The 57,259-nt window shown below is 70.6% G+C and carries 50 protein-coding genes and 1 pseudogene (1 of these 51 cut by a window edge); 16 read left to right on the top strand and 35 right to left on the bottom strand.

Annotated elements, in window-relative coordinates:
* The 8 genes in view from AB0H82_RS19660 to AB0H82_RS19625 are tightly spaced (each overlapping or abutting the next) and all read right to left on the bottom strand, a layout consistent with a single transcriptional unit that may run on beyond the window.
* A protein-coding gene (locus tag AB0H82_RS19660; protein ID WP_362994350.1) for an NADH-quinone oxidoreductase subunit L crosses the window boundary here: on the bottom strand, positions 1–1,202 show its 5' portion. The gene continues 808 nt to the left of window position 1, outside the view; 1,202 of the gene's 2,010 nt are visible here — the first part of the coding sequence; its start codon is at positions 1,200–1,202; its stop codon lies beyond the left edge, outside the window.
* A complete protein-coding gene (gene nuoK / locus AB0H82_RS19655) occupies positions 1,199–1,603 on the bottom strand; it encodes an NADH-quinone oxidoreductase subunit NuoK (protein WP_362994348.1) in 405 nt (134 codons plus the stop codon). Before nuoK (AB0H82_RS19655) ends, AB0H82_RS19660 begins: the two co-directional genes overlap by 4 nt.
* Positions 1,603–2,214, bottom strand: coding sequence for an NADH-quinone oxidoreductase subunit J (locus AB0H82_RS19650; protein ID WP_362994346.1), 612 nt, complete (start codon positions 2,212–2,214; stop codon positions 1,603–1,605). The genes nuoK (AB0H82_RS19655) and AB0H82_RS19650 overlap by 1 nt, the downstream gene beginning before the upstream one ends.
* The gene (locus AB0H82_RS19645) at positions 2,211–2,834 is read right to left on the bottom strand and encodes an NADH-quinone oxidoreductase subunit I (protein ID WP_362994344.1); all 624 of its coding nucleotides are present in this window, start codon (positions 2,832–2,834) and stop codon (positions 2,211–2,213) included. Before AB0H82_RS19645 ends, AB0H82_RS19650 begins: the two co-directional genes overlap by 4 nt.
* A complete protein-coding gene (locus AB0H82_RS19640) occupies positions 2,834–3,802 on the bottom strand; it encodes a complex I subunit 1 family protein (protein ID WP_362994342.1) in 969 nt (322 codons plus the stop codon). The genes AB0H82_RS19645 and AB0H82_RS19640 overlap by 1 nt, the downstream gene beginning before the upstream one ends.
* Positions 3,799–4,815 carry an NADH-quinone oxidoreductase subunit C gene (locus tag AB0H82_RS19635; RefSeq protein ID WP_362994340.1) on the bottom strand — a complete coding sequence of 339 codons (1,017 nt, stop codon included), beginning with the start codon at positions 4,813–4,815 and terminating at the stop codon, positions 3,799–3,801. Before AB0H82_RS19635 ends, AB0H82_RS19640 begins: the two co-directional genes overlap by 4 nt.
* On the bottom strand, positions 4,812–5,435 hold the full coding sequence (locus AB0H82_RS19630) for an NADH-quinone oxidoreductase subunit B family protein (RefSeq protein WP_362994338.1): 624 nt from the start codon (positions 5,433–5,435) through the stop codon (positions 4,812–4,814). The genes AB0H82_RS19635 and AB0H82_RS19630 overlap by 4 nt, the downstream gene beginning before the upstream one ends.
* Positions 5,426–5,815 (bottom strand): NADH-quinone oxidoreductase subunit A, encoded by a 390-nt coding sequence (locus AB0H82_RS19625; protein ID WP_055547887.1) that lies wholly within the window; start codon positions 5,813–5,815, stop codon positions 5,426–5,428. Before AB0H82_RS19625 ends, AB0H82_RS19630 begins: the two co-directional genes overlap by 10 nt.
* Positions 5,816–6,027: 212 nt before the next feature.
* Here AB0H82_RS19625 and AB0H82_RS19620 point away from each other — a divergent pair, with 212 nt between their 5' ends.
* From AB0H82_RS19620 to AB0H82_RS19600, 5 genes are all read left to right on the top strand, one after another.
* Entirely contained in the window at positions 6,028–7,197 is a 1,170-nt protein-coding gene (locus tag AB0H82_RS19620) for a sensor domain-containing protein (RefSeq protein ID WP_362994336.1), read from the top strand.
* 178 nt (positions 7,198–7,375) lie between these two features.
* Entirely contained in the window at positions 7,376–8,737 is a 1,362-nt protein-coding gene (locus AB0H82_RS19615; protein ID WP_362994497.1) for a sensor domain-containing protein, read from the top strand.
* Positions 8,738–8,994: 257 nt separating this feature from the next.
* Positions 8,995–9,666, top strand: a complete 672-nt coding sequence (locus AB0H82_RS19610) for a response regulator transcription factor (protein WP_362994334.1) — start codon at positions 8,995–8,997, stop codon at positions 9,664–9,666.
* A gap of 335 nt (positions 9,667–10,001) precedes the next feature.
* Positions 10,002–11,933, top strand: a complete 1,932-nt coding sequence (locus tag AB0H82_RS19605) for a 2-oxoacid:acceptor oxidoreductase subunit alpha (protein ID WP_362994332.1) — start codon at positions 10,002–10,004, stop codon at positions 11,931–11,933.
* Positions 11,926–13,017 (top strand): 2-oxoacid:ferredoxin oxidoreductase subunit beta, encoded by a 1,092-nt coding sequence (locus AB0H82_RS19600; protein WP_362994330.1) that lies wholly within the window; start codon positions 11,926–11,928, stop codon positions 13,015–13,017. Before AB0H82_RS19605 ends, AB0H82_RS19600 begins: the two co-directional genes overlap by 8 nt.
* Before the next feature lie 39 nt (positions 13,018–13,056).
* Here AB0H82_RS19600 and AB0H82_RS19595 read toward each other — a convergent pair whose 3' ends face one another.
* Positions 13,057–13,392, bottom strand: a complete 336-nt coding sequence (locus tag AB0H82_RS19595; RefSeq protein ID WP_362994495.1) for a helix-turn-helix domain-containing protein — start codon at positions 13,390–13,392, stop codon at positions 13,057–13,059.
* A gap of 137 nt (positions 13,393–13,529) precedes the next feature.
* Between AB0H82_RS19595 and AB0H82_RS19590 the strand changes: the two genes are divergently transcribed.
* The 4 genes and pseudogenes from AB0H82_RS19590 to AB0H82_RS19575 all read left to right on the top strand — a co-directional run bounded on the left by AB0H82_RS19590 (position 13,530) and on the right by AB0H82_RS19575 (position 16,394).
* Positions 13,530–14,390, top strand: coding sequence for an SDR family oxidoreductase (locus AB0H82_RS19590; RefSeq protein WP_362994328.1), 861 nt, complete (start codon positions 13,530–13,532; stop codon positions 14,388–14,390).
* A gap of 107 nt (positions 14,391–14,497) precedes the next feature.
* A complete protein-coding gene (rarD, locus tag AB0H82_RS19585; protein ID WP_362994326.1) occupies positions 14,498–15,475 on the top strand; it encodes an EamA family transporter RarD in 978 nt (325 codons plus the stop codon).
* A 249-nt stretch (positions 15,476–15,724) separates the two neighbouring features.
* Positions 15,725–15,923 (top strand): annotated as a pseudogene (locus AB0H82_RS19580) (hypothetical protein); the annotation flags it as partial.
* An 18-nt stretch (positions 15,924–15,941) separates the two neighbouring features.
* Positions 15,942–16,394 carry a VOC family protein gene (locus tag AB0H82_RS19575; protein ID WP_362994324.1) on the top strand — a complete coding sequence of 151 codons (453 nt, stop codon included), beginning with the start codon at positions 15,942–15,944 and terminating at the stop codon, positions 16,392–16,394.
* Here AB0H82_RS19575 and AB0H82_RS19570 read toward each other — a convergent pair.
* On the bottom strand, positions 16,391–17,290 hold the full coding sequence (locus AB0H82_RS19570; protein WP_362994493.1) for an NAD(P)-binding domain-containing protein: 900 nt from the start codon (positions 17,288–17,290) through the stop codon (positions 16,391–16,393). The genes AB0H82_RS19575 and AB0H82_RS19570 overlap by 4 nt on opposite strands.
* Before the next feature lie 216 nt (positions 17,291–17,506).
* On the opposite strand from AB0H82_RS19570, the gene AB0H82_RS19565 reads away from it, so the two are divergent.
* Together AB0H82_RS19565 and AB0H82_RS19560 are read left to right on the top strand one after the other, a co-directional pair.
* Positions 17,507–18,973 (top strand): hypothetical protein, encoded by a 1,467-nt coding sequence (locus AB0H82_RS19565; RefSeq protein WP_362994322.1) that lies wholly within the window; start codon positions 17,507–17,509, stop codon positions 18,971–18,973.
* Positions 18,974–19,057: 84 nt separating this feature from the next.
* Positions 19,058–19,654 (top strand): NAD(P)H-dependent oxidoreductase, encoded by a 597-nt coding sequence (locus AB0H82_RS19560; RefSeq protein WP_362994320.1) that lies wholly within the window; start codon positions 19,058–19,060, stop codon positions 19,652–19,654.
* Between the two features lie 18 nt (positions 19,655–19,672).
* Here AB0H82_RS19560 and AB0H82_RS19555 read toward each other — a convergent pair whose 3' ends face one another.
* The 4 genes from AB0H82_RS19555 to AB0H82_RS19540 form a co-directional block, all read right to left on the bottom strand.
* Positions 19,673–20,551 carry an ABC transporter permease gene (locus AB0H82_RS19555; RefSeq protein WP_362994491.1) on the bottom strand — a complete coding sequence of 293 codons (879 nt, stop codon included), beginning with the start codon at positions 20,549–20,551 and terminating at the stop codon, positions 19,673–19,675.
* Between the two features lie 13 nt (positions 20,552–20,564).
* A complete protein-coding gene (locus AB0H82_RS19550) occupies positions 20,565–21,593 on the bottom strand; it encodes an ABC transporter ATP-binding protein (protein WP_362994318.1) in 1,029 nt (342 codons plus the stop codon).
* An 85-nt stretch (positions 21,594–21,678) separates the two neighbouring features.
* Complete coding sequence (locus AB0H82_RS19545; RefSeq protein ID WP_362994316.1) at positions 21,679–22,941, bottom strand: DUF2092 domain-containing protein; 1,263 nt, start codon at positions 22,939–22,941, stop codon at positions 21,679–21,681.
* Positions 22,942–23,215: 274 nt separating this feature from the next.
* Complete coding sequence (locus tag AB0H82_RS19540) at positions 23,216–24,226, bottom strand: polyprenyl synthetase family protein (protein ID WP_362994314.1); 1,011 nt, start codon at positions 24,224–24,226, stop codon at positions 23,216–23,218.
* Between the two features lie 316 nt (positions 24,227–24,542).
* Between AB0H82_RS19540 and AB0H82_RS19535 the strand changes: the two genes are divergently transcribed.
* Positions 24,543–26,057, top strand: a complete 1,515-nt coding sequence (locus tag AB0H82_RS19535) for a peptide MFS transporter (protein WP_362994312.1) — start codon at positions 24,543–24,545, stop codon at positions 26,055–26,057.
* 45 nt (positions 26,058–26,102) lie between these two features.
* Positions 26,103–28,094: a CocE/NonD family hydrolase gene (locus AB0H82_RS19530; RefSeq protein ID WP_362994310.1), complete on the top strand. Its 1,992-nt coding sequence runs from the start codon at positions 26,103–26,105 to the stop codon at positions 28,092–28,094.
* Here the strand turns inward: AB0H82_RS19530 and AB0H82_RS19525 are convergent.
* The gene (locus AB0H82_RS19525; protein WP_362994308.1) at positions 28,091–28,930 is read right to left on the bottom strand and encodes an HAD family hydrolase; all 840 of its coding nucleotides are present in this window, start codon (positions 28,928–28,930) and stop codon (positions 28,091–28,093) included. The two genes, AB0H82_RS19530 and AB0H82_RS19525, sit on opposite strands and share 4 nt — an antisense overlap.
* Before the next feature lie 224 nt (positions 28,931–29,154).
* On the opposite strand from AB0H82_RS19525, the gene fahA reads away from it, so the two are divergent.
* On the top strand, positions 29,155–30,489 hold the full coding sequence (gene fahA / locus AB0H82_RS19520; RefSeq protein WP_362994306.1) for a fumarylacetoacetase: 1,335 nt from the start codon (positions 29,155–29,157) through the stop codon (positions 30,487–30,489).
* Between the two features lie 93 nt (positions 30,490–30,582).
* On the opposite strand, the gene recQ is transcribed toward fahA, so the two are convergent.
* The 15 genes from recQ to AB0H82_RS19445 all read right to left on the bottom strand — a co-directional run bounded on the left by recQ (position 30,583) and on the right by AB0H82_RS19445 (position 48,961).
* Complete coding sequence (gene recQ / locus AB0H82_RS19515; protein WP_362994304.1) at positions 30,583–32,661, bottom strand: DNA helicase RecQ; 2,079 nt, start codon at positions 32,659–32,661, stop codon at positions 30,583–30,585.
* 197 nt (positions 32,662–32,858) lie between these two features.
* Positions 32,859–34,508, bottom strand: a complete 1,650-nt coding sequence (gene nuoN, locus AB0H82_RS19510) for an NADH-quinone oxidoreductase subunit NuoN (protein ID WP_362994302.1) — start codon at positions 34,506–34,508, stop codon at positions 32,859–32,861.
* A complete protein-coding gene (locus AB0H82_RS19505) occupies positions 34,505–36,076 on the bottom strand; it encodes an NADH-quinone oxidoreductase subunit M (RefSeq protein ID WP_362994301.1) in 1,572 nt (523 codons plus the stop codon). The genes nuoN and AB0H82_RS19505 overlap by 4 nt, the downstream gene beginning before the upstream one ends.
* A 5-nt stretch (positions 36,077–36,081) precedes the next feature.
* On the bottom strand, positions 36,082–38,028 hold the full coding sequence (nuoL, locus tag AB0H82_RS19500; RefSeq protein WP_362994299.1) for an NADH-quinone oxidoreductase subunit L: 1,947 nt from the start codon (positions 38,026–38,028) through the stop codon (positions 36,082–36,084).
* 14 nt (positions 38,029–38,042) lie between these two features.
* On the bottom strand, positions 38,043–38,342 hold the full coding sequence (nuoK, locus tag AB0H82_RS19495; RefSeq protein WP_003974374.1) for an NADH-quinone oxidoreductase subunit NuoK: 300 nt from the start codon (positions 38,340–38,342) through the stop codon (positions 38,043–38,045).
* On the bottom strand, positions 38,339–39,178 hold the full coding sequence (locus AB0H82_RS19490) for an NADH-quinone oxidoreductase subunit J (protein ID WP_362994297.1): 840 nt from the start codon (positions 39,176–39,178) through the stop codon (positions 38,339–38,341). Before AB0H82_RS19490 ends, nuoK (AB0H82_RS19495) begins: the two co-directional genes overlap by 4 nt.
* Complete coding sequence (gene nuoI, locus AB0H82_RS19485) at positions 39,175–39,834, bottom strand: NADH-quinone oxidoreductase subunit NuoI (RefSeq protein ID WP_362994295.1); 660 nt, start codon at positions 39,832–39,834, stop codon at positions 39,175–39,177. The genes AB0H82_RS19490 and nuoI overlap by 4 nt, the downstream gene beginning before the upstream one ends.
* On the bottom strand, positions 39,827–41,164 hold the full coding sequence (gene nuoH, locus AB0H82_RS19480) for an NADH-quinone oxidoreductase subunit NuoH (protein WP_362994489.1): 1,338 nt from the start codon (positions 41,162–41,164) through the stop codon (positions 39,827–39,829). The genes nuoI and nuoH overlap by 8 nt, the downstream gene beginning before the upstream one ends.
* Before the next feature lie 38 nt (positions 41,165–41,202).
* Positions 41,203–43,716: an NADH-quinone oxidoreductase subunit G gene (locus AB0H82_RS19475; protein ID WP_362994293.1), complete on the bottom strand. Its 2,514-nt coding sequence runs from the start codon at positions 43,714–43,716 to the stop codon at positions 41,203–41,205.
* Positions 43,713–45,074 (bottom strand): NADH-quinone oxidoreductase subunit NuoF, encoded by a 1,362-nt coding sequence (gene nuoF / locus AB0H82_RS19470; RefSeq protein WP_362994291.1) that lies wholly within the window; start codon positions 45,072–45,074, stop codon positions 43,713–43,715. Before nuoF ends, AB0H82_RS19475 begins: the two co-directional genes overlap by 4 nt.
* On the bottom strand, positions 45,074–45,925 hold the full coding sequence (nuoE, locus tag AB0H82_RS19465; protein WP_362994289.1) for an NADH-quinone oxidoreductase subunit NuoE: 852 nt from the start codon (positions 45,923–45,925) through the stop codon (positions 45,074–45,076). Before nuoE ends, nuoF begins: the two co-directional genes overlap by 1 nt.
* Positions 45,922–47,298 (bottom strand): NADH-quinone oxidoreductase subunit D, encoded by a 1,377-nt coding sequence (locus tag AB0H82_RS19460; RefSeq protein WP_362994287.1) that lies wholly within the window; start codon positions 47,296–47,298, stop codon positions 45,922–45,924. Before AB0H82_RS19460 ends, nuoE begins: the two co-directional genes overlap by 4 nt.
* Entirely contained in the window at positions 47,298–48,029 is a 732-nt protein-coding gene (locus AB0H82_RS19455) for an NADH-quinone oxidoreductase subunit C (RefSeq protein ID WP_362994285.1), read from the bottom strand. Before AB0H82_RS19455 ends, AB0H82_RS19460 begins: the two co-directional genes overlap by 1 nt.
* Positions 48,026–48,580: an NADH-quinone oxidoreductase subunit B family protein gene (locus tag AB0H82_RS19450; RefSeq protein ID WP_362994283.1), complete on the bottom strand. Its 555-nt coding sequence runs from the start codon at positions 48,578–48,580 to the stop codon at positions 48,026–48,028. Before AB0H82_RS19450 ends, AB0H82_RS19455 begins: the two co-directional genes overlap by 4 nt.
* A gap of 21 nt (positions 48,581–48,601) precedes the next feature.
* A complete protein-coding gene (locus AB0H82_RS19445) occupies positions 48,602–48,961 on the bottom strand; it encodes an NADH-quinone oxidoreductase subunit A (protein ID WP_003992243.1) in 360 nt (119 codons plus the stop codon).
* A gap of 758 nt (positions 48,962–49,719) precedes the next feature.
* Here AB0H82_RS19445 and AB0H82_RS19440 point away from each other — a divergent pair.
* Complete coding sequence (locus AB0H82_RS19440; RefSeq protein ID WP_362994280.1) at positions 49,720–50,553, top strand: C40 family peptidase; 834 nt, start codon at positions 49,720–49,722, stop codon at positions 50,551–50,553.
* 77 nt (positions 50,554–50,630) lie between these two features.
* On the opposite strand, the gene AB0H82_RS19435 is transcribed toward AB0H82_RS19440, so the two are convergent.
* Genes AB0H82_RS19435 through AB0H82_RS19425 form a run of 3 tightly spaced genes read right to left on the bottom strand, consistent with a single transcriptional unit; the run spans position 50,631 to position 53,020 of the window.
* Positions 50,631–50,960, bottom strand: coding sequence for an antibiotic biosynthesis monooxygenase (locus tag AB0H82_RS19435; RefSeq protein WP_362994279.1), 330 nt, complete (start codon positions 50,958–50,960; stop codon positions 50,631–50,633).
* A gap of 48 nt (positions 50,961–51,008) precedes the next feature.
* Positions 51,009–51,737: an IclR family transcriptional regulator C-terminal domain-containing protein gene (locus AB0H82_RS19430; RefSeq protein ID WP_362994277.1), complete on the bottom strand. Its 729-nt coding sequence runs from the start codon at positions 51,735–51,737 to the stop codon at positions 51,009–51,011.
* On the bottom strand, positions 51,734–53,020 hold the full coding sequence (locus tag AB0H82_RS19425; protein ID WP_362994276.1) for a geranylgeranyl reductase family protein: 1,287 nt from the start codon (positions 53,018–53,020) through the stop codon (positions 51,734–51,736). Before AB0H82_RS19425 ends, AB0H82_RS19430 begins: the two co-directional genes overlap by 4 nt.
* Positions 53,021–53,117: 97 nt before the next feature.
* On the opposite strand from AB0H82_RS19425, the gene AB0H82_RS19420 reads away from it, so the two are divergent.
* A complete protein-coding gene (locus AB0H82_RS19420) occupies positions 53,118–53,669 on the top strand; it encodes a GNAT family N-acetyltransferase (protein ID WP_362994274.1) in 552 nt (183 codons plus the stop codon).
* A 23-nt stretch (positions 53,670–53,692) separates the two neighbouring features.
* Here AB0H82_RS19420 and AB0H82_RS19415 read toward each other — a convergent pair whose 3' ends face one another.
* A complete protein-coding gene (locus tag AB0H82_RS19415) occupies positions 53,693–56,107 on the bottom strand; it encodes a zinc-ribbon domain-containing protein (protein WP_362994272.1) in 2,415 nt (804 codons plus the stop codon).
* A gap of 194 nt (positions 56,108–56,301) precedes the next feature.
* Positions 56,302–56,997 carry a demethylmenaquinone methyltransferase gene (locus AB0H82_RS19410; protein ID WP_362994270.1) on the bottom strand — a complete coding sequence of 232 codons (696 nt, stop codon included), beginning with the start codon at positions 56,995–56,997 and terminating at the stop codon, positions 56,302–56,304.
* Between the last annotated feature and the right edge of the window lie 262 nt (positions 56,998–57,259).

Here is a 57,259-nt window from a genome sequence, read left to right as displayed (position 1 = left end):
TTGGAGAAGAAGCCGCTGAACGGCGGCATCGCGGCGAGCGCGAGAAGCGCCACGGTCATCGTCCAGTAGGCGTCGGGGACGCGGTCGCGCAGGCCCGTCATGCGGGACATGGCGGCCAGCGAGTTGGTGCCGGCGGCGTGGATGATCACGCCCGCGGTGAGGAACAGCAGCGCCTTGAAGGCGCCGTGGGACAGGAGGTGGAAGACGGCGGCTCCGCGGTCGCCGACGGCGAGGGCGCCGGTCATGTAGCCGAGCTGGCCGATCGTCGAGTACGCGAGGACGCGCTTGATGTCGTCCTGGGCGAGCGCGGCGAGGGCCGAACCGGCCATGGTGACGGCGGCCATGACGGCGAGGACGACCAAGGCCGCGTCGGAGGCGGCGAAGACGGGGAGGAGCCGGGCCACGAAGTAGACGCCGGCGGCGACCATCGTCGCGGCGTGGATCAGCGCGGAGACGGGCGTGGGGCCCGCCATCGCGTCGGGCAGCCAGGTGTGCAGCGGGAACTGCGCCGACTTGCCCGCCACGCCCGCGAGGAGCAGCAGGGCGATGAGCGTGGGGTGGTCCAGGCCGCCGTCCGTGACCGTCCCGACGATCGTCGTGATGCGGAAGGAGCCCGTGTCGGCGGCGAGCGCGAACAGACCGATCAGGAAGGGGACATCACCGAGCTTGGTGACGAGGAAGGCCTTCAGCGAGGCGGCGCGCGCCTCGGGGGTCTCCCAGTAGTGGCCCACCAGGAAGTACGAGCAGATGCCCATGATCTCCCAGCCGACCAGGAGCACCATCAGGTCGCCTGAGTAGACGACGAGCAGCATCGCGGAGGTGAAGAGGGAGACGAGAGCGGCGTACGAGGGGTAGCGCGGGTCGTCGCGGAGGTAGCCCGTCGAGTAGATCTGCACGCAGGAGGCGACGACGCCGACCAGGACGGCGACGAGGGCGGCGAAGCCGTCGATGTGCAGGGCGAGCTCGATGGGGACGGAGCCGGTCGGGGTGAGCTCGGTCGCGGCGTCGACCGGGGCCTTGCCGGAGCCGGTGCCGCCGCCCTGACGGATCGCCACGAGCACGGCGAGCACGAGGGCCGTCAGTGTGGGCAGTACGGCGAGGGGCCGGACGAGGCCGGGGACGCGGCGGCCGAGGAGCAGGCCCGCGGCCGCGCCAAGGAACGGAAGGAGGGGGACGAGGACGGCGAGGGTGGTCGTGGTCACGCGGTGGCCTCAGCCTTCTTCGACGTCTGCGCCGACGGCGGCTGCTGTGCGGGGTCGGGCTCTTCGGCGGCGGCCTCGGCGGACTCGGCGGTCTCGGCGGTGTCGCGGAGTTCGTCGACGGCGGAGCTGCCGCGGTTGCGGTAGACCGCGAGGACGATCGCGAGGCCGATGCCGATCTCGGCGGCGGCGATGGCGATGACGAAGAGGGTCAGGGCCTGGCCGGCGTGGAGGGAGTCGCGGAGCCAGACGTCGAAGGCGACCAGGTTGAGGTTGACGGCGTTGAGCATCAGCTCGACGGACATCAGGACCAGGATCGCGTTGCGCCGGGCGAGCACTCCGTACAGGCCGACGCTGAAGAGGAGGACGGCGAGGACGGCGGGATAGGCGAGGTGGAGGTGCATCAGCTGTTCTCCTCCCGGTCCGTGGCGCGGGCATCCGACGCGGCATCCGAAACAGCGTTCGACGCGGTGTTCCTGCGGGACAGGACGATCGCGCCGACGAGGGCGGCGAGGAGGAGGACCGAGAGCGCCTCGAAGGGGAGCACCCAGTGCCGGAAGAGGACCGAGCCGGTCACGTCGGTGGTGCCCTGGGCGGCGCCGTCCAGGTCGATCACCGTGGTGCGGAACGCGTCCACGACGACCCAGACCAGGGCGGCGGCAGCGGTGAGGGCCACCGCGAGCGCGACCGGGCGGTTGCCCGAGTCGGCGTCCGGGGAGCGGCCGATGGGTGCCCTGGTGAGCATCAGTCCGAAGAGGAGGAGGACGACCACGGAACCGACATAGATGAGGACCTGCACCCAGGCGATGAACTCGGCGGTCAGCAGGAGGTACTCGACGGCGAGCCCGCCGAGCGCGACCACGAGCCACAGGGCGGCGTGCACCAGTTGCTTGGTCGTGACCGTGATGACCGCAGCGCCGAGCGTGACGAGGCCGACCAGGAGGAAGGCGATCTCGACGCCCGTCGGGGAGAGGAAGCCGTGTGTTCCGGCGGCGATGTGCACGACCTGGTTCACGACTCCTCGCCCTTCGTCTCGGGCCGTGCAGCCGACGGGGCGGTCTCGGCGGCTGCGACGGTCTCGGCGGCTTCGGTGGCGGCCAGTTTCTCCGCGGTCTTGCGGGCGGCGGCGAGTTCCTTCGGCTCCTCGGCGCCGGCGTCCAGGGCGGGCGGGGCCGGGACCGTCCACATCCACTCGCGCAGCTTGTCGCGCTCGTGGGTGAGTTCGTGGATGTCGGTCTCGGCGTACTCGAACTCCGGTGACCAGAAGAGGGCGTCGAAGGGGCAGACCTCGATGCAGATGCCGCAGTACATGCAGAGGGCGAAGTCGATGGCGAAGCGGTCGAGGACGTTGCGGCTGCGCTCCCTGCCGCCGGGGGCGGCGGGCGGGACCGTCTCCTTGTGGGAGTCGATGTAGATGCACCAGTCGGGGCACTCGCGGGCGCACAGCATGCAGACCGTGCAGTTCTCCTCGAACAGGCCGATGACGCCGCGGGTGCGGGGCGGCAGTTCGGGCTGGTGCTCGGGGTACTGCTCGGTGACGGTCTTCTTCGTCATCGTGCGGAGGGTGACGGCGAGGCCCTTGGCGAGGCCGCTGCCGGGGATGCCGGGCCGGGTGGGCGGGAGAAAAGGTGCCATTAGTTGATCGCCACCTTCACGATGCCGGTGAGCGCGATCTGCGCGAGGGCGAGCGGGACGAGGAGGGTCCAGGCGAGCTTCTGGAGCTGGTCCTCGCGGAGACGGGGATAGCTGACGCGCAGCCAGATGACGACGAAGGCGAGCACCGCCGTCTTCAGCAGGGTCCAGACCCAGCCGAGCCCGTCGGCACCCCACGGGCCGTGCCAGCCGCCCAGGAACAGGACGGTGGTCAGGCCGCACAGGACGACGATTCCGGCGTACTCGGCGAGGAGGAAGAGGGCGAAGCGCAGACCGGTGTACTCGGTATAGGCGCCGAAGATGATCTCGGAGTCGGCGACCGGCATGTCGAAGGGCGGGCGCTGGAGTTCGGCGAGGCCCGCGACGAAGAAGACGAGGGCGCCGACGATCTGCCAGGGCAGCCACCACCACTCGAACGCGTCGACGATGCCGGGCAGCGAGACCGTGCCCGCGGCCATCGCGACCGAGGCGGCGGCGAGCAGCATCGGCAGTTCGTACGCGAGGAGCTGGGCGGCGGTGCGGAGGCCGCCGAGGAGGGAGAACTTGTTGGCGCTGGCCCAGCCCGCCATGAGCGAGCCGAGTACGCCGACGCCCATCACCGCGAGCACGAAGAAGATGCCCGCGTCGACGACCTCGCCGACCGCGCCCTCGCCGGGGCCGACCGGGATGGCGACCAGGACGAGGAGGTAGGGCAGGAGGGCGATCGCCGGGGCCAGTTGGAAGACACGGCGGTCGGCCGCCGCCGGGACGATGTCTTCCTTCTGGGCGAACTTCACGCCGTCGGCGACGAGTTGGGCCCAGCCGTGGAAACCGCCCGCGTGCATGGGGCCGAGGCGGCCCTGCATGTGTGCCATCACCTTGTGCTCGGTCTGGCCGACGACGAGGGGCAGGACCAGGAACGCCGCGAAGACGATGACGAGGCGCAGGGCGACGTCGAGGACGTCGTTCACTCGTTCCCTCCAGTGTCTCCGTTACGGGGGTCCTCCGGCTCGGGCGCAGGCGTGGGCTCGGGCTGGGGCTGGGGAGCGGACTCGGGCTCGGGCTGCTCCGGGGTGTCGAACGCCGGGCGGGCGTGGTGCCAGGGAGCGTCGGGCTTCCCCTCGGGTGTGGCCTCCGGAGCGGGGGCCGGAGCCGGGGTCGCCGCTCGTTGCGATGCCGAGCCCTGGCTCGCGCTCCGGGCGCGCCTCGGGGGGCGGGCCGGCGCCTCCCGTTCGGCGGGCGTGGCCGGGGTGTTCTCCGCCGGGGGCGTCGGTGCGGCCTGGCTCGCGGAGCCCTCGCTCACGCTCCGGGTCCGCCGCGCGGGACGTTCGCCGGCGGCGCGGCCGGCCGCTCCGGCAGCAGCCGCCCCAGCGGCTCCGGCGCGCCCCGCCCCGCGCGCCGGGCGTGCCGGGGCCGGGGGGAGCTGGCCCTTCAGAGGGCCCCACTCGTTCGGGTCGGGCACGCCGGGGGGCAGCATCTGGCGGCGCTTGGGGCCGCCGTGCTCGGACTCCCCCGGCTCCTTGGCGCCCGGCCAGGCCTTCGCGACGCGGGCCGCGAGCACGAAGTCCTTGCGGAGGGGGTGGCCCTCGAAGCTGTCGGGCAGGAGCAGCGGGGTCAGCCCGGGGTGGCCCTCGAAGGTCACGCCGAACATCTCGTGCGTCTCGCGCTCGTGCCAGGCGGCGCCCGCGTAGACGCCGACGGCGGAGGCGAGCACGGGGGCGTCGTGCGCGACGGTCGTACGGAGAAGGAGGCGGCGTACGGGAGAGAGGGCGACGACGTGGGCGGCCACGCGGAAGCCGGTGCCCGGTTCGTCGACCGCGCTCAGCCAGTCGAAGTAGGTGCAGGAAAGTGTGGTGCGGGCCGTCTCCAGGGCGGTGGTCCACGAAGCCGGGGGGACGTCGACGGTGAGTACGTCGTACGACTCCTCGGCCGTCGCCTCCGCGCCGAAGAGCTCCTCGACGGGGCTCGGCAGCCAGCCGGTCATGCCTGGCCCTCCCCCGGCGCGGGCGCCTTCACCAGGCCGCTCCGGAGCGCGGCCGCCGAGGGGCGGGCACCGGTGCCGGGCCCCTTCCCGTACCGCTCCTCCAGCGACTCCTTCGCGATCTTCTCCTGGAGTTTGAGGATGCCCTGGAGGAGCGCCTCGGGGCGGGGCGGGCAGCCGGGGACGTACACGTCGACCGGGATGATCTGGTCGACGCCCTTCGTCACGGAGTACGAGTCCCAGTAGGGTCCGCCGCAGTTGGAGCAGGCGCCGAAGGAGATGACGTACTTCGGTTCGGGCATCTGCTCGTACAGGCGCTTCACCGCGGGTGCCATCTTGTCCGTGACCGTGCCGGAGACGACCATCAGGTCGGCCTGGCGCGGGCCCGGCGCGAAGGGGATGACGCCGAGCCGGATGAAGTCGTGGCGCGCCATGGACGCGGCGATGAACTCGATGGCGCAGCAGGCGAGGCCGAAGTTGAAGACCCAGAGGGAGTACCGGCGGCCCCAGTTGAGGACCACCTTCATCGGTTCGGGGGCGAGGCGGGCGAGCGCGCCCAGCCTCTTCGGCTCGGGGAGCAGCACGGGCTGCGGCCGCCCTTCGGTCTCCGGGGTCACGTCCACGTCAGGACGCCCTTCTTGTATGCGTACAGCAGGCCCACGGCCAGGAAGCCGAGGAAGATGAACATCTCCACGAGTGTCGTCGCGCCGTAGCCGGGCGCGGCGAAGACCGTCGCCCAGGGGAAGAGGAAGATCGAGTCGACGGCGAAGATCACGTAGAGGAACGCGTAGACGTAGTAGCGGACCTGGGTGTGGGCCCAGCCCTCGCCGACGGGGTCGACGCCGCACTCGTACGTCAGGAGTTTCTCCGGGGTCGGCACCACCGGGCGCAGCAGCCGCCCCGCGCCGAAGGCCACGGCGACGAACAGCACGCCCACGACGGCGAGCAGTCCGACGACGGAGTACGACTGGTAGTAGCTTGCCGCGACGTTCGTCACGTGCACGTCACTCCCTCACTCCCTGACCGACTTTCACTCCCTGACCCTGACCCTTTTCGACGATCTGTACGCACGGGAGTCTAGGGCCTGCTAAAGGTTCAGTAAGCAGAGCGTCACGCAATGATCCGGATGATCCGGCCGGGGTGGGGTTATCCCCCCGGCTGCCCCGGCGGTGGCCCTCATGGCGTCGCGGCGGCGGGCCGGGCACCCTAGCGCGTATGACCGCACGCACCACGCCTCCGCATGACGACCGGCCGCCACCCGCGCGTTTCGCGTACGACCGGCACACCTGGAAGGAGATCGCGCACCTCCTGGTGAACCTGCCGATCGGCATCGTCGGCTTCGTCTACGCGGTGACCGTGATGGCCCTGGGCGCCGGCCTGACGGTGACGGTGATCGGTCTGCCGCTGCTCGCGACGGGGCTGCTCGGCGCGCGCCTCCTCGGCAGGGCCGAGCGGGGGCGGGCCAGGAAGCTGCTCGGCGTCCGCGTCGACGAGCCGAGCCCGATGCCGGGGCACCGCGGGCAAAGCTTCCTCGGCCGGCTGTGGGCGAACCTGAAGGACCCGGTGGGCTGGCGCACCATGCTGTACGCGTTCATCCGGCTGCCGTGGGGCGTGGTGACCTTCACGGTCACCCTCACCGGGCTCTTCGTGCTCTGGCCGGTGCTGCCCTTCATCGTGCGCGGCCTCACCAACGCCGACCGGGCGATGGTGCGCGGACTGCTCTCGCCCTCCGACGAGTTGGAGCGGCGCATCGCCGAACTGGAGTCCGACCGGGGCGTGGTGGTGGACACCGCCGCCGCCGACCTGCGCCGCATCGAACGCGATCTGCACGACGGCGCGCAGGCCCGCCTCGTCGCCCTCGCCATGGGTCTCGGCCTCGCCAAGGAGAAGCTCCTGGAGGACCCGGACGCCGCGGCCTCCATGGTCGACGAGGCGCACGGCGAGGTGAAGCTGGCTCTGCAGGAACTGCGCGACCTGGCCCGCGGCATCCACCCCGCCGTCCTCACCGACCGCGGCCTGAACGCCGCGCTGTCCTCGGTGGCGTCGCGCTGCACGGTCCCCGTGAAGGTGACCGCCGAGCTTCCGGCACGCCCGGCGGCCGCCATCGAGGGCATCGCGTACTTCACGGTCTCCGAGCTCCTGCAGAACATCAGCAAGCACAGCGGGGCGAAGTCCGCGAGCGTCGACGTCTGGCGTTCGGAGGAGCGGCTGCTCATCCAGGTGTGGGACGACGGGCGCGGCGGGGCGCGGCTCGACGGCGGGACGGGCATGGCGGGGCTCGCGGACCGGCTCGGCGCCGTGGACGGGCTCTTCGTGATCGATTCGCCGCAGGGCGGGCCCACGACGATCACTGCGGAGCTCCCGTGGCGGGACCGCGTGGGGTAGGGAAAACCCCCGGTGGAAGACGCCGACCCGCTCCATGGTCGCGAGCGGCCGCGCCGACGAGTCTGTCACCAGGGCACCCACAGCGAGCGCCTTGAGCACAGAACCGAAACCCGCAACCCGCAACCCACAACCCGACCCGCATACACGGATGCAGACGCAGAAGAAACGGACGGCAGCGATGGCCACGGACTACGGACAGGGGTACGCGCGGATGGACCGGCCGGATTTCCGGGACGCCGACGTCGAGGAGCGGCGGCACCGCCTGCCCGCCGGGCTGCGCGCCCCCGTCGAGGCGCGCACCTGGCGGGAGTTCGGCTACACCCTGCTGAGCCTGCCGATCGGCATCACGTCGTTCGTCTTCGCCATCACGATGCTCTCGCTCGGCGCGGGCCTCCTGATCACCTTCATCGGCATCCCGGTGCTTGCGGCGGGGCTGGCCGGCTGCCGCGGCATCGGCGCCCTGGAGCGGACGCGGGCGCGCGGGCTGCTCGGTCTGGACATCGCGGCGCCGGAGCCGCTGCGCCCCAAGGGCGGCGGGCCGATGGCGCTCATGGGCGCCGTCCTGAAGAGCGGCGCGTCATGGCGGCACCTGCTGTACTCGCTGCTGATGCTGCCGTGGTCGCTGTTCTCCTTCACGGTGGCGGTGGTGTTCTGGTCGTACGGCTGGCTGATGCTGACGTATCCGCTCTGGTTCTGGATCTTCCCGATGTACGCGGGGCAGGACGGCATCCAGCTCTACGGGGGCGACGACGGCCACCGGATCTACCTCGACAACCCGTTCGAGCTCGGCATCACGGCCGCGACCGGCCTCCTCGTCACGCTGGCCACCCCGTGGATCCTGCGGGCCCTGACGACCGTGGACCGCGTCATGGTGTTCGGCCTGCTCGGCCCCTCACGGCTCGCGACCCGCGTCGTCGAACTGGAGTCGGACCGCGGGGTCGTCGTGGACACCGCCGCCGCCGACCTGCGCCGCATCGAACGCGATCTGCACGACGGCGCGCAGGCCCGCCTCGTCGCCCTCGCCATGGATCTGGGGCTCGCCAAGGAGAAGCTGGCCGAGGACCCCGAGGCCGCGGCGCGCATGGTGGACGAGGCGCACGGCGAGGTGAAGGTCGCGCTGCAGGAGCTGCGCGACCTGGCCCGCGGCATCCACCCCGCCGTCCTCACCGACCGCGGCCTGGACGCCGCACTCTCCTCGCTGGCCGCCCGTTGCACGGTGCCGGTCCAGGTGGAGGTGGATCTGACGAGCCGCCCGGCGGCGGCCATCGAGGGCATCGCGTACTTCACGGTCTCCGAGCTCCTGCAGAACATCAGCAAGCACAGCGGGGCGAGCGCCGCGAGCGTCGACGTCTGGCGGGCCGATGACCGGCTGATGCTCCAGGTGACCGACGACGGGGCGGGCGGCGCCGACGTGTCGGCGGGCTCCGGCCTCGCGGGCCTCGCGGAGCGGCTCGACGCGGTCGACGGAATCCTGGTCGTCGACTCGCCGGCGGGCGGCCCGACGACGGTCACGGCCGAACTGCCGTGGCGCAAGGCCTGATCCGAGACCGACGCCGACACCGACCCCACACCCCGTCAGCGCGCCGCCCCGGCTCTCACAGAGCGCCGGGGCGGCGCGCTGCCCGACGCTCCGGACCGCAACAGTCCGGCGACCGGTCCGGTGACCGGCGCCGGATCGCGCGATACTGAGGAGCCGAGATGTTCGGCCGACGCGATCGCTGTCGGACCGACGCGGGCGAGACGAGCGCGCTGCCGGATCAGCGCGCCGGGGGGCCAAAAGTGCCGGGGGGCCAAAAAATGGAGGACAAAGTGCGGGTGGTCATCGCCGAGGATTCAGTGTTGCTTCGGGAGGGCCTGACCCGCCTGCTCACCGACCGCGGGCTCGACGTGGTCGCCGGTGTGGGTGATGCCGACGCGCTGATCAAGACGATCACCGATCTCGCCGGGCAGGACGCCCTGCCGGACGTGGTCGTCGCCGATGTGCGGATGCCTCCGACCCACACCGACGAGGGCGTGCGCGCCGCGGTGTATCTGCGCGCCCAGTACCCCGACCTGGGGGTCCTGGTCCTTTCGCAGTACGTGGAGGAGCAGTACGCCACCGAGCTGCTCGCCGGGTCGAGCCGCGGCGTGGGCTATCTGCTCAAGGACCGGGTCGCCGAGGTGCGGGAGTTCGTCGACGCGGTGGTGCGGGTGGCGGAGGGCGGCACGGCGCTCGACCCGGAGGTCGTGGCGCAGCTGCTGGGCCGCAGCCGCAAGCAGGACGTGCTCGCGGGGCTTACACCACGGGAACGCGAGGTACTCGGTCTGATGGCCGAAGGACGGACGAACTCGGCGGTGGCCCGGCAGCTCGTGGTGAGCGACGGTGCCGTCGAGAAGCACGTGAGCAACATCTTCCTGAAGCTCGGCCTGTCACAGAGTGACGGGGATCACCGTCGCGTGCTCGCGGTCCTCACCTATCTCAACTCCTGAACGACTGACACCCTGCCGGATGGCGTCGGACAGCACCCGGAATCGAGCGCCCCTCCGGCCCCGGCAGGTATGAACAGGGGTGAACACAGAGAGTCACGAGCACGGTGGTGGCTGTCAAGGCAAGTCCTAGAACCAAAGGATGAGCGGGGAGCGTCATCCATGAAGGACCGGGGGGCAAGGCAAACCATGGCAAACCAGTGCAACACGGCGTCTCAGAAATGCATCCGGAATGCGAGCAACCCCAGGAAGGCGACCCTTACAGACGTAGGGTGGACCTTGGGAGCGCCGGTCGTCCCGGCGATTCCGCACAGTCGCCTCAAGGGAGGTCCAGTTCAGTGACCAGCCGGGTCAGTAGCCAAGCCGAGCAGGCCGACGGGGCAGTCGTCGGAGGACAACGCAAGCCCGCAGGTGTCAAAGATGTGCGCCGTCTGGACCGGGTCATCATCCGCTTCGCGGGTGACTCCGGTGACGGCATGCAGCTCACGGGCGACCGGTTCACTTCGGAGACCGCTTCTTTCGGCAACGACCTGTCGACGCTGCCGAACTTCCCCGCCGAGATCCGCGCGCCCGCCGGAACCCTGCCGGGTGTCTCCTCCTTCCAGCTGCACTTCGCCGACCACGACATCCTGACCCCGGGCGACGCGCCGAACGTCCTTGTGGCGATGAACCCGGCGGCCCTGAAGGCGAACATCGGCGACGTGCCGCGCGGCGCGGAGGTCATCGTCAACACCGACGAATTCTCCAAGCGCGCGATGCAGAAGGTCGGTTACGCCACCTCCCCGCTGGAGGACGGCTCCCTGGACGGCTACAGCGTGCACCCCGTGCCGCTGACCACGCTGACGGTGGAGGCCCTGAAGGACTTCGACCTCTCGCGCAAGGACGCGGGGCGCTCGAAGAACATGTTCGCGCTGGGCCTGCTGTCGTGGATGTACCACCGGCCGACCGAGGGAACCGAGAAGTTCCTGCGGACCAAGTTCGCCAAGAAGCCCGAGATCGCCGAGGCGAACATCGCGGCGTTCCACGCGGGATGGAACTTCGGCGAGACCACCGAGGACTTCGCGGTCTCCTACGAAGTCGCCCCGGCCGCCCACGCGTTCGCGACCGGCACCTACCGCAACATCTCGGGGAACCTCGCCCTCTCGTACGGTCTGATCGCGGCGGGCCGGCAGGCGGACCTGCCGCTGTACCTCGGCTCGTACCCCATCACGCCGGCCTCGGACATCCTCCACGAGCTGTCCAAGCACAAGAACTTCGGCGTGCGCACCTTCCAGGCCGAGGACGAGATCGCGGGGATCGGCGCGGCGCTGGGCGCGGCGTTCGGCGGGTCGCTGGCGGTGACCACGACGTCGGGGCCCGGTGTGGCGCTGAAGTCGGAGACCATCGGCCTGGCCGTCTCGCTCGAACTGCCGCTGCTGATCGTCGACATCCAGCGCGGCGGCCCGAGCACGGGCCTGCCGACCAAGACCGAGCAGGCCGACCTGCTCCAGGCGATGTACGGGCGCAACGGCGAGGCGCCGGTGCCGATCGTGGCGCCCAGGACCCCGGCGGACTGCTTCGACGCGGCGCTGGAGGCGGCCCGCATCGCGGTGACGTACCGGACGCCGGTCTTCCTGCTGTCCGACGGCTATCTGGCCAACGGCAGCGAGCCGTGGCGCATCCCCGAGGTCGACGAACTGCCCGACCTGCGCGTGCAGTTCGCCTCCGGGCCCAACCACACCGAGGCCGACGGCGCCGAGACCTTCTGGCCCTACAAGCGTGACCCGCAGACCCTCGCCCGCCCGTGGGCGATCCCGGGCACGCCGGGCCTCGAACACCGCATCGGCGGCATCGAGAAGCAGGACGGCACGGGCAACATCTCCTACGACCCGGCCAACCACGACTTCATGGTCCGCACCCGGCAGGCCAAGGTCGACGGCATCGCCGTGCCCGACGTGGAGGTCGACGACGCCGGCGGGAACGCCGACACGCTGGTCCTCGGCTGGGGTTCGACGTACGGACCGATCACGGCGGCGGTCCGCAGGCTGCGCGCCGCGGGCGACTCCATCGCGCAGGCCCATCTGCGCCACCTCAACCCGCTGCCGCGGAATCTGGGCGACGTCCTCGCGCGTTACGACAAGGTGGTGATCCCCGAGATGAACCTCGGTCAGCTCGCCACGCTGGTCCGCGCGAAGTATCTGGTGGACGCGGTCTCGTACAACCAGGTCAATGGCATGCCCTTCAAGGCCGAGCAGCTCGCCACGGCTCTCAAGGAGACCATCGATGGCTGACACGAAGACGGCCGGTCCGGCAGGGACCGGGAGCACGATCGAAGCGCTTTCCCTGGTACCCAAGGCCGAGGCCCAGCAGTCCATGAAGGACTTCAAGTCCGACCAGGAGGTGCGCTGGTGTCCCGGCTGCGGTGACTACGCCGTGCTGGCGGCCGTGCAGAGCTTCATGCCCGAACTCGGCCTGGCGAAGGAGAACATCGTCTTCGTCTCGGGCATCGGCTGCTCCTCCCGCTTCCCGTACTACATGAACACGTACGGGATGCACTCCATCCACGGCCGCGCCCCGGCCATCGCCACCGGCCTGGCCTCCTCGCGCCGCGACCTGTCCGTGTGGGTGGTCACCGGTGACGGCGACGCGCTGTCCATCGGCGGCAACCACCTCATCCACGCCCTGCGCCGCAACGTGAACCTGAAGATCCTGCTGTTCAACAACCGGATCTACGGCCTCACCAAGGGCCAGTACTCCCCGACCTCCGAGGTCGGCAAGATCACCAAGTCGACGCCGATGGGGTCCCTGGACGCGCCCTTCAATCCGGTGTCGCTCGCGATCGGCGCGGAGGCCTCCTTCGTGGCGCGGACCGTGGACTCCGACCGCAAGCACCTCACGTCGGTGCTGCGCGAGGCCGCCGCGCACCCCGGCACCGCGCTGGTGGAGATCTACCAGAACTGCAACATCTTCAACGACGGCGCCTTCGAGGTCCTCAAGGACAAGCAGCAGGCCGAGGAGGCGGTGATCCGTCTGGAGCACGGGCAGCCGATCCGCTTCGGCGCCGACGGGTCGAAGGGCGTCGTGCGGGACGCGGTGACCGGTGACCTCAAGGTCGTCGCCGTCACTCCGGAGAACGAGGCCGACATCCTGGTCCACGACGCGCACGCCACGTCGCCGACCACGGCTTTCGCGCTCTCCCGGCTCGCCGACCCGGACACGCTGCACCACACCCCGATCGGCGTCCTGCGCAACGTCGAACGGCCGGTGTACGACACGCTCATGGCCGACCAGCTCGACACCGCCATCGAGAGGGACGGCAAGGGCGACCTGGCCGCGCTCCTCGCGGGCGGCGACACGTGGACGGTCGTCGGCTAGTCCGCGGGACTTCCCCGCACAGGGCCCGGTTCTGATCTTTCAGGACCGGGCTTCGTCGTACTCCTGTCGCGCCTTCTGCACGTCGTCCATGCGCCGCTCCGTCCAGGCCGCGAGGGCCCGCACCTGCGCGGCGGCCTCGCGGCCGAGCTCCGTGAGGGAGTAGTCGACGCGGGGCGGGATGACCGGCTTGGCGTCGCGGTGCACCAGGCCGTCGCGCTCCAGGGTCTGCAGCGTCTGGGCCAGCATCTTCTCGCTGACGCGGCCGATCTCGCGGCGCAGCTCGCTGAACCGGTGCGAACGCTCCTCCAGGGCGAGCAGGACGAGGACGCCCCAGCGGCTCGTCACGTGCTCCAGGACGAGGCGGTGGGGGCACATCTCCTCGCCCGCGACATTCCAGCTGCTTACTTCCACACCAGTACCTTACTTCAAAGTGGGTACTTACGGAAAGTTAGCGCTGCTCCTAGGGTGGGTGTCATACCGACTTCCACCGGACCTGACAGGAGCAACCAGACATGAGCATCGTCGTCACCGGAGCCACCGGACACCTCGGCCGTCTCGTCATCGAGGGGCTGCTCGCCGCCCGGGTCCCCGCCGGGGACATCGCGGCCGTCGTACGCGACAAGGACAAGGCCGCCGACCTCGCCGAGCGCGGCGTCGAGCTGCGCGTCGCCGACTACAGCGCCCCCGAGACCCTGCGCCGGGTCTTCGCCGCGGGCGACCGCGTCCTGCTGATCTCCGGCAGCGAGATCGGCCGGCGCGTGCCGCAGCACCGCGCGGTCGTCGACGCCGCGCGCGAGGCGGGCGTCGCGCTCCTCGCCTACACGGGCGTCCTCGGCGGCCCCGACGCCGACTTCGACCTGGCGGCCGAGCACAAGGTGACCGAGCAGCTGATCCTCGACTCCGGCCTGCCCCACACCTTCCTGCGCAACGGCTGGTACCACGAGAACTACACCGAGCACCTCGCCCCGGTCCTGGAGCACGGCGCCGTCGTCGCCTCCGCGGGCGACGGCCGCGTCGCCTCCGCCTCCCGCGCCGACTACGCCGCGGCCGCCGTCGCCGTACTGACCGGCGAGGGCCACGAGGGCAAGGTCTACGAGCTCAGCGGCGACGTCGCGTGGAGCTTCGCCGAGTACGCCGCCGAGGTCGCGGCGCAGACCGGCAAGGACATCTCGTACGCGAACGTGCCCGCCGAACAGCACCTCGCGGTGCTGACCGGCGCGGGCGTGCCGGAGCCGATGGCCGCGACCCTCGTCGACGTCGACGCGGCCATCGCGCGGGGGCGCCTGGCCGGGACCGGCGGGGACCTCGCCAAGCTGATCGGCCGGCCCACGACCCCGATCGCGGACGCGGTGTCCGCGGCGCTCCGCGGCTGAGCCCGCCGGGCGTCACGAGCGTCACCATGGAACGGGCATGACAGCCGAGGGTTCCCGGCGCTACCTTCAGTGGGGCAGCGTGGGCTGCCGTGCACGAAGGAGGGGCCGTGGACAGCGGAGCAGCCGGGAAGCCGGGGAACGAGCAGCGCGTCGGGCTGCTGAACGGCTTCGCCGCCTACGGGATGTGGGGCCTGGTCCCGCTCTTCTGGCCGCTCCTGAAACCCGCCGGAGCCGTCGAGATCCTCGCCCACCGGATGGCCTGGTCCCTGGTGGTCGTCGGCGTGGCGCTGCTCTTCGTACGACGCTGGGACTGGGCCCGCGAGCTGCTGCGCCAGCCGCGCAGGCTCGGCCTGGTGGCGATCGCCGCGGCGGTCATCACCGTCAACTGGGGCGTCTACATCTGGTCCGTGAACTCGGGCCACGTCGTCGAGGCGTCCCTCGGCTACTTCATCAACCCGCTGGTCACCATCGCCATGGGCGTCCTGCTGCTCGGCGAGCGGCTGCGGCCGGTGCAGTGGGCGGCGGTCGGCATCGGGTTCGCGGCGGTCCTCGTGCTCGCGTTCGGATACGGCAGGCCGCCGTGGATCTCGCTCTGTCTCGCCTTCACCTTCGCGACGTACGGCCTGGTGAAGAAGAAGGTCAACCTCGGCGGCCTGGAGTCGCTCGCCGCCGAGACCGCCGTGCAGTTCCTGCCCGCCGTCGGCTATCTGGCGTGGCTCGCCACGCAGGGCGACATCGTGTTCGGCACGGAGGGCGCCGGGCACGCGGCGCTGCTCGCGGCCACCGGTGTGGTGACCGCCGCTCCCCTGGTCTGCTTCGGGGCCGCGGCGATCCGGGTGCCGCTCTCCACGCTGGGCCTTCTGCAGTACCTCGCGCCGGTCTTCCAGTTCCTGCTCGGCATCCTGTACTTCCACGAGGCGATGCCGCCCGAGCGGTGGGCGGGCTTCGGCCTCGTCTGGCTGGCGCTCTCCCTGCTGACCTGGGACGCGCTGCGCGCGGCCCGGCGGAACGCGGTGCGGGTGGCGGCCGCGAGGGCGGCGGCGGCCGGGGCCCCCGCCCGCGAGGAGCGGGAGCCCGCCGCCTGAGCGGTGCCGTTCCCCGGCGCGGTCAGGACCAGACACCCGCATCGGCCCGCGCCTTCACATACGCGGAGAAGCCGTGCGGCGCACGGCCGAGGATGTCCCCGACGTCCGTCGTGGGCGCCGCGTTGTGACCTTCGAACCGCATCGGCGGGCGGCCGCCACCTCCGCGATGTCCTCCACGTCGATGAAGGGTTCCGGCACGTCGCCGAGGGGCAGCGCGAGGCGTAGGGGTGCCTGCCCATCGTGGAGCTGGTCGCCGCCGAGCTCCTCACCGAGCCGGGCGCGACGGTCGCGGCGGTGGCCGGACAGGTGGGGTACGCCGACGGGTTCGGCTTCAGTGACGCCTTCAAGTGACGCCTTCAAGCGGATCAGGGGCATCGCCCCGAGCGGATACCGGGCCGCTGCCGCACGGACGCACACCCGAGCCGCCTCATCGGTTCAACCGGTTTAACCGGTATAACTGGTTACCATGACAACCCTGCACTGGAAGCTGGTCATCGACGCCGCCGACCCGCACGCCCAAGCGGCCTTCTGGGCCGAGACGTTGGGGTACGAGGTCGAGGACAACAGCGCCCTCATCGACCGTCTGCTCGGCCTCGGCGCGGCCCCCGAAGCCGCGACGTTCGAGTTCCGCGGCCGCCGCGCCTGGCGCGACCTCATCGCCGTCCGGCACCCCGACGACCCGTACGACGAGGCCAGTGGCACCGGCCTGGGCCGCCGGATCCTCTTCCAGCGCGTGCCCGGGACCAAGACCGGCAAGAACCGGCTGCACCTCGATGTGCACACCGGGCCGGGGTGCCGCGACGACGAGGTGCGCCGGCTGGAGGCGCTGGGCGCCGCCGTGGCGCGGCACGTCAAGGAGCCCGGCGGCGAGTGGGTGATCATGACGGACCCGGAGGGCAACGAGTTCTGCGTGCACTAGGCGGTTCCCGTCTCCGGTTTCCGCAACATCTCGACCAGCGCCGAGACGCTGTGGTCCCGATGCCCCTCGGCGACCGCCCGCCGCACCAGGTCGTTCATCGGGGCGAGCCAGGAGACGTCGAGTCCGGCCTCCTCGGCCACCTCCTGGTCGTACTCGGCCGCTTCGTGGAAGAGCCCGACGGTCGACGCGGGCCGTGTGTAGTCGCCGGAGTCGATCTCCTGGGCCAGGGTGGGCAGGATCGAGGCGATCATCTCCAGCCACTTGACCTCGTACCGCACCAGCGAGCCCGCGGTCAGGCCGCGCGACCGCACCATCGCCGCGCCCTGGAAGAAGCCGATCAGGGCGGGGAGCAGGGTGCTGCCCACCGCCATCTCGTAGAGGGCGGCCAGGTCCGGGTCGGTGCCGAGGTGGACGGTGTCGCCGCCGAGCACCCTCAGCGTCTCCTCGTGCGCGTCGAACGTCGCCCGGTCGCCCGCGTAGTAGAGCAGGGTGTCCGGCTTTCCCACGGCCCCCGGCACGTTCTTGACGGCGCCGTCGAGGAACCGTGCGCCCCGCCCGGCCGCCCAGTCGGCCATCTCCCGTGCGCCGGACGGGGTACCGGAGTTGAGGGTGACCAGGGTGCGACCGGCCAGGGCGGCGGCCGCCGGTTCCAGTGCGGCGCGTGTCGCCTCGTACGTCGAGAGGCAGGCGATGACGAGGGGGCTCGCGGCGACCGCGTCCTCGACCGCCGCCCTGTGCGACGCACCCTTGGCGACGAGGGGCGCCGCCTTCTCCGGAGTGCGGTTCCACACCGTCGTCGGGTGCCCGGCCCCGACGAAGGCCTCGGTCAGCGCCGTGCCCATCAGGCCGAGCCCGATGAGCGTCACGGGTGTGCCCGTGCTCCGGTCGTACGTCATGCTCTGCCCCCATTGTCGCCAGCTGTCCGCGCCGAGCGCGTTGATCCCCTCGGGTGTGTTGATCCCGTCGGGCGTGTTGATCGCTTCCTCATGCTGGGGGGACACTGCGCTCGCCTCAAGTACCCACTAAAAAGTGCGTACTTACCTTTGCGTAAGCCATGGCGGCGCCGCGTGGCCGACCCGGGGCGGCAGACCGGTCTTTGGCAAGCTGGGACGATGGCACAGCAGCCGCGCGCCCACCGTCTCCTCCTCGCCGTCTGCGGTGTCTTCGCCCTGCTGTCCCTCGCCCTCGTCCCGCTCACCCTGCCCCTCGGCTGGGACGAGATGGTCTACGCCAGCCGCTACTCCCCGCACGGCCCCGCCACGCCGTTCAGTGCGCCCCGCACCCGTGGCGTGCCGTTCCTGATCGCCCCCGTGGCGGCCTGGAGCGACTCCGTCGTACTGCTCAGGGTGTGGCTGACGCTGCTCGCGACCGCCGCGCTCTACCTCGGGTTCCGTCCCTGGCTGCGCGTCCTGCACCGGCCGTCGGCGGCCGCCGTCGCCGCCGCGCTGTACGGCGGCCTGTGGTTCACGCTGTTCTACGCGAGCGCCGCGATGCCCAACCACTACACCGCCATGGGTGCCGTCGGGGCGGTCGGCCTCTTCCTGTGGCCGCGGCAGTCCGTCGCCACCCGCGCCGGGATCGCGGGCGGCCTCGCCCTGGCCACCCTGATGCGCCCCAACGACGGCGTCGCCCTGGGTGTGCCCCTGCTGGTCGCCGCCCTCGTCGTCCCCGGCCGGCGGGCGCGGGGCCGCGTTCTCGCCGTGCTCGGCGGGCTCGCGGCGGGCGCGCTGCCGTGGATCGTCGAGGCGTACGTCCGTTTCGGCGGCGTCCGCGAACGGCTGACGGAGGCGAGCGAAGTGCAGGGGGACCTGCGCCCTCTGCTCTCCCTGGCCCACCACCTCACCGTCATGGACGGCCCACTGCTCTGCCGCCCCTGCACCGGCGACGGCATCCGCCCCATCGCGCTGGAGTGGTGGCTGGTGCTGCCGGTCCTGGTGGGGGTGGGGCTGTGGAGCGTACGAGGCCTGCGCCCCGAAGACCGGGGGGCTCGCCCACCGGCCCCCGCTCCCCTCCCCTGCTGCCTGCTCGCCGCAGCCGCGGCCCTTGCCGTCGCCCTCCCCTACCTCCTCCTGGTCCCCTACGCCGCTCCCCGCTTCCTCCTCCCCGCCCACGCCCTGCTCGCCCCGGCCGCCGCCCTCGGAGTGCTCGCCCTCGTCCGGGCCGCCCGCGCGTCCCGTCGGCCGCTGGTCGGACTCGCCGCGCTGGGGCTCGTCCTCGCCGGACACCTCGCCGTCCAGCTCCCCCTGGTCCACGGGAACGCGAGGATCCAGGCGGGCGCCCGCGGCGACTGGGCGCGGATCGCCGAAGTCCTGCACGACCACGGCGTCGGAGCGGGGACCGGCGGAGCGAGGACCGGCGGGGCGGGGACCGGCAGCACTCCGTGCGTCCTGGGCGGCAACGCCTCCGTGATCCCCGTCGCGTACGTGGCCGGCTGCGCGCCCGCCGCGCCGGACGACCCGCTCCGCCCCGCCGCCCTGGTCCTGCGCGCGGCGGACCCCCCGCACTGGGCCCGCTCCTGGCCCCGCCACCCCGTGCCCGGCACCTACGCCCCGGGGTGGGCCGTCCACGTACCTCCGTGACCCATCCCCTGGACGACTTTGCTTGCGCGTGCATATAGTGCACGCGCAAGCAACCGCCGTGCGCAAGCAACCCAGGGGGATCCCATGACCCGCAAGTTCCTCTTCGTCGTCGGCAGCGCCCGCCCCGAGGGCAACACCGAGATCCTGGCCCGCAAGGCCGCCGAGCAGCTGCCCCCGGACGTCGAGCAGCGCTGGGTGAACCTCGCCGACGTACCGCTCCCCGACTTCGAGGACCAGCGGCACGACGACACCCGCCCGCGCGCCCGGCCCCGCCCCGTCGGCGGCAACGAAGCGCTGCTCCTGGACGCCACCCTGGAGGCGACGGACATCGTCATCGCCTCACCGCTGTACTGGTACTCGGTCTCGGCCACCGTCAAGCGCTACCTCGACTACTGGGACGCCTGGCTGGAAACCCCTGAGATCAACTTCAAGGACACCCTCAAGGGCCGCACCCTGTGGGGCGTGACGGCGCTCGCGCACCGCGAGGAAGAGGTGGCACAGCCGCTGATCGGCACGCTGAACCACACCGCCGCCTTCTTCCCCATGCGCTTCGGCGGCGTCCTGCTGGGCAACGGCACCCGGCCCGGCCACGTCCTGGAGGACACCGAGGCGCTGGCGCGCGCCAAGACGTTCTTCGCGCAGGAGCCGCCGCTGGCCCGCTACCCGTACGACAAGGACTGAGAGCCGCTCTTCGAGCGACTACGCCATGACGTCCTTCGCCCCGAAGCGCGCCCAGGCAGCCGAGCCGAACACGGCCGCGTACAAGCCCTGCATCTGCAGGTTCTTGATGATGTCGTCCCAGTAGACCGGCTCGCGCATCAGGTCGGCGAAGGACAGCCAGTAGTGCGAGAAGAAGTACGGGTGGAGGGCGTGCAGCTGCGGGATCTGGTCGAGGATCTGGACCGTGATCAGCAGCCCCACCGTCGTCGCCATCGCCGCGATGCCGCTGCTGGTGAGCGTCGAGACGAACAGGCCGAGCGCCGCAACCCCGATCAGCGACACGGCGACGACGAGCGCGATCAGCAGGGCCCGCAGTAGCCCCTCACCGAAGCCCATGCGGGTGCCGGAGATCGTCGTGACCTCGCCGAGCGGGAAGAGCAGCGCGCCGGTGGCGAGCGCGGACGTGGCGACGACCAGGGTCGCGACCAGGCAGAACGTCAGCGTGGTCGCGTACTTGACGAGGAGCAGCCGGGTCCGCCCGGCGGGCGCGACCAGCAGATAGCGCAGCGTGCCCGCGCTCGCCTCGCCCGCGACGGCGTCCCCCGCGACGACGCCGATCGCCATCGGCAGGAAGAACGGCAGGGTCGCGGCGAGCGCGGTGAAGACCAGGAACAGGCCGTTGTTGGTGATCTGCGCGATGAAGGCGGGCCCGCCTTCGTCGCCGCCCCCGCCGATCGTCGAGCCGTCACTGGTCTCGATCTTGACGGCGATGCCGACGAGGACCGGCACGGCGGCGAGGACGCCGAGCAGCGCGATGGTCCGCCAGCGGCGGAACGTGATCCCGAGCTCGCTGCGGAAGAGACCCAGCGTCCAGACCCACCGCTGCTCCCTCGGGACATCCGCCCCGGACACGTCCATGGTCTCGGTGACCTCAGCCCGCGACATCGAAGCCCTCCCCCGTCAGCGCCACGAACGCGTCCTCCAGAGAGGCACGTTCGAGGCCGAAGCCGCGGACGCGGACGCCCGCGCCGACCAGCGCGGCGTTCAGTTCGGCCAGGTCCAGGTCCTGACCGGACCCGTCCTGCCCGGACCCGTCTTGACCGGACCCGTTCTGACCGGACCCGTTCTGACCTGGGAGTTCGCCGGTAACACGGTCCTCCGTAGAGACCAGGTCCGTCACGCCCTGCTCCTTCAGGACCCGGGCCGCCTCGCCCGGGTCCGGTGTCGTCACGACGAGCCTGCCCCGCGCGCCCGCCGCCAGCTCGGCGACGGACCCCTGGGTGATCAGACGGCCCTGGGTCATCACGGCCGCGTGCGTGCAGACCTGCTCGATCTCGTCGAGCAGGTGCGAGGAGAGGAAGACGGTCGTGCCCTCCGCGGCCAGCTCCCGCACCAGGGTGCGGATCTCGCGCATGCCTTGCGGGTCGAGGCCGTTCGTCGGCTCGTCGAGGACGAGGAGCTTGCGCGGCTGGAGCAGCGCCGCCGCGAGCCCGAGGCGCTGCTTCATGCCGAGGGAGTACGCCTTCGCCTTCTTGCCGGCGGCCGCGGTGAGCCCGACCCGGTCGAGCGCCGCCTCGGCCCGCGCCTTCCGGGTGCGCGGGTCCGCGGTCGGGTCCGCGGAGTCGTACCGCAGGAGGTTGTCGCGGCCCGACAGGAAGCCGTAGAGGGCGGGCCCCTCGATCAGCGCGCCCACGTGCGGCAGGACGGTGCGCGTGGCGCGCGGCATGGGGCGGCCGAGGACCTGGGCGCGGCCGGAGGTCGGCTCGATGAGGCCCATCAGCATGCGGATCGTCGTCGTCTTGCCCGAGCCGTTCGGCCCGAGGAAGCCGAAGACGCTGCCTTCCGGGACGGTGAGGTCGAGCCGGTCGACGGCGAGGTGTTTTCCGTAGCGCTTGGTGAGCGCGTGCGTCTCGATGACATGCTCCACCGAGCCCTCCGAACTGCCGTTGCTGCCCGGCACACTGCCCTCCCGTCGTCCGAAGAGACGGATGGAAGGTGCCCGGCCGGCACCTCCCATCCGCCGTTTCCCTATGCCGTACGCACCGCTAGTGCGCCTCGTTCGCCGCCTTCACCAGCGCGTCCTTGGTGACCGCGCCCACGTAGACCGTGCCGTCGTCGGTGACGAGGGCGTTGATCAGGCGGGTCGAGAAGACCGTGCCGGCGCCGAAGTCGCCGTTGACCTGGTCGCCCAGCGAGTCGAGCAGCTTCTGCGCGTCCTGCGGGACGTCGCCGGAGCCGGCCGTCGGCAGGCCCTTGCCGCCGGGCAGCTTCAGCTCGGCGATGGAGCTCCAGCCCGTCCCGATGACCTTGGGTTCGTTGAGGTCGCCCTCGCCGAACTCCTTGCCGTCCTTGCCCTTGAAGTCGCGGCTCCGCTCGCCCTGCTCGTCGGCCTCGGTGACCTTCGTGCCCTTGGGGGGCGTGAAGTCGAAGGTGGACGCGGACGGCTTGCCGAAGTCGACCTTCGTGAAGCCCGCGTCGACGACGGCCGCGCCGCCGGAGGCCGGGGTCAGGGTGAACTTGAGCGGTGTGCCGGTCTTCTCGTCCACCGCGACGGTGATCCGGCCGACCGTCGAGCCGTCCTGCTTCGGCTTGATCACCAGGCGGTACGCGTCGCGGCCCGCGACCTGCGCGGTGCCGTCGACCTCGACGGACGTGGTGTCGTCGACGGCCTTCAGGGCCTGCTCGGCGAACTCCTTCGGGGTGCTGGGCAGCTCGCCGTCAAGCCCCTTCGGCACGTCCTTGCCGTGCTTGTCGCCCTTCTCCGGAGAGGCGCCCTCGTCCTTCGCGTGGTAGGCCTCGTTCGACGCGCTGTCGTACGCCCACACGTCGTCGCCGTTGTGGATCAGGCTGTACTCGGAGGCGTCGCCCAGGACGGACACCTTCTGCTTGTCGGGGCCGTCGGCCGCGACGCGCAGCGTGTGCGTGCCGGACGCCAGCTCCATCAGCTTGCTCTTGGGGTCGGCCGCCGAGCCCTTCTCGTCGCCGTCGCCCTCGCCCCGGTCCGCGCCGCCCCCGCCGCCGAAGCCGCCCGCCATGCCGCCGAACGACGGCAGGCCCAGGTCGGTGCTGATCTTGACGTTGCCGGAGAGCTGCTGCGTGTCCGACGCGGCGATCTTCTCGATGAGCTCCTGTGCGGTGACCTTCGGGAGGTCCGGGTCGCCCGATGTGGCGAGCGCCGGGACGAGTCCGATCGTCGCCGCCGCCACCCCCGCCACCGCGATCGGGACCGCGTAGCGGGCCGCCTTGCGGCGGCCGGCGCGCACGTCCGCGGCCTCGCTGGTGTCCTTCGCCGATTCGTACGGTGCCATTGTCTGCCTTACCTCCGTGGTCGGCGGCGGCCTTCCCTGTACGTGTCTTCGTCCACCCTGTGCCGCCATTCTCACCCGAATAGGTCAGGAGTGGTTGTTCTCGTTGGACTCCATCCGACCAAATCGGCCACCAAGAAGCGTCAGACCCCGGAAGCAACTCCATGTACTGCTCTGGGATGACATGAAGCGGCGGTGCCTCCCCCGTCCCGTAGGGGGTGGCACCGCCGATCGACAGTGTGGGCTCCGGCGGACGGCCGGAGAAGGAGACGTGCTCTCAGCCCGCCCGGTGCACCACGAGGTCGCAGAGCTCGATCAGCGACGCCTTCGCGTCGCCCTCGGGCAGCGGTCCCAGGGCGGCCCGCGCGCTCTCCGCGTAGTGGACCGTGTCCCTGCGCGCGTGTTCGAGGGCGGGGTGCGTGCGCAGCCTGGTGAGGGCCTCCGCGTGCCGTGCGTCGTCCGTGAGGTCCGAGTCGAGGAGCTCGCACAGGGCGATGTCCTCGGCGAGGCCGAGCCGCGCGGCCCGCTCGCGCAGGCGCAGCACCGGCAGCGTGGGGATGCCCTCGCGCAGGTCCGTGCCCGGCGTCTTGCCGGACTCGTGCGAGTCGGAGGCGATGTCGAGCACGTCGTCGGCGAGCTGGAAGGCGACGCCGAGCCGCTCCCCGTACTGCGTGAGGACGTCCACGACGGTCTCGTCCGCGCCGGACATCATCGCGCCGAACCGGCAGGCCACGGCGACCAGCGAGCCGGTCTTGCCCCTGAGCACGTCGAGGTAGTGGTCGACCGGGTCGCGGCCCTCGGTCGGTCCCGCGGTCTCCAGGATCTGGCCGGTGACCAGCCGCTCGAAGGCCTCCGCCTGGATGCGGACGGCCTCGGGGCCGAGGTCGGCCAGGATGTACGAGGCGCGGGCGAAGAGAAAGTCGCCGGTCAGCACGGCGACGGAGTTCCCCCAGCGCTGGTTGGCGCTCTCGACGCCGCGGCGCACATCGGCCTCGTCCATGACGTCGTCGTGGTACAGCGTCGCGAGGTGCGTCAGCTCGACGACGACGGCGGAGGGCACGACACCCGGCGCGTAGGGGTCGCCGAACTGGGCAGCGAGCATCACGAGCAGCGGACGGAAACGCTTGCCCCCGGCACGGACCAGGTGCTGGGCGGCCTCGGTGATGAAGGGCACCTCGCTCTTGGTGGCTTCGAGCAGTCCCTCCTCGACAGCCGCCAATCCGACCTGGACATCGGCTTCGAGAGCCTGGTCCCGCACGCTCAGCCCAAAAGGCCCGACGACGGTCACGAGAGGTTCTCCTGTCTGCTGACGATCACATGGCCAACTCGGTCGATCATTGGATCTCGGTCGATGACACGGGTTTGTCGATGTGTCGCTGCCATCACTCAAGTCAGCGTATCCGGTCGACTTTCGATCACGGCGAGCACCTGCCCGCCCGTCGCACGCCGCCGCGCTGGTCGGAGCGGATCCCGAGGCTCCGCGCAGCCTCTTCGCACACCAGGCCGAGCGGCGCGCAAAGCTCACCGGTATGTTCGTGATCGGCCCATAAGACCGAGAAGACCGCCCTGCACCGCAAGACCCGTAACGACCGGGAGAAGCATCTTTGTCCCGTACTACGGCCGAGTACGAGCCGCCAGCCGAGCCGTCCGGCGACCCACCGCCGGGCGACGACCGCGCCTTCTTCGGGCAGCCGCGCGGCCTGCTCACCCTCTCCGGTCTTGAGGTCTGGGAGCGCTTCTCGTTCCTCGGCATGCAGGCCATCCTGGTCCTCTACTTCGCCGACTCCGTCGCGAACGACGGCATGGGGATGGACGCCGGTACGGCCGCGTCGGTCTCAGCGGCGTACGGCACGCTGGTCTACCTCGTCTCCGTGGCGGGCGGCTGGCTCGCCGACCGCATCCTCGGCTCGTACCGCGCGGTGCTGTGGGGCGGCATCCTCATCGCCTGCGGCCACTACTCGATGGCCGTGCCGACGGCGACGATGACCTGGGTGGGGCTCGGTCTGATCAGCGCGGGCACCGGCCTCCTCAAGCCCAACGTCGCCTCGATGGTCGGCAAGCTCTACCGCACCGAGGACGAGCGCCGCGACGCGGGCTTCGCGCTGTACTACATGGCGATCAACGTAGGCGCCTTCGCGGGCCCGCTGATCACCGGCTGGCTCGGCGACCACAAGGGCTGGCACTGGGGCTTCTCGGCGGCCGCGATCGGCATGACCTTCGGTCTCGTCCAGTACGTCGCGGGACGGCGCCATCTCGCGGGACGGAAGGCGTCCGCCGAGTTCGCCCTGCCGAGGGACGCGATGCGCCGGGCCGTCCTGATGATCGTCGCCGGCCTCGTCGTGGCCGCCGCCGTCGCCGGGCTCCTTGCCGCCGCCGGCCGGCTCACCATGGACCGCTTCGTCGACCTGCTCACCCTGATCTCGGTGATCGCGCCGGTCGTCTACTTCGCGGTGATGTTCCGCAGCCCGCGCGTGAGCGCCGAGGAGCGCGGCCGCCTCAGACCGTACGTGGTCCTCTTCCTGGCCTCGGTCGTCTTCAACTTCATCCTCTTCCAGGCGTACTCGACGATGATCCTGCTGGCGTCGACGAACGCCGAGACGTCGATCTTCGGCTTCACCTTCCCCGCAAGCTGGTACGCCTCCGCGCTCGGCGCCTTCGAGGTCGGCCTCGCGCCCGTCGTCGCCGCCGTCTGGGCGCGGATGGGGAGGCGTCAGCCGCACGCCTCCAACAAGATCGCCTTCGGGGTGATCCTGGGCGGCCTGTCGTTCCTCCTGATGACGCTGCCCACCTCGGGGCACGCCGACGACACGTACAAGATGGCGGTCTGGTGGATCGTCGGCTCGTACCTGCTGCTCGGGCTCGGCGACATCCTCGTGGAGACCTCGGGCATGTCGGCGACGACCAAGCTCGCCCCGAAGGCCTTCGCCAGCCAGACGATGGCCCTGTGGTTCCTCTCCCTCGCACTCGCCAACGGCATCCAGGCGCAGGTCGTGAAGGTCTACGGAGAGGTCTCCAACCCGGCGTACTTCGGCGTGAACGGCGGAATCGCCGTGCTCGCGGGCATCGCCGTGATCGCGCTCGCACCGTGGCTGCGCCGCACCATGCACCCCGTCCACTAGGGCACCCCGCCCACCGGAGACACCCCGTCCACTGAGGTTCCACTCATGCAGATCCGCGACTCCTTCCCGTACGAGACCACCCGCGAGGACTTCCGCGTACCCCTCTCCGACGGGACCAGGCTCTACGCGCGCGTGTGGCGCCCGGTCACCGACGAGCCCGTCCCCGTGCTCCTCGAATACCTCCCCTACCGCCTCAGCGACTGGACGGCGCCGCGCGACTGGCAGCGCCACCCCTGGTACGCGGGCCACGGCTACGCCTCCGTGCGCGTCGACGTCCGCGGCCACGGCAACAGCGAGGGCCTGCCCACCGACGAATACGCGCCGCAGGAGCTGGCCGACGGCGTCGAGGTCGTCCACTGGCTGGCCGCGCAGCCCTGGTCGACCGGCAAGGTCGGCATGTTCGGCATCTCCTGGGGCGGCTTCAACTCCCTCCAGATCGCGGCGCTCGCACCCGAGCCGCTCAAGGCGATCGTCACGGTCTGCTCGGCGGACGACCGCTACGACAACGACGTGCACTACATGGGCGGTTCCGTCCTCGCGGTGGACATGCACGCGTGGGCGGCGACGATGCTCGCCTTCGCGTCGCGCCCGCCGGACCCGTACTTCGTGGGCGACGCCTGGCGCGAGATGTGGCTGACGCGCCTCGAAGCCGTCGAACCCCTCATCCACACCTGGCTGGACCACCAGACCCGCGACGCCTACTGGCGGCACGGCAGCGTCTGCGAGGACTACTCCGCGATCGGCGCCGCGGTGCTCGCGGTCGGCGGCTGGCACGACCCGTACCGCGACACCGTCCTGCGGCTGGTCGAGCACCTCCCCGACGAGCAGGTGCGCGGCCTCATCGGCCCCTGGTCGCACCAGTACCCGGACCGCGGCCTGCCGCCCGGCCCCGCGATCGGCTTCCTCCAGGAGACCCTGCGCTGGTGGGACCACCACCTCAAGGGCATCGACACCGGCGTGATGGCCGAGCCGAAGCTCCGCTCCTGGATCAGCGACTCGCACCCGCCGGCGACGGTCTACCCGGAGCTGCCCGGCGGCTGGGTCGGCGACCCGTCCTGGCCGTCCCCGAACGTCACCCCCGTGTCGTACGCGCTCCAGGGCACCCCCGTCCTCGTCGACTCCCCGCACCACACGGGCCTGGACGCGGGCCGCTTCTTCCCCTTCGGGAACAACGCGGACCTGCCGCCGGACCAGCGGGACGAGGACGCGAAGTCGGCGTGCTTCGAATTCGAGGTCCCTTCGGAGGTACGGATCCTCGGGCGTCCCAGGGTGACGCTGCGGCTGCGGATGGACGTGCCGTACGGCCAGGCCGTCGCCCGCCTCTGCGACATCGCCCCCGACGGCTCGTCCACCCTGGTCACCCGGGGCGTGCTCAACCTCTCGGCGCGGCACGGCAGGGACCGCGCGGACGCCTGGCCCCTCGGCGCCACCGAGGACGTGACGTTCGAGCTCAACGGCATCGGCCACACCTTCCCGCCGGGCCACCGCATCCGCCTCGCGGTCTCCTCCGCGTACTGGCCCTGGATCTGGCCGCAGGCGGACTCCGTCGGCTTCACCCTGGAGCCGGTGGGCAGCTCACTGGAACTCCCCACGCGCGAGGGCGACTTCGACCCGTCGATCGTCTTCGGGCCCGCAGAGCAGTCCGAGCCGCTCGGCGTGGTGTACCCGGCGACCCTGGACGAACAGCGGCCCGAGCGCCTCGTCGTACGCGACGTCGCCAAGGGCGAGTGGCGCCTTGAGGTCGACCCGCGCTACGGCGGCACGCGCGTGTACCCCGACGGCCTCGAATTCACCGAGGACGCGCTGGAGACGTACACGATCCAGGAGGGCGACCCGCTGAGCGCCCGCACCCGCTCGGACTGGACGATCCGCCTGCACCGACCCGAACTCGGCTGGGACACGCGCGTCGAGACCCGCTCGGAGATCACCTGCGACGCGGCGGACTTCATCACCTCGAACGAGGTGGTGTGCAAGGCCGGCGACGAGGTCGTCTTCCACCGGACGTGGGAGAAGCGGATCCGGCGGACCGCGGGCTAGGGCGTGTCTTTTGGATCGGTCCGGCGACCGCCCAGGAGCAGACGGTCGAGGACGACGGCGATGCCGTCGTCCTCGTTCGAGAGGGTCAACTCGTCGGCCACCGCTTTGAGTTCCCCATGGGCGTTGGCCATGGCCACGCCGTGGGCGGCCCACAGGAACATGGGGATGTCGTTGGGCATGTCCCCGAAGGCGATCGTGTCCGCGGCCGTCAGGCCGAGCCGCTCGGCGGCCAGCGCGAGCCCGGTCGCCTTGGTGACCCCGCACGGCTGGAGCTCCACCGTGCCGGGCCCCGACATGGTGACCGACGCGAGCGAGCCCACCGCGTCGCGCGCCACCGCCGCCAACTCGTCGTCGGGCAGCAGCGGATGGCGCAGGAGCACCTTGCTGATGGGCTCCTCCCAGAGCACGTCCCGCTTGGGCACCCGCATCGCGGGAAGCGTGGGATGCGGCATCTCGTACCCCGGCTCGATGAGCGTGAGGCCGTGGACGCCGTCCTGGTCCACGGCCGCGTAGACCTGCCCGACCTCCGCCTCGATCTTGCCGAGCGCGGCCTCGGCGAGCTCGCGGTCGAGCTTCACCGACCACTCCATCCGGTTCGCGCCCGCGTCGTACAGCTGCGCCCCCTGACCGCACACGGCCAGGCCCGCATAGCCGAGTTCGTCCAGGAGCGGCCTCACCCGTGGCGCCGGGCGGCCTGTCACCACGAGGTGCCGGGCGCCCGCCTCGCTCACGGCGGCCAGTGCCCGCCGCGACCGGTCCGAGACCGTGTCGTCGCCGCGCAGCAGCGTCCCGTCCAGGTCAGTGGCGATGAGTGCATATGCGAGGGGAGCGGCCATGATCCAGAGAATACGGATCCTGCGCTCCACCGGAAGCTGCTTGGCAAGGTGCGCATACGGCCGGGTGAGGACGGGCGGTTCCTCCCTCACAGGAAAGCGGAAGGTGATATTCCGCCTCGCACAGCGAGAGTTATTCGGACATTGCGCACTCTTCAGGCACTGCCGCAACAGGCCCTCCACACGTAACGTGTGGCACACCCCTATGGAAAGCGAGGCAGGTACGCATGTCCGAGCAGACCCCGCTCGACCCGGCCGCCGGTGACTCCACCGACCTCCCCGGAGGCCCCACCGGTCACCCCGAGGGCGGCTCCACCGGTCTTCCCGAGGGCGACCCCTTCGGCCTTCCCGAGGGCGACCCCTTCGGACCGCACAACCTCCCCTACGGCGTGTTCTCCCTGACCGGTGAGGCGACCGGCCGGCGCAGGGTCGGGGTACGGCTCGGCTCGTACGTCCTGGACGCGGGCGCCGCGGCCGCCGCCCTCGGCTCCCCCTACGTCTCGCTCCTCGCCCGCCCCACCCTCAACCCGCTGCTCGCCGCGGGCCGCACCGCCTGGTCCGACGTGCGGCGCGCCCTGACGGCGTGGGTGACGGTGCCCGCCCACCGCGAAGCCGTACGCCCCCTGCTGCACCCCCTCTCCGAAGTGACCCTGCACCTGCCGTTCGAAATCGCGGACTACGTCGACTTCTACGCCTCGGAGAACCACGCGACGAACCTGGGCAAGATGTTCCGCCCGGACTCGCCGACCCCGCTGACCCCCAACTGGAAGCACCTGCCCATCGGTTACCACGGCCGGTCCGGCACGGTCGTGGTCTCGGGGACGGACGTGGTCCGCCCGACGGGCCAGCGCAAGGCGCCCGCCGACACGGCTCCCGTCTTCGGCCCCTCAGTGCGGCTCGACATCGAGGCGGAGGTCGGCTTCGTGGTCGGCACCTCCTCGACGCACGGAACGCCCGTCCCCCTGGCGGACTTCCGGGAGCACGTCTTCGGGCTCACCCTCCTCAACGACTGGTCCGCGCGCGACATCCAGGCCTGGGAGTACGTCCCGCTCGGGCCGTTCCTCGGGAAGTCCTTCGCCACCTCGGTCTCCGCGTGGATCACCCCGCTGGAGGCGCTGGACTCGGCGCGGGTCGCACCCCCGGAGCGCACGCACCCGCTCCTGCCCTACCTGGACGACTCCGCGGAGTCGTCGGCGGACGAGCCCGGCGGCTACGACCTGCGCATGACGGTCACCCTCAACGGCCAGGTCATCTCCGAGCCGCCGTTCTCCACCGTGTACTGGACGGCCGCGCAGCAACTGGCGCACATGACGGTCAACGGCGCCTCACTCCGCACCGGCGACCTGTACGGCTCGGGCACGGTCAGCGGCTCCGAGCCCGGTCAGTACGGCTCCCTGATCGAGATCACCTGGAACGGCCGCGACCCCCTCGAACTCCCCGACGGCAAGCGCACCTTCCTGGAGGACGGCGACGAGGTCACCCTCTCCGCCTGGGCCCCGGGCCCCGACGGCACGAAGGTGGGCCTCGGCGAGGTGACGGGCCGAATCGCACCGGCGAGGTAGCTCACGACGGGGCGGTGGCGAGGACGACGGGGCGACGGCGCCTGCGACCGCGGCTGCTGGGGCGAGGGCGACCTGCCCGCGCGCAGCCGCGTGTCAGGACGTCCAGTCCGGCTCCTCCTCATCGCCCCAGCCCAGCTCCGCCTCATCGGCCGGAGCTGAGGCCCCGCCGCCGGCCCGCCTGACTGAGGCACCGCCACCGGCCGGCCCGCCGGCGGGGGCACCGACAGGTGTCGCCGTCGGCCGGGCCTCCCCGTCAGGCGCCCCGCCAGAACCCGGGCTGCCGCCCACGAACTCCGCCACGACCCCGACCACACCCTCGCCGTACGTCGCCCGCTTCTTCTCGCCCACTCCGCTGATGCCTTCGAGGTCCGACACGGAGGTGGGCCGCAGCGTCGCGATCTCCCGGAGCGTGGCGTCGTGGAAGATCACGTACGCCGGGACGCCCTGCTCCTTCGCCTGGGCGCCGCGCCAGGCGCGCAGCGCCTCGAAGAGCGGCACCGCCTCCTGGGGCAGCTCGGCGACCGCCGCCGCCGACTTCGCCTTGCGCTCGCCCTTGGACCCCCGCGCCGCCGGAGCCCGCTTCGGCTCCTTGCGCAGCCGCACCTCGCGCTCGCGGCCCAGGACGGACCCGCTCGTCTCGGTGAGCACCAGCGTGCCGTACTCCCCCTCGACGGCGAGCAGGCCCTGCGCGAGCAACTGCCGGACCACGCCCCGCCATTCGGCCTCCGCCAGCTCCTCGCCGATACCGAAGACCGACAGCTGGTCGTGGTCGAACTGGATGACCTTCGCGGTCTTCTTGCCGAGCAGGATGTCGATGATCTGGCCCGCGCCGAACTTCTGGCCGCGCTCCCGCTGGAGGCGCACCACCGTGGACAGCACCTTCTGCGCGGCCACCGTGCCGTCCCAGGTCTCGGGCGGGGTGAGGCACGTGTCGCAGTTCCCGCAGGACTCCGCCGCCGCTTCCTGGCCGAAGTAGGTGAGGAGCTGGGTGCGGCGGCACTGCGCGGTCTCGCAGAGCGCCAGCATCGAGTCGAGGTGCGAGGCCGCCCGGCGGCGGAACGCCTCGTCGCCCTCGCTGCCCTGGATCATCTTGCGCTGCTGCACGACGTCCTGGAGGCCGTACGCCATCCAGGCCGTGGAGGGCAGGCCGTCGCGGCCCGCGCGGCCCGTCTCCTGGTAGTACCCCTCGACCGACTTGGGCAGGTCGAGGTGGGCGACGAAGCGGACGTCCGGCTTGTCGATGCCCATGCCGAAGGCGATCGTGGCGCAGACGACGAGACCTTCCTCCCGCAGGAAGCGCGACTGGTGCGCCGCGCGCGTGCCGCCGTCGAGGCCCGCGTGGTACGGGACGGCCTCGATGCCGTTCCTGCACAGGAACTCGGCGGTCTTCTCCACCGAATTGCGCGAGAGGCAGTAGACGATGCCGGCGTCGCCCGCGTGCTCCTCCTTCAGGAAGGACAGGAGCTGCTTCTTCGGCTCGGCCTTCGGCACGATGCGGTACTGGATGTTGGGCCGGTCGAAGCTCGCCACGAAGTGCTTGGCGTCCGGCATGCCGAGCCGCTCGGTGATCTCCCGGTGCGTGGCGTGCGTGGCCGTCGCGGTCAGGGCGATCCGCGGCACGTCGGGCCAGCGCTGCCCGAGCACGGAGAGCGCGAGATAGTCGGGCCGGAAGTCGTGCCCCCACTGGGCGACGCAGTGCGCCTCGTCGATCGCGAAGACGGAGATCCTGCCCCGCGAGAGGAGGTCCAGGGTGGCGTCCAGCCGCAGCCGCTCCGGTGCGAGATACAGCACGTCGAGCTCGCCCGCGAGGAACTCCGCCTCCATGACGCGGCGCTCGTCGAAGTCCTGCGTGGAGTTGATGAACCCGGCGCGCACCCCGAGCGCCCGCAGCGCGTCCACCTGGTCCTGCATGAGCGCGATGAGCGGGGAGACCACGACGCCCGTGCCCGGTCTGACCAGGGCCGGGATCTGGTAGCAGAGGGACTTGCCGCCGCCGGTCGGCATGAGGACGACGGCGTCGCCGCCGGCCACCACGTGGTCGATGATCGTTTCCTGCTCGCCGCGGAAGGCGTCGTACCCGAAGACGCGGTGGAGCGTCCGCAGGGCGTCGCTCTCCGTCACGGAGCCGGTCGCCGCGTCCGGCGCCGCTACCGCCGCCGTCACCTCGCTCATGCCTTTGGTCCCATCCATCGCCCTGTCCCCCGCCGTGCTTCCTGCCTCGGCCACTACCTCGACCACTGCCTCCACGATAGGGCTCCCCACCGACACCCCGGACAGTTATCCACAGGCAACCGCCCGGCACCCCCTCTCGGGATGCCGGGCGGCGACACATGTACGAAAGAACGTACGACAGAGACCGAGGAACCGGGCTACCGGACGAAGACCCCCGCCTGGTTCGCCAGATCCAGGAAGTACTGCGGAGCCACGCCGAGGACCAGCGTCACCGCGACGCCCACAGCGATCGCCGTCATCGTCAGCGGTGAGGGCACGGCGACCGTGGGGCCGTCCGCCTTCGGCTCGCTGAAGAACATCAGGACGATCACGCGGATGTAGAAGAACGCGGCGATCGCCGACGACAGGACACCGACCACGACCAGCGCGCCCGCGCCGCCCTCGGCGGCCGCCTTGAAGACCGCGAACTTCCCGGTGAACCCGGAGGTCAGCGGGATGCCGGCGAAGGCGAGCAGGAAGACCGCGAAGACCGCGGCGACCAGTGGTGACCTGCGGCCGAGACCCGCCCACTTCGACAGGTGTGTCGCCTCGCCGCCCGCGTCCCGCACCAGTGTGACGACGGCGAAGGCGCCGATGGTCACGAAGGAGTAGGCGCCCAGGTAGAAGAGGACGGAGGAGATGCCGTCCGGGGTAGTGGCGATCACACCGGCGAGGATGAAGCCGGCGTGCGCGATCGACGAGTACGCGAGGAGTCGCTTGATGTCGGTCTGCGTGATCGCGATGATCGCGCCGCCCAGCATCGTGATGATCGCGACGCCCCACATCACCGGCCGCCAGTCCCAGCGCAGGCCCGGCAGCACCACGTAGAGGAGGCGGAGGAGCGCGCCGAACGCGGCCACCTTCGTCGCCGCCGCCATGAAGCCGGTGACCGGCGTCGGGGCGCCCTGGTAGACGTCCGGGGTCCACATGTGGAACGGCACCGCGCCCACCTTGAAGAGCAGCCCCATCACCACCATCGCGACGCCGATCAGGAGCAGCGCGTCATTGCCCATGGTGTCGGCGAGCGCCGGGTTCACGGTCTTGACATTGCCCTCGACGACGTTCGCGATCGTCGCGTACGACACGGAGCCCGCGTAGCCGTAGAGGAGCGCGATGCCGAAGAGCGTGAACGCCGACGCGAACGCGCCGAGCAGGAAGTACTTGACGGCGGATTCCTGCGACATCAGGCGCTTGCGGCGGGCGAGCGCGCAGAGCAGGTACAGCGGCAGGGAGAAGACTTCCAGCGCGATGAAGAGCGTCAGGAGGTCGTTGGCCGCGGGGAAGACGAGCATGCCGCCGATGGCGAAGAGCGCCAGCGGGAACACCTCGGTGGTGGTGAACCCGGCCTTGGTGGCGGCCTGTTCACCTTCGCTGCCCGGTACGGATCCGGCCTGCGCCGCGAACGAGTCGACGCGGTTGCCGTGCGCCGCCGGGTCGAGGCGCCGCTCCGCGAAGGTGAAGATCGCGACGATTCCGGTGAGCAGGATGGTGCCCTGCAGGAAGAGCGCCGGTCCGTCGACCGCGATCGCGCCCATCGCCGCGATCTGGGCCTTGGTGGTGCCGAAACCGCGGGCCGCGAGTCCGACGACCGCGGCGAAGGCGGCGGCCAGGGCGACCACGGACACGAAGAGCTGTACGTAGTAACGGGACTTGCGGGGGACGAAGGCTTCGATGAGCACTCCGAGGACGGCCGCGCCGATGACGATCAACGTCGGCGACAGCTGTCCGTACTCGATGTCCGGCGCGTCGATCTTGCCGATCGGTTCTGCCGCCGTTGTCCACAGGCTGTGGACGGCTGTTGCGCTCACTTGGCCGCCTCCACCTCGGGCTTGGGGTCTTTCTTCTGTACGTCGGACATCGTGTGCTCGACCGCCGGGTTGACCACCTCGGTGAGCGGCTTCGGGTACACCCCGAGGCCGATCAGGAGCGCGATCAGCGGTGCCACGACGACCAGTTCACGCACCCGCAGGTCGGGCATGGTCGCGACCTCCGCCTTCACGGGGCCCGTCATCGTCCGCTGGTAGAGGACGAGGGTGTACAGCGCGGCGAGCACGATGCCGACGGTCGCGATGATGCCGACCACCGGGTAGCGCGCGAACGCGCCGACCAGGACCAGGAACTCACTCACGAAGGGCGCGAGTCCGGGGAGCGACAGCGTCGCGAGACCGCCGATCAGGAAGGTGCCCGCGAGCACCGGGGCGACCTTCTGCACCCCTCCGTAGTCGGCGATCAGACGCGAGCCGCGCCGCGAGATCAGGAAGCCGGCCACCAGCATCAGCGCGGCGGTCGAGATGCCGTGGTTGACCATGTAGAGCGTCGCGCCGGACTGGCCCTGCGACGTCATCGCGAAGATGCCGAGCACGATGAAGCCGAAGTGGGAGATCGACGCGTACGCCACGAGGCGCTTGATGTCGCGCTGGCCGACCGCGAGCAGCGCTCCGTAGATGATGCTGATCAGGGCGAGGACGAGGATGACGGGCGTCGCCCAGTCGCTCGCCTCCGGGAAGAGCCCGAGGCAGAACCGCAGCATCGCGAACGTGCCGACCTTGTCGACGACGGCCGTGATCAGCACGGCGACCGGGGCGGTGGACTCTCCCATCGCGTTCGGCAGCCAGGTGTGCAGGGGCCACAGCGGCGCCTTCACCGCGAAGGCGAAGAAGAAGCCGAGGAAGAGCCACCGCTCGGTGTTGGTCGCCATGTCGAGCGATCCGTCCGCGCGCGCGGCGGCGATCTCCTGGAGCGAGAAGTTCCCCGCGACCACATAGAGCCCGATCACGGCGGCCAGCATGATGAGGCCGCCGACGAGGTTGTAGAGGAGGAACTTCACGGCGGCGTACGAGCGTTGCGCCGAGGCGTTCTCGTCGCTGCCCGCGTGGGCGCGGTCTCCGAAGCCGCCGATGAGGAAGTACATCGGGATGAGCATGGCTTCGAAAAAGATGTAGAAGAGGAAGACGTCGGTGGCCTCGAAGGAGATGATCACCATCGCTTCGACGGCCAGGATCAGGGCGAAGAAGCCCTGCGTCGGCCGCCAGCGCGACGATTTGGTCTCCAGAGGATCCGCGTCGTGCCAGCCCGCCAGGATGATGAAGGGGATCAGGAGTGCGGTGAGCGCGATGAGTGCGACGGCGATGCCGTCGACCCCGAGCTCGTACCGCACGCCGAAGTCCTTGATCCAGGCGCGTGATTCGGTCAGTTGATAGCGGTCGCCGTCCGGATCGAACCGTACGAGCACGGTCGCGGCGAGGCCGAGCGTGGCGAGCGAGACGAGCAGGGCGAGCCACTTGGCGGCGGTCCGCCGGGCGGCCGGAACGGCTGCCGTGGCGATCGCGCCGACCGCGGGCAGGACCGCCGTCGCTGTCAGGAGGGGAAAGGACATCGGTATCAGACCGCCCTCATCAGCAGGGTCGCGGCGATGAGCACCGCAGCGCCGCCGAACATCGAGACCGCGTAGGAGCGGGCGTAGCCGTTCTGCAGTTTGCGCAGGCGTCCGGAGAGGCCGCCCATCGAGGCCGCCGTGCCGTTGACGACCCCGTCGACCAGGGTGTGGTCCACATAGACCAGGGACCGCGTGAGGTGCTCGCCGCCGCGGACCAGGACGACGTGGTTGAAGTCGTCCTGGAGGAGGTCGCGACGGGCGGCGCGGGTGAGCACCGAGCCGCGCGGGGCGGTGACCGGGACGGGCCGGCGGCCGTACTGGACGTAGGCGAGGGCGACGCCGATGACGAGGACCACCATGGTGGCGCCCGTGACGGTGGCCGCGCTCAGTGGCGAGTCGCCGTGGTCGTGGTGGGTGACCGGCTCCAGCCAGTGCATGAAGCGGTCACCGATGCTGAAGAAGCCACCCGCGAACACCGACCCGAAGGCGAGCACGATCATCGGGATCGTCATGGACTTCGGCGACTCGTGCGGGTGCGGTTCGTCGTGCGCGCCCCGGGTTTCCGCGGCGGGCTCGACGTCCGGCCGGTCCGGGGAGGCCGTCGGCCGGTTGCGCCAGCGCTCCTCTCCGAAGAAGGTCATGATCATCACGCGCGTCATGTAGTACGCGGTGATGGCCGCGCCCAGGAGCGCCACCGAGCCGAGGATCCAGCCCTCCGTGCCGCCCTTGGCGAACGCCGCTTCGATGATCTTGTCCTTGGAGAAGAAGCCGGACAGACCGGGGAAGCCGATGATCGCCAGATAGCCGAGGCCGAAGGTCACGAAGGTGACCGGCATGTACTTCCTGAGGCCGCCGTACTTCCGCATGTCGACCTCGTCGTTCATGCCGTGCATGACCGAACCGGCGCCGAGGAAGAGCCCGGCCTTGAAGAAGCCGTGCGTCACCAGGTGCATGATCGCGAAGACGTAGCCGACGGGGCCGAGGCCCGCGGCCAGGATCATGTAGCCGATCTGGGACATCGTCGAGCCGGCGAGGGCCTTCTTGATGTCGTCCTTCGCGCAACCGACGATCGCACCGAACAGCAGCGTGACCGCGCCGACGACGGTGACGGCGAGCTGGGCCTCCGGGGCGGCGTTGAAGATCTCGCCGGAGCGGACGATCAGGTACACACCCGCGGTCACCATCGTGGCGGCGTGGATCAGGGCCGAGACCGGGGTCGGGCCCTCCATCGCGTCGCCCAGCCAGGACTGCAGCGGCACCTGCGCGGACTTGCCGCACGCGGCGAGCAGCAGCATCAGGCCGATGGCGGTGAGCTTGCCCTCCGACGCCCCGTCCGTCGCCTCCAGGACCGGACCGAAGGCGAAGGTCCCGAAGGTCGTGAACATCAGCATGATGGCGATCGACAGGCCCACGTCACCGACGCGGTTGACCAGGAAGGCCTTCTTCGCGGCGGTGGCCGCGCTGGGCTTGTGCTGCCAGAAGCCGATCAGGAGGTACGAGGCGAGGCCGACGCCCTCCCATCCGACGTACAGGAGAAGGTAGTTGTCGGCGAGGACCAGGAGGAGCATCGCCGCGAGGAAGAGGTTCAGGTAGCCGAAGAAGCGGCGGCGCCGCTCGTCGTGCTCCATGTACCCGATGGAGTAGATGTGGATGAGCGTGCCCACACCGGAGATCAGCAGGACGAACGTCATCGACAGCTGGTCGAGCTGGAAGGCGACGTCCGCCTGGAAGCCCTCGACGGGGATCCAGCTGAACAGGTGCTGCGACAGCGAGCGTTCCTCGGCGCCCTTGCCCAGCATGTCGGTGAACAGCACGACGGCGATGACGAAGGAGGCGGCCGCGAGCAGCGTGCCGAGCCAGTGGCCCGCGCGGTCCAGTGCCCGGCCGCCGCACAGCAGTACGGCCGCTCCGAGCAGCGGCGCCGCGACGAGCAGCGCAATCAAGTTCTCCACGATTCAGCGACCCCTCAGAGCTTCATCAGGCTGGCGTCGTCGACCGAGGCCGAGTGGCGGGAACGGAACAGCGACACGATGATCGCGAGCCCGACCACGACCTCCGCGGCGGCGACGACCATCGTGAAGAACGCGATGATCTGGCCGTCGAGGTTGCCGTGCATCCGGGAGAAGGCCACGAACGCGAGGTTGCAGGCGTTGAGCATGAGCTCGATGCACATGAACACCACGATCGCGTTCCGCCTGATGAGCACGCCGGTCGCGCCGATCGTGAACAACAGGGCGGCGAGGTAGAGGTAGTTGACGGGGTTCACTTCGACGCCTCCTCGGTCCGCCCGATGTCGTCGCTCCGCAGGTCGGGCCGCTCCAGGCGATCGGTGGAGCGCTGCTCAAGGGCGCGCAGGTCGTCGAGGGCCTCGCTCGACACGTCGCGGATCTGGCCGCGCTCGCGCAGCGTCCTGTTGACCGTGAGCTCCGACGGGGTGCCGTCGGGGAGCAGGCCCGCGATGTCCACGGCGTTGTGCCGGGCGTAGACACCCGGGGCCGGCAGCGGCGGCAGGTGCTTGCCCTCGCGCACGCGCTCCTCGGAGAGCTCGCGCTGCGTCTTGGCGCGCTCCGTGCGCTCCCGGTGGGTGAGGACCATCGCGCCGACCGTCGCCGTGATGAGCAGGGCGCCGGTGATCTCGAAGGCGAAGACGTACTTGGTGAAGATGAGCCCGGCGAGGCCTTCCACATTGCCTCCGGAGTTCGCCTTGGTGAGGCCGTTGAACTCCTTCACCGAGGCGTTCCCGATGCCCGCGAAGAGCAGCACCGCGAAGCCGAGTCCGCAGAGCAGGGCCAGCCAGCGCTGGCCCTTGATGGTCTCCGTCAGGGAGTCGGCGGCGGTGACGCCGACGAGCATGACCACGAAGAGGAAGAGCATCATGATCGCGCCGGTGTAGACGACGATCTGGACGATGCCCAGGAAGTACGCGCCGTTGGCCAGGTAGAACACCGCGAGGATGATCATGGTCCCGGCCAGGCAGAGCGCGCTGTGCACGGCCTTCTTCATGAGGATGGTGCACAGGGCGCCGATCACCGCGACCGTGCCGAGCACCCAGAACTGGAAGGCCTCGCCGGTGGAGGTCGTATAGGCGGCGAGCTGCGTCATCGGCCGACCACCTTCTCCGACGCCGGCTCGCCGTCCCCGAAGTCCGAGGCCGCCTCCTGGGGCGTCTCCCCCTTGGAGAGGGCGACTTGCGGGACCGTGCCCGGCGCCGCCTCGGTCACCAGGCCCCGGTAGTAGTCCTGCTCGTCCATGCCGGGGAAGATCGAGTGCGGGCTGTCGACCATGCCCTCTTCCAGACCGGCGAGCAGTTGCTCCTTGGTGTAGATGAGGTTGGCGCGGCTGGTGTCGGCAAGCTCGAATTCGTTCGTCATCGTCAGCGCGCGCGTGGGGCACGCCTCGATGCACAGGCCGCACAGGATGCAGCGGGCGTAATTGATCTGGTAGACGCGGCCGTACCGCTCGCCGGGCGAATACCTCTCCTCTTCCGTGTTGTCCGCGCCCTCCACATAGATGGCGTCCGCCGGACAGGCCCAGGCGCAGAGCTCACAGCCGACGCACTTCTCCAGGCCGTCCGGATGGCGGTTCAGCTGGTGCCTGCCGTGGAAGCGGGGAGCTGTGGTCTTCTGCTGCTCCGGATACTGCTCGGTCAGCCGCTTCTTGAACATGGCCTTGAAGGTCACGCCGAAGCCCGCGACAGGGTTCTGGAACCCTTGCTTCGATTGATTCGGGTCGTGCGACTCCTGGTTCGACTCAGCCATCGGACGCCTCCTTTCCATCACTTCGGGTTCCGTCACTTTGAGTATCCGGGCCACCACTGACAATCAGCTCCCGCTCATGGCGCGGGCGGCGGCGCGGGACGGGTGGCAGGGTCTGGCCGGGCAGCGGCGGAACAGGGAATCCGCCCGCCATGGGGTCGAAGGCGACCGGCTTCTCCTCCTCGGCGGCGGCTTCCTTCTCGCGTTTGTCGCGGAAGATGTCGACGACGACGGAGAGCAGCAGCAGCGCGATGACCCCGCCGCCCACATAGAGCGCGATCGAGGTGAATTCGTAGTCCTCGTTCCGCATCGCCCTGACCGTGGCGACGAGCATCAGCCAGACGACCGAGACCGGGATCAGGACCTTCCAGCCGAGCTTCATCAGCTGGTCGTAGCGGACGCGGGGCAGCGAACCGCGCAGCCAGATGAAGAAGAACAGCAGCAGCTGGACCTTGATCACGAACCAGAGCATCGGCCACCAGCCGTGGTTCGCGCCCTCCCAGAACGTGCTGATCGGATACGGCGCCCGCCAGCCTCCCAGGAAGAGCGTGACCGACACCGCCGAGACGGTGACCATGTTGATGTACTCGGCGAGCATGAACATCGCGAACTTGATGGAGGAGTACTCGGTGTTGAAGCCACCGACGAGGTCGCCCTCGGACTCCGGCATGTCGAACGGCGCGCGGTTGGTCTCGCCGATCATCGTCACGATGTAGATCAGGAACGACACCGGCAGGAGCAGCACGTACCAGCGGTCGGCCTGCGCCTCGACGATCGTCGACGTCGACATCGACCCCGAGTAGAGGAAGACGGAGGCGAAGGCCGCGCCCATCGCGATCTCGTAGGAGATCATCTGCGCGCAGGAGCGCAGGCCGCCGAGGAGCGGGTACGTCGAGCCGGAGCTCCAGCCCGCGAGCACGATGCCGTAGATGCCGACGGAGGCGACCGCGAGGATGTACAGCATCGCGATCGGCAGGTCGGTGAGCTGCATCGTGGTGCGCTGACCGAAGATCGAGACTTCGTTGCCCGCCGGCCCGAAGGGGATCACCGCGATCGCCATGAAGGCCGGGATCGCCGCGATGACCGGGGCGAGGACATAGACCACCTTGTCCGCGCGCTTGACGATCACGTCTTCCTTGAGCATCAGCTTGACGCCGTCCGCGAGGGACTGCAGCAGACCCCAGGGGCCGTTCCGGTTGGGGCCGATGCGCAGCTGCATCCAGGCGACGACCTTGCGCTCCCACACGATGGCGAAGAGGACCGTCACCATCAGGAACGCGAAGCAGAAGACCGCCTTGAAGGCGACAAGCCACCAGGGGTCGCGGCCGAACATGGACAGGTCCTCCGCCGCAAGCGGCACCAGGGTGTGCGTCACGACGTCACCTCCGGGGCCTCAGTGGGCTCCGGCAGAACCGCCGGGCCGATGCGGACGAGGGCGCCGGGGCGGGCGCCGGTGTCCGACAGGACGCCTCCCCCGGTCGAGTTCAGCGGCAGCCAGACCACGCGGTCGGGCATCTCCGTGACCTGGAGGGGGAGTTCGGTCGCCCCCGCCGGTCCGGTGACGGACAGGAGGTCGCCGTCCTTCACGCCCGCCTCCGCCGCGGTGGCGGCGGACACGCGCGCGTGGGCGGCGTGCCGCGTCCCGGCGAGTGCTTCGTCGCCGTCCTGGAGGCGGCCCTGGTCGAGCAGCAGCCGGTGCCCCGCGAGGACGGCCTCGCCGGCGGCGGGCCGCGGCGGCTGGACGCCGGTCTCCAGGGGGGCGGTGGCGTGCGGCCCGTCCCAGCCGCCGAGCCGGTCCAGCTCGCGGCGCAGGGTCACCAGGTCGGGCAGGCCGAGGTGGATGTCCCCGGCGTCGGCGAGCATGTGCAGCACGCGCGCGTCGGTGGGCGCCACCCTGCGCGTCATCTGGTCCGGCTTGAGCGCGGCGTCGAACATCCGGACGCGGCCCTCCCAGTTGAGGAAGGTGCCCGGCTTCTCCGCGACGGCGGCCACGGGCAGCACCACGTCGGCCCGCTCCGTCACCTCGCTGGGCCGCAGCTCCAGGGAGACCAGGAAGCCCACCTCGTCGAGCGCCGCACGCGCGCGTGCCGGGTCCGGCAGGTCGGCGACCTCGACGCCCGCCACCAGCAGGGCGCCGAGCTCGCCGGTCGCGGCGGCCTCGACGATCTGGCCGGTGTCGCGGCCGTAGCGGTGCGGGAGTTCGGCGACGCCCCAGGCGGCCGCGACCTCGTCCCGCGCGCGCGGATCGGTGGCAGGACGGCCGCCGGGCAGCAGCGACGGCAGCGCGCCCGCCTCGATGGCGGCCCGCTCCCCGGCCCGGCGCGGGATCCAGGCCAGCCGGGCGCCGGTCGCGGCGGCGGCCCGCACGGCGGCGGTGAGCCCGCCGGGCACGGCCGCGAGCCGCTCACCGACGACGATGACGGCACCCTCGGCGCGCAGCGCCTCGGAGGCCTCGGTGCCGGGCGCCTCCAGGCCCACCCCCGCGGCGAGGGCGTCCAGCCACTCGGTCTCGGTGCCGGGAGCGGCGGGCAGCAGCGTGCCGCCCGCCTTCTCCAGGCCGCGTGTCACGAACGGCGCGAGGGAGAACGTGCGCTGGCCGTGCTTGCGCCAGGCCTTGCGCAGCCGCAGGAAGACGCCGGGCGCCTCCTCCTCGGACTCGAACCCGGCGAGCAGGACGGCGGGCGCCTTCTCCAGGAGGGCGTACGTGACGCCGCTCCCGTCGAGGTCCCGGCCCCGGCCCGCCACCCGGGCGGCGAGGAAGTCGGCCTCCTCGCTGCTGTGCACGCGCGCGCGGAAGTCGATGTCGTTCGTGTCGAGCGCCACGCGCGCGTACTTGCTGTACGCGTAGGCGTCCTCCACGGTGAGGCGGCCGCCGACGAGGACCCCGGCGCGGCCGCGCGCGGCGGCGAGACCGCGGGCCGCGGTCTCCAGGGCCTCGGGCCAGCTCGCGGGCTCCAGCTCACCCGTCGAGGCGTTGCGCACCAGGGGGGTGGTCAGCCGGTCCGGACGCTGCGCGTACCGGAAGCCGAAGCGGCCCTTGTCGCACATCCACTCTTCGTTGACCTCGGGGTCGTCCGCCGCCAGCCGGCGCATGACCTTGCCGCGCCGGTGGTCCGTGCGCGTGGCGCAGCCGCCCGAACAGTGCTCGCACACCGAGGGCGACGACACGAGGTCGAAGGGCCGGGAGCGGAAGCGATACGCCGCCGAGGTCAGGGCGCCGACCGGGCAGATCTGGATGGTGTTCCCGGAGAAGTACGACTCGAAGGGGTCGCCCTCACCGGTGCCGACCTGCTGGAGGGCGCCCCGCTCGATGAGCTCGATCATCGGGTCGCCGGCGATCTGGTTGCTGAACCGGGTGCAGCGCGCGCAGAGCACGCACCGCTCACGGTCGAGCAGCACCTGGGTGGAGATCGGCACCGGCTTCTCGTACGTCCGCTTCTTGCCCTCGAAGCGGGTGTCGGTGTCGCCGACCTGCATCGCCTGGTTCTGCAGCGGGCACTCGCCGCCCTTGTCGCAGACGGGGCAGTCCAGCGGGTGGTTGATGAGCAGCAGCTCCATCACGCCACGCTGGGACTTCTCCGCGACGGGCGAGGTCAGCTGCGACTTCACGACCATGCCGTCGGTGCACGTGATGGTGCAGGACGCCATCGGCTTGCGCTGGCCCTCCACCTCGACGATGCACTGGCGGCAGGCGCCCGCCGGGTCGAGCAGCGGGTGGTCGCAGAACCGCGGGATCTCGATGCCGAGCAGCTCGGCCGCGCGGATCACCAGCGTCCCCTTGGGGACGCTGATCTCGATGCCGTCGATGGTCAGCGAGACGAGATCCTCGGGCGGGACCGCCGCCTCCCCGCCCCCGGAGGGAGCGTTGTTGGTGGTCACTGTCATGCGTTCACCTGCGCGCTTTCAGCGGGCCTGTCGGCCCAGAGAGTCGACTTGGCCGGGTCGAAGGGGCAGCCCTTGCCGGTGATGTGCTGCTCGTACTCCGCGCGGAAGTACTTCAGTGAGGAGAAGATCGGCGAGGCCGCGCCGTCGCCCAGGGCGCAGAAGGACTTGCCGTTGATGTTGTCGGCGATGTCGTTCAGCTTGTCGAGGTCGGCCATGACGCCCTTGCCGGCCTCGATGTCGCGGAGCAACTGCACCAGCCAGTACGTCCCTTCGCGGCAGGGCGTGCACTTGCCGCAGGACTCGTGGGCGTAGAACTCGGTCCAGCGGGTGACGGCCCGCACGACGCACGTCGTCTCGTCGAAGCACTGGAGCGCCTTGGTGCCGAGCATCGATCCGGCGGCGCCGACTCCCTCGTAGTCGAGGGGGACGTCGAGGTGTTCGTCGGTGAACATGGGGGTCGATGAGCCGCCCGGCGTCCAGAACTTGAGCCGGTGTCCGGCCCGCATGCCGCCGCTCATGTCGAGCAGCTGGCGCAGCGTGATGCCGAGCGGTGCCTCGTACTGGCCGGGGTTGGTGACGTGCCCGCTCAGCGAGTAGAGCGTGAAGCCCGGGGACTTCTCACTCCCCATCGACTTGAACCAGTCTTTCCCGCGATGGAGGATCGCGGGAACGGATGCGATGGACTCGACGTTGTTCACCACAGTGGGGCATGCGTAGAGGCCCGCGACCGCAGGGAAGGGGGGACGCAGTCGCGGCTGACCACGGCGGCCTTCGAGCGAGTCGAGCAGCGCGGTCTCCTCACCACAGATGTACGCGCCCGCGCCCGCGTGCACGGTGAGTTCCAGATCGAGCCCGCTGCCCAGCACGTTCTTCCCGAGGTAGCCCGCCGCGTAGGCCTCGCGGACGGCCTCGTGCAACCGCCGCAGTACGGGGACGACTTCACCCCGCAGGTAGATGAAGGCATGCGACGACCTGATCGCGTAGCAGGCGATCACGATTCCCTCGATGAGGGAGTGCGGGTTGGCGAAGAGGAGCGGGATGTCCTTGCAGGTCCCGGGCTCCGATTCGTCGGCGTTGACCACCAGATAGTGCGGCTTGCCGTCTCCCTGCGGAATGAACTGCCACTTCATTCCGGTGGGGAATCCCGCGCCGCCCCTGCCGCGCAGGCCGGAGTCCTTCACGTAGGCGATGAGGTCGTCCGGGTCCATGGCGAGGGCCTTGCGCAGGCCTTCGTACCCTTCGTGCCGCCGGTAGGTCTCCAGCGTCCAGGACTCGTCCTCGTCCCAGAAGGCCGAAAGGACCGGGGCGAGCAGCTTCTCCGGGCTGGTCTCGTGGTTGATCTCGGCTGCCAAGGTCATCACTCCCCCTCCTCGGCGGTCGGTCCTGCCGGGTGGGCCGGGTCGGATGCCGAGGTCTGCTGTGGTGCGTCGTGCGAGCTGAGGTGCTCGGCCGGCGCTTCGTCCTGAGGGCCTCCCGCACGCGGGTGGACCACGCGCGGCTGCGGCACCTCGCCCTTGGCCAGGCGCAGGCCGATCAGTGAGGCGGGGCCCGCGCCGCCGGTCGCCTCGACGGCGCCGGGCCGCTCGTCGGGGAAACCGGCCAGGATCCGGGCGGTCTCCTTGTACGTGCACAGGGGCGCCCCGCGGGTGGGCTCGACGGGGACGCCCGCGCGCAGGTCGTCGACGAGCCGCTTGGCGGACTCGGGCGTCTGGTTGTCGAAGAACTCCCAGTTGACCATCACCACGGGGGCGAAGTCGCAGGCGGCGTTGCACTCGATGTGCTCAAGGGTGATCTTGCCGTCCTCGGTCGTCTCGTCGTTGCCGACGCCGAGGTGCTGCTTGAGCTCGTCGAAGATCGCGTCGCCGCCCATGACGGCGCACAGCGTGTTGGTGCAGACGCCGACCTGGTAGTCACCGGAGGGCTTGCGCCGGTACATGGTGTAGAAGGTCGCGACGGCCGTGACCTCGGCCGTGGTCAGGCCCAGCATCTCGGCGCAGAACCGCATGCCCGTGCGGGTGACGTGGCCTTCCTCGGACTGCACCAGGTGGAGCAGCGGGAGGAGCGCCGACCGGGACCCGGGGTAGCGGGCGATGACGTCCTTGGCGTCCCTCTCCAGGCGGGCGCGCACGTCGGCCGGGTAGTCGGGGGCGGGGAGTTGGGGCATGCCCAGGCTGACGCCCGCGCTCTTCTCGGAAGGAGTGGTGGTCACCGGTCGACGCCTCCCATCACGGGGTCGATGGACGCGACGGCGACGATGACGTCGGCGACCTGGCCGCCCTCGCACATCGCGGCCATGGCTTGCAGGTTGGTGAAGGACGGGTCGCGGAAGTGGACCCGGTAGGGGCGAGTGCCCCCGTCGGAGACGACGTGCACGCCGAGCTCGCCCTTGGGCGACTCGACCGCGGTGTACGTCTGTCCGGCCGGCACCCGGAAGCCCTCGGTCACCAGCTTGAAGTGGTGGATGAGGGACTCCATGGAGGTGCCCATGATCTTCTTGATGTGGTCGAGCGAGTTGCCGAGGCCGTCGGGGCCGAGGGCCAGTTGGGCGGGCCAGGCGATCTTCTTGTCCTCGACCATGACGGGTCCGGGGGCGAGCCGGTCGATGCACTGCTCGATGATGCGCAGCGACTGCCGCATCTCTTCGAGGCGGATCAGGAAGCGGCCGTAGGAGTCGCAGGTGTCGGCAGTCGGGATGTCGAACTCGTAGTTCTCGTAGCCGCAGTAGGGCTGGGTCTTGCGCAGGTCGTGCGGGAGGCCCGCCGAGCGCAGGACCGGGCCCGTGGCGCCGAGCGCCATGCAGCCCGCGAGGTCGAGATAGCCGACGTCCTGCATGCGGGCCTTGAAGATGGGGTTCCCGGTGGCGAGCTTGTCGTATTCGGGAATGTTCTTCTTCATCTTCTTCACGAACTCGCGGAGCTGGTCCACCGTGCCGGGCGGCAGGTCCTGGGCGAGTCCGCCGGGCCGGATGTACGCGTGGTTCATCCGCAGGCCGGTGATGAGTTCGAAGAGGTCGAGAACGAGTTCACGATCGCGGAATCCGTAGATCATGATCGTCGTCGCGCCGAGCTCCATGCCGCCGGTGGCGATGCACACCAGGTGTGAGGAGAGGCGGTTGAGCTCCATGAGGAGGACGCGGATGACCGAGGCGCGGTCCGGGATCCGGTCCTCGATGCCGAGGAGCTTCTCGACGCCGAGGCAGTACGCCGTCTCGTTGAAGAACGGCGTCAGGTAGTCCATGCGCGTGACGAACGTCGTGCCCTGGGTCCACGTCCGGAATTCGAGGTTCTTCTCGATGCCGGTGTGCAGATAGCCGATGCCGCAGCGGGCCTCGGTGACCGTCTCGCCCTCGATCTCCAGGATGAGCCGGAGCACGCCGTGCGTGGACGGGTGCTGCGGGCCCATGTTGACGATGATGCGCTCGTCGTCGGCCTTGGCCGCGGACTGGACGACCTCGTCCCAGTCGCCGCCGGTGACTGTATATACAGTCCCCTCGGTCGTTTCGCGGGCATCGGAGAGGTGCGTCCCGGAGGGACTCGGTGAGGGGCGGTGGCCGGGAGACGGGTGGGCATGTGAAGTGCTCATCAGGTGTACGACCTCCGCTGGTCCGGAGCCGGGATCTGGGCGCCCTTGTACTCGACGGGGATGCCGCCGAGGGGGTAGTCCTTGCGCTGCGGGAAGCCCTGCCAGTCGTCCGGCATCATGATCCGCGTGAGCGCCGGGTGGCCGTCGAAGACGAGGCCGAAGAAGTCGTACGCCTCGCGCTCGTGCCAGTCGTTGGTCGGATAGACCGGGACCAGTGTGGGCAGGTGCGGATCGGCGTCGGGCACGGCGACTTCGAGCCGGATCAGCCGGTTGTGGGTGATCGAGCGCAGGTGGTAGACGGCGTGCAGCTCGCGGCCCTTGTCGCCGGGGAAGTGCACCCCGCTCACGCCGGTGCAGAGCTCGAAGCGCAGGGCCGGGTCGTCGCGCAGGGTCCGGGCGACGCGGACGAGGTGTTCGCGCGCGATGTGGAAGGTGATCTCGCCGCGGTCGACGACGGTCTTCTCGATCGCGTTCTCCGGAAGGAGGCCCTGTTCCTCCAGGGCGCCCTCCAGTTCGTCGGCCACCTCGTCGAACCAGCCGCCGTAGGGGCGCGCGGAGGCGCCGGGCAGTGCGATGGTCCGCACCAGCCCGCCGTAGCCGGAGGTGTCCCCGCCGTCGGCGGCGCCGAACATGCCCCTGCGTACGCCGATGACCTCGCCGGCCTCGTCGCGCGGCGCGGGTACTCCGCTGCCGCTCAGGTGCTCGTGGTGCGGGTCGGGTGCGTCGCTCACCGCAGCAGCCCCTTCATCTCGATGGTGGGGAGCGCCTTGAGGGCCGCCTCCTCCGCCTCACGGGCCGCGTCTTCCGCGTTCACGCCGAGCTTGGTGTTCTGGATCTTCTCGTGGAGCTTGAGGATCGCGTCCAGCAGCATTTCGGGGCGCGGCGGACATCCCGGCAAATAGATGTCGACCGGGACAACGTGGTCCACGCCTTGCACAATCGCGTAATTGTTGAACATTCCACCCGACGACGCGCAAACCCCCATGGAAATGACCCACTTGGGGTTGGGCATCTGGTCATAGACCTGCCGCAGCACCGGCGCCATCTTCTGGCTCACCCGGCCCGCCACGATCATCAGGTCGGCCTGGCGCGGCGAGCCGCGGAAGACCTCCATGCCGAAACGCGCCATGTCGTACCGCCCGGCGCCAGTCGTCATCATCTCGATGGCGCAGCAGGCGAGGCCGAACGTGGCGGGGAAGACGGAGGACTTCCGCATCCAGCCCGCGGCCTGCTCGACGGTGGTCAGCAGAAATCCGCTCGGCAGTTTCTCTTCGAGTCCCATGCTCTTTGACCCCTCAGACCCTTAGTCCCATTCCAGGCCGCCGCGACGCCATACGTACGCGTAGGCGACAAAGACGGTGAGCACGAAGAGCAGCATCTCCACGAGCCCGAAAATCCCCAGCGCGTCGAAGGTGACGGCCCAGGGATAGAGGAAGACGATCTCGATGTCGAAGACGATGAAGAGCATCGCCGTCAGGTAGTACTTGATGGGGAATCGCCCGCCGCCTGCCGGCGTCGGCGTCGGCTCGATGCCGCACTCATAGGCCTCTAGCTTCGCGCGGTTGTACCGCTTTGGACCGATAAGCGTGGCCATGACCACGGAGAAGATCGCAAAGCCTGCCCCGAGGGCTCCCAGCACGAGGATGGGCGCATAGGCGTTCACGCTCCTCGCTCCTCTCAGTCGGCACTGACTGTTGGCGGTTGCGTCGGGCCGGCCCCTGATCCCCATGAAGATCGCTTACATGTGAAGCAGGTCACAAGCCCAACTGCCCCGCATCCTATGCCTGCCGGTCTGTGATCTGCGACACGGGGTGCGACAACGGCTTTGTGATCTCCACCACCTGACGAAGGATCATGAAGTCGGATGAGCGGTGATCTTCGTACGCGAAGCGCCTGAGTGATCACTAGAGGTGACATCTCAGCGCGTCACCCCTGGTCGAAGGGGTGTCGCCCTATCAAGAGATGTCCACTGCAAGCAAATTGGCGCTGGACGCGATCACTTGATAAAGGAGCCGCGTTCACACTTTGGCGGCAGAAGTACGGACGGATGTGGACGCGTGCACCGATTCACGAGCGCCCGGCCCTCGGGGTCGCGGGTCCGGAAAACCCCGGAAGATCTCGGGGAGGTATCGGCGAGATCTCAGGGAGATCCCCGAGGGGCTCACCATGTGACCTGCGCCACAGGGGCCCCTCCCGTGAATAAACCGGGCTTGGCCAACGGACTCAACCGGTGGTAGACCGCGGGCAATTCGGGCGTATCGCAGAAAACCCATGATCACAGGCGTGATCGCCGCTGTCCGCATTGCCCGTTACGGCGTCAATAAGGAGCGACACGCCCGGGATTCGGGGCCGGAATCCACAACTGTGGCGCAGCACACGTTTCTTGAAGGGAACCGTGAGTCCCTGATAGCGGTTGTTCCCATGTCCCACACCGCTCACATACCCAGCCACCGGAAGCCCCGTCGCAGCGCCACCAAGGTCGCCCTGCGCGCCGGAGTTGCCGGTGGCGTTCTCAGCACCCTGGCAGTGGCCGCGGCGGCCGGTACGGCGAACGCGGCCGAGCCGGTGTCCGAGACCATCGAAATGCCCACGCTCACCACCGATCTGTCCGCGCAGATCGCCCAGTCGGCGGACGCCACCCAGCAGGCCGCCGACACCTACGAGTCGCGCGCCGAGCAGGACGCGGCCGCCGCCAAGGCCGCCAAGCAGGCCAGGGAAGACCTGGCGAAGGCCGAGAAGAAGGCCGAGGCCGAGCGCAAGGCCGCGGCCGCCGCGAAGAAGAAGGCCGACGAGGAGCGGGCCTCCCGCTCCGCCGAGCGCACCACGCTCTCGACGCAGTCCTCCTCCGGTTCGGGTTCCAACGCCTCCGCCTCCGCCTCCGACTCGGTCGCCCCGGCCAGCGGCAGCGTCGGCGCGGTCATCGGCTTCCTCAAGGCGCAGCTCGGTGACGCGTACGTGATGGGTGCCTCGGGTCCGAACGCCTGGGACTGCTCCAGCCTCGTGCAGGCCGCGTTCAAGCAGGCGGGTGTGGACCTTCCGCGCGTCTCGCAGGACCAGTCGACGATGGGCACCGAGGTCGGCACCTCGAACCTGCAGGTCGGCGACATCCTCTACTGGGGCGGCAAGGGCTCCGCCTACCACGTCGGTGTGTACATCGGCAACGGCCAGTACCTGGACGCCGCCAACCCCAGCAAGGGCGTTGTCATCCAGGACCTGTCGGGCTACCCGGCCTCGGGCGCCGTGCGCGTCCTCTGACGGCCTCTTAGAGCAGCGAACGAGGGCCGGAACCCCCTGGTGGGGTTCCGGCCCTCGGCATGCCCTGAGCGGGTCCCTCAGGCGCTCTTGGGCGTCAGCTCCGCCATCGCGGACCAACCGGAGCCGTCGATCTCGGTGTTCACGATCTGCGGCACGGTGGCGATGAGCTCGCCCATCGTCTCCAGGCCGGCCTTGAAGTGGTCGGAGCCGACGTGCGCGGCGCCCGCGTCCCCGTCGGCGAAGGCCTCCAGGAGCACGAACTGGTTCGGGTCCTCGACGGAGCGGGACCACTCGAAGAAGAGGTTGCCCGGCTCCGCGCGCGTGGCGGCGGTGAATGCGGCGGTCCGCTCGATCCAGCTGTCGCTGTGCTCGGGGCGGACGGTGAACTTGACGGCGATGAAAATCATGCGGCCAGCGTCCGTCCGTCCGGCGCGCGCGGCAAGCCGGGCCGCCCGCTATTCCGACGCTGCCGGAATCCCGTGCCGCGCCGCCCGGGACAGGACCCGCGCCAACTCGCCGCGCCGCCCCCGGAACCGCTCGGTCGGCAGCGACACCGACAGTGCCCGCGCGCCGTCCGCGAGCGGTACGGCCACGCAGGTGTACGCCGGGTCCGTCTCCCCCACCGACACCGCGACGCCCGCCGTGCGCACCCGGCGCAGCTCGGCCTCGAAGCGGTCCGGGTTCGTGATGGTGTGCTCGGTGAGCCGCGGAAGGCCGTGCTCGTCGAGATAGCGGCGCCGGGCCGTCCGGTCGAGCGAGGCCAGCAGCACCTTGCCGTGCGCCGTGGCGTGCGCGCCCCGGTCGACGCCGACCTCGAACGGATCGCCTTCGCACCCGGACGCCGTGGAGTCGACGACCGCGATCCGGCCGCCCCTGCGGGTGCTCAGATACGCGTGGGCGCCCGCCAGCCTGCGTACCGCGTGCAGCATTCCGTACGTCTCCTCGTCCAGGCCCGTGTGGCGGCGGAAGGAGCGGTACAGGGCCGGGACCCGCGGGCCGAGCACATAGCCCTGCGGGGTGCGGTCGACGTGGCCGCGCGCGACGAGCGGGCCCATCAGGTGGTACACGGTCGACAGGGCGCAGCCCGCCTCCCGGGCGAGGGACTTGGCGGGAACGGGACGTGCCGACCGGGCGACGGCCTCCAGGAGGTCGAGCGCCCGGTCCACCGAATGGGGCACGCTCACGCCTTCGGTGCCACCTTGCTCAGACCGTTGATGATGCGGTCCATGGCGTCGCCGCCCATCGGGTCCGTCAGGTTCGCCAGCATCTTCAGGGTGAACCGCATCAGGACGGGGTGGGTCAGGCCGCGCTGGGTCGCGATCTTCATGACCTTCGGGTTGCCGATGAGCTTCACGAAGGCGCGGCCCAGCGTGTAGTAGCCGCCGTAGACCTCCTTGAGCGTCTTCGGGTAGTTCTGCAGTGCCAGTTCGCGCTGGGCGGGGGTGGCACGCGCGTGTGCCTGTGCGATGACGTCCGCCGCGATCTGGCCGGACTCCATGGCGTACGCGATGCCCTCGCCGTTGAAGGGGTTCACCAGGCCGCCCGCGTCGCCGACGAGCAGCAGGCCCTTCGTGTAGTGCGGCTGGCGGTTGAAGGCCATCGGCAGGGCGGCGCCGCGGATCGGCGTCGTCATGTTCTCCGGGGTGTAGCCCCAGTCCTCCGGCATGGAGGCGCACCAGGCCTTGAGGACCTCGCGCCAGTCGAGCTCGCGGAACGACTTGGAGGAGTTGAGGATGCCGAGGCCGACGTTGGACGTGCCGTCGCCCATGCCGAAGACCCAGCCGTAGCCGGGCAGGAGCCGGTCCTCGCCGGGGCCGCGGCGGTCCCACAGCTCCAGCCAGGACTCCAGGTAGTCGTCGTCGTGGCGGGGCGAGGTGAAGTACGTGCGGACCGCGACGCCCATCGGGCGGTCCTCTCGGCGGTGCAGCCCCATGGCCAGCGAGATCCGCGAGGAGTTGCCGTCGGCGGCGACGACGAGGGGGGCGTGGAAGGTGACCGGGGTCTTCTCCTCGCCCATCCTGGCGTGCACGCCGGTGACGTGGCCGGTGCGGTCGTCGATGATCGGCTCGCCCACGTTGCAGCGCTCGTACAGGCGTGCGCCCGCCTTCTGTGCCTGGCGGGCGAGCTGCTCGTCGAAGTCGTCACGCTTCCGGACGAGGCCGTAGTCGGGGTAAGAGGCGAGTTCCGGCCAGTCCAGCTGGAGCCGCACGCCGCCGCCGATGATGCGCAGGCCCTTGTTCCGCAGCCAGCCCGCCTCTTCGGAGATGTCGATTCCCATGGACACCAGCTGCTTGGTGGCGCGGGGCGTGAGCCCGTCACCGCAGACCTTCTCCCGCGGAAACGCGGTCTTCTCCAGAAGGAGTACGTCGAGTCCGGCCTTTGCCAGGTAGTACGCCGTCGTCGAACCGGCGGGGCCGGCTCCGACGACGATCACGTCCGCGGAGTGTTCGGAGAGGGGCTCGGTCACGGCGGGTTCTCCCCAAGGCTCGAAATCTGTGTGCCGACCGGCACGGGATATGGGCAGTCTATGAGGCGGTACTGATCAGCCAGCCGAAGGGCCACACGTGACCGAGCAGACCGATACCCTGCCCGCGCTGCACCTCCCCGCCGTGCAGCTGCGCGTCCCCACCCACGAGGACGCCCATGCCTGGCACCGGCTCTTCGACGACCCCGAGGTCATGGAGTTCTTCGGCGGTACGTCGGCGGAGCCCTCCATGTACGAGGAGCTGACCGCCCGGCAGCGCAGACACGACGCCGAACTGGGCTACTGCCTGTGGACGTTGCTCGACGCGGACGGCGAGCCGATCGGCTTCACGGGCGCCCAGCCCTGGCCACGGGACTGGGGCCCGGTCGGCGAGATCGAGATCGGCTGGCGGCTCGGCCGCGCCGCCTGGGGCAAGGGGTACGCCACCGCGGCCGCCCTGGCGACGGTCGAACGGCTGCGCGCGGCGGGCGTACCGAGCGTGGTGGCGATGGTCGTCGAGGGGAACGAACGTTCCATAGCGGTGACCCGGCGGCTCGGCATGGAGCTCGCCGAGACATTCACCACTCCCCCGCTGGTCCCGGGCGTCGAGGCGTCGCGTCGTACGTCCCGGTGCTACCGGCTCACCCTGTAGTGAGCCTGTAGCAAGGCTCCACGTCAGTCCGTGAGCCGCCAGGTGTCCAGGGCGGTCGCGTGCGTCTTCGCGCCCTCTCCCGCGGGCCAGAAGTCCTCGCGCCACGAGAGCTGGATCGCGTACTCCGTGCCGTTCTCCGCGACGTAGCTCTGGTTGAGGGCGTGGATCGTGCGGCCCCCCTCGTCGGTGTACGTGTACTCCCAGATCGCGCCGTCATGCCCCTGGAAGGTGTTCTTCTCCAGCCGGACGCGCTCGTAGTCCGACTTGTCGGGAGCCGACTTGGTGTGCTGCTCGATGTTCCTGAAGTTCTCGTACGAGGTGTAAGGGGCATCCGTGACGACGCCGACGAGGAACTCCTCACGTCCGGTCAACCCCGCATAGGTGATCTGTCCGGGGCGCTCGGGGTTGACGGACTGCCGGGTCCAGCCCTCGGGCACCGCGAAGGAGAAGCCCTCGGGGTCGGTGACGCGGTCGGTCCCCGGGCTCTCCGGGCTCTCCGGAGAGCCCGTGCTCCCCGTGCTTTCCTGACTCGGTGACGCGAACGGGCTCGGGGTGGCGCTCGGGCTCCCGCTCGGGCCCTCCGACCGGCTGACCGAGGGCCTGCCGTCCTTGCCCTTCCCGTCCGTCTTGTCGTCGCCGGTGTCCTGCCAGATCAGGACACCGGCGGTCACCCCGCCCCCGACGACGAGGGCCCCGACGAGCGTGGCCACCCAGACCCCGGCCCCGCCGCGCGGCTTGGCCGCGGAGGGCTGCTGCCCGATGTGGACGGGGTGGGGGGCGTACGCCGGGGCGGCGGTCTGGGTGGGGGTTTCCGTGAGAGCCCCGGTCGGCGCCGCCGGCGCCTGTGGCGTGGCGAGCGGTGCGTACGCGGGCGGGGTGGGCAGGCCGCCGTGGCCCGCCATCCGCAGCAGATACGGGCCGAGCAGCGCTGCCGGGAAGATCCACAGCAGCCCGAACAGGAGCATCTCCGGGACGCTCAGCCCGAGCTCCACGCCCCCGCTGCCGCTGCTGCTACTGCTGCCGCCGCCGAACCCGGACCCTCCCTCGAAGGCCTGCCCGGACAGCTCGACGCCGAGGCCGCTGAACCCGGCGAGCAGCAGGACGAACCCGAAGAAGACGGCGGCGGCGAGGAGTTGCTCGCCGCGGCCCACGCAGCGCCGCGCGGCGAGCACGCCGAGCGTCAGCGCGCAGACCAGGCCGAGCGCCAGCGCGCCGACGATCGCCCAGTCGTTGGTGACGTCGCCCAGTTCGGCGAGGCCGAAGGACTCGCTCTCACTCCCGCCCCCGTACATCGAGCTGCTGCCGCGCACCGAGGCCTCTGCGCCCGCGCCCCAGCCGATGCCGAGCGCCGTGACCGCGAGGTTCGGCAGGATGAGCAGCGCGATCAGGAGCGGCGAGATGTCGGTGTCGTCGAGGTCGGTGAGGTCGGCCAGGTCGTCGATCTGGGCGATGCTGACGAAGGCGACGAGCGAACAGAGCACGAGCACGACGACGAGGGCGCGCAGCGCGGTGCCGGTGGCCCGGACGACGGACTGCGCGCCGGGGCGCGCGGTCATCCGCGCCCAGGCCGACGGCTGGGCCTGCCCGGCGGTGAGCCCTCCGCCGGCCTCCGTCGTCGCGTCCACGCGGTGCAACACCGCGCAGGAGACGGCGAGTCCGAGCACCAGCGCACCCAGCGCGGCGAGCGCCGGGGACGACGACAGCTCGACTCCCTCGATCTCGGGCTGCGCGAAGAGCGCGAGCGCCAGCACGCCCACGGTGACCGACAGCGCGACGCGGACGGCCGCTTCGAGGCCGGCGGTGCCGCCGCCCTGGCCGGCGCCACGGGACACGAGGCGGTTGCGCAGGACGCGTACGCCGATGACGAGGGCCACGATCCACAGCGCGGTCATGGTGAGCGGGACGAGGTGCAGGGACGCGGTGCCCTCGACCGCGGTCTCCGAGGCGTCCGACCCCATCCCCAGGCCGTCGGAGCCGCTGGAGCCGCCGAAGCCCGGCCGCTCCTCACGGCCCGTGAACTCGAAGCCGCCGCCGATGGATTGGAGCAGCATCGCGAGGGCGACCCGCAGCCGGTCGGTGAAGTCGAAGACGACCTCGTCGTCCTGGCCGTACGCGGGGAGTGCCAGCGAGACGGCCCCGATCAGCAGCAGCGCGAGCGGCCACAGGGCGGCCTGCACGGAGCCGGCCCAGTCCCCGCGGAACGTACGCCCGAAGAAGGCGCCCACGGGTGAGGGCGCGAGGGCGGCGCCCGGGGTGTGGGTGGGGGGTGGTGGTGCGGCGGGCGGGGCGGGAGGTGGTGTGGCGGATTCTGCGGGGGGCGGTGTGGCGGGTGGTGTGGCGGGCTGCTTCGGCTCGGAGAGGCGTTCGCGCCCGCACTTCATACAGAAGCGGGCCTCTTCGGGGCTGGGCGCCCCGCAGTGTGGGCAGTACGACGCCATCAGGACGCTCCGTGACTCAGGAGTTCAGCAAGGAATGCGGACCGGCCCATAAGCGCCGCATAAATAAACGGCAGGGTCGTATCAACGGACACATCTTGCCCGGTGGCCGGTTCCCTTGGGCCGGTGGAATCCGAGTCTCAACTGGAGCGTTACGAAACGGGCTTGGCCAGCTGTGCCGGAGCGGCCGCTCCGGGTCAGCTCTGCTTGAAGCCGCGGTGCAGCGCCACGACGCCGCCCGTCAGGTTCCGCCAGGCCACCTTCGACCAGCCCGCGTCCTTCAGCAGCGCGGCGAGCGCGGGCTGGTCGGGCCAGGAGCGGATCGACTCGGCGAGGTAGACGTACGCGTCCGGGTTCGAGGACACCGCGCGGGCGACCGGGGGCAGCGCGCGCATCAGGTACTCCTCGTACACCGTGCGGAACGGCTTCCACGTCGCGTGGGAGAACTCGCAGATCACGACCCGGCCGCCGGGCTTCGTCACGCGGTACAGCTCGCGGAGCGCGGCGCCCGTGTCCTGGATGTTGCGCAGCCCGAAGGAGATGGTGACGGCGTCGAAGGTGTCGTCCTTGAACGGCAGCTTCGTGCCGTCGCCCGCCGTGAACGGCATCCAGGGGTGACGCTGCTTGCCGACGCGCAGCATGCCGAGGGAGAAGTCGCAGGGCACGACGTACGCGCCGGCCCGAGCGAAGGGCTGCGAGGAGGTGGCGGTGCCGGCCGCGAGGTCGAGGACCTTCTGCGCCGGGCGCGCGTCGACCGCCTTGGCGACCTCCTTGCGCCAGAGGCGGGCCTGGCCGAGGGAGAGCACGTCGTTGGTGACGTCGTAGCGTTCGGCCACGTCGTCGAACATCGTGGCGACTTCGTGCGGCTGCTTGTCCAAGGAGGCTCGGGTCACCCGGCCATTGTGTCAGGCCGGTCTTCTCTCTTGGCGGCGCCCTCTTTCGCCTGCGGCGGGCTGTATCGCCTGCGGCGGGCTGTTTCGCCTTCGCGTGTGCCGGGGGTGCTCTCTTTGCGGGTGCGGGTCTCGTCGTGGCTGGTCGCGCAGTTCCCCGCGCCCCTAACGGGGCGCCGCGCCCACACTCCGGATGGTCGAGAAGCGCGTACAGCATCGGCGGTACGAACATGGTGGCGGTGATCCGCTCCTCCCGCAGCACCGC

Origin of the sequence: Streptomyces sp. NPDC050732, from assembly GCF_040654255.1 — a bacterium.
Lineage (GTDB): Bacteria > Actinomycetota > Actinomycetes > Streptomycetales > Streptomycetaceae > Streptomyces.
Note: the sequence above shows the minus strand (reverse complement) of the source record. Positions and strands in the feature narration are given on the sequence as shown.

Excerpts from the sequence above, each read along its gene's own strand:
- AB0H82_RS19565 (WP_362994322.1), top strand. The coding sequence starts at position 17,507 with ATGGCACAGCAGCCGCGCGCCCACCGTCTCCTCCTCGCCGTCTGCGGT.
- AB0H82_RS19645 (WP_362994344.1), bottom strand. The coding sequence starts at position 2,834 with ATGGCACCTTTTCTCCCGCCCACCCGGCCCGGCATCCCCGGCAGCGGC.
- AB0H82_RS19635 (WP_362994340.1), bottom strand. The coding sequence starts at position 4,815 with ATGACCGGCTGGCTGCCGAGCCCCGTCGAGGAGCTCTTCGGCGCGGAG.
- nuoH (WP_362994489.1), bottom strand. The coding sequence starts at position 41,164 with ATGTTCGGCCGCGACCCCTGGTGGCTTGTCGCCTTCAAGGCGGTCTTC.
- fahA (WP_362994306.1), top strand. The coding sequence starts at position 29,155 with ATGTCCGAGCAGACCCCGCTCGACCCGGCCGCCGGTGACTCCACCGAC.
- AB0H82_RS19590 (WP_362994328.1), top strand. The coding sequence starts at position 13,530 with ATGAGCATCGTCGTCACCGGAGCCACCGGACACCTCGGCCGTCTCGTC.
- AB0H82_RS19555 (WP_362994491.1), bottom strand. The coding sequence starts at position 20,551 with ATGGACGTGTCCGGGGCGGATGTCCCGAGGGAGCAGCGGTGGGTCTGG.
- AB0H82_RS19545 (WP_362994316.1), bottom strand. The coding sequence starts at position 22,941 with ATGGCACCGTACGAATCGGCGAAGGACACCAGCGAGGCCGCGGACGTG.
- nuoF (WP_362994291.1), bottom strand. The coding sequence starts at position 45,074 with ATGACCTTGGCAGCCGAGATCAACCACGAGACCAGCCCGGAGAAGCTG.
- AB0H82_RS19460 (WP_362994287.1), bottom strand. The coding sequence starts at position 47,298 with ATGAGCACTTCACATGCCCACCCGTCTCCCGGCCACCGCCCCTCACCG.
- AB0H82_RS19610 (WP_362994334.1), top strand. The coding sequence starts at position 8,995 with ATGGAGGACAAAGTGCGGGTGGTCATCGCCGAGGATTCAGTGTTGCTT.
- AB0H82_RS19525 (WP_362994308.1), bottom strand. The coding sequence starts at position 28,930 with ATGGCCGCTCCCCTCGCATATGCACTCATCGCCACTGACCTGGACGGG.
- AB0H82_RS19440 (WP_362994280.1), top strand. The coding sequence starts at position 49,720 with ATGTCCCACACCGCTCACATACCCAGCCACCGGAAGCCCCGTCGCAGC.
- AB0H82_RS19415 (WP_362994272.1), bottom strand. The coding sequence starts at position 56,107 with ATGGCGTCGTACTGCCCACACTGCGGGGCGCCCAGCCCCGAAGAGGCC.
- AB0H82_RS19570 (WP_362994493.1), bottom strand. The coding sequence starts at position 17,290 with ATGACGTACGACCGGAGCACGGGCACACCCGTGACGCTCATCGGGCTC.
- AB0H82_RS19615 (WP_362994497.1), top strand. The coding sequence starts at position 7,376 with ATGGCCACGGACTACGGACAGGGGTACGCGCGGATGGACCGGCCGGAT.
- AB0H82_RS19530 (WP_362994310.1), top strand. The coding sequence starts at position 26,103 with ATGCAGATCCGCGACTCCTTCCCGTACGAGACCACCCGCGAGGACTTC.
- AB0H82_RS19575 (WP_362994324.1), top strand. The coding sequence starts at position 15,942 with ATGACAACCCTGCACTGGAAGCTGGTCATCGACGCCGCCGACCCGCAC.
- AB0H82_RS19435 (WP_362994279.1), bottom strand. The coding sequence starts at position 50,960 with ATGATTTTCATCGCCGTCAAGTTCACCGTCCGCCCCGAGCACAGCGAC.
- AB0H82_RS19560 (WP_362994320.1), top strand. The coding sequence starts at position 19,058 with ATGACCCGCAAGTTCCTCTTCGTCGTCGGCAGCGCCCGCCCCGAGGGC.
- AB0H82_RS19600 (WP_362994330.1), top strand. The coding sequence starts at position 11,926 with ATGGCTGACACGAAGACGGCCGGTCCGGCAGGGACCGGGAGCACGATC.
- AB0H82_RS19620 (WP_362994336.1), top strand. The coding sequence starts at position 6,028 with ATGACCGCACGCACCACGCCTCCGCATGACGACCGGCCGCCACCCGCG.
- nuoI (WP_362994295.1), bottom strand. The coding sequence starts at position 39,834 with ATGGCTGAGTCGAACCAGGAGTCGCACGACCCGAATCAATCGAAGCAA.
- nuoK (WP_362994348.1), bottom strand. The coding sequence starts at position 1,603 with ATGCACCTCCACCTCGCCTATCCCGCCGTCCTCGCCGTCCTCCTCTTC.
- AB0H82_RS19505 (WP_362994301.1), bottom strand. The coding sequence starts at position 36,076 with ATGTCCTTTCCCCTCCTGACAGCGACGGCGGTCCTGCCCGCGGTCGGC.
- AB0H82_RS19490 (WP_362994297.1), bottom strand. The coding sequence starts at position 39,178 with ATGACGCAGCTCGCCGCCTATACGACCTCCACCGGCGAGGCCTTCCAG.
- AB0H82_RS19595 (WP_362994495.1), bottom strand. The coding sequence starts at position 13,392 with ATGTGCCCCCACCGCCTCGTCCTGGAGCACGTGACGAGCCGCTGGGGC.
- AB0H82_RS19450 (WP_362994283.1), bottom strand. The coding sequence starts at position 48,580 with ATGGGACTCGAAGAGAAACTGCCGAGCGGATTTCTGCTGACCACCGTC.
- AB0H82_RS19475 (WP_362994293.1), bottom strand. The coding sequence starts at position 43,716 with ATGACAGTGACCACCAACAACGCTCCCTCCGGGGGCGGGGAGGCGGCG.
- recQ (WP_362994304.1), bottom strand. The coding sequence starts at position 32,661 with ATGAGCGAGGTGACGGCGGCGGTAGCGGCGCCGGACGCGGCGACCGGC.